The sequence below is a fragment of the Thioclava sp. F34-6 genome (assembly GCF_002213235.1).
In the GTDB taxonomy this organism is placed as follows: Bacteria; Pseudomonadota; Alphaproteobacteria; order Rhodobacterales; family Rhodobacteraceae; genus Thioclava; species Thioclava nitratireducens.
Genome location: NZ_NBOA01000006.1, coordinates 224132 through 278442, shown reverse-complemented (window position 1 = coordinate 278442; position 54311 = coordinate 224132). Strand labels below are relative to the sequence as shown.

General features: G+C 65.3%; 58 protein-coding genes, 1 tRNA gene, 1 other RNA gene and 1 riboswitch (2 of these 61 running past the window's edge). Of the genes, 31 read left to right on the top strand and 29 right to left on the bottom strand.

Annotated features, from left to right (window positions below):
• The 3 genes from rbsK to B6V72_RS14540 all read left to right on the top strand — a co-directional run.
• On the top strand, positions 1-336 hold the 3' end of the coding sequence (rbsK, locus tag B6V72_RS14550) for a ribokinase (protein WP_088735871.1). The gene continues 597 nt to the left of window position 1, outside the view; the window shows 336 of its 933 coding nt (coding positions 598-933); the start codon falls outside the window, past its left edge; its stop codon occupies positions 334-336.
• Positions 337-517: 181 nt separating this feature from the next.
• The gene (deoC, locus tag B6V72_RS14545; protein WP_075776990.1) at positions 518-1447 is read left to right on the top strand and encodes a deoxyribose-phosphate aldolase; all 930 of its coding nucleotides are present in this window, start codon (positions 518-520) and stop codon (positions 1445-1447) included.
• A gap of 12 nt (positions 1448-1459) precedes the next feature.
• Positions 1460-3820, top strand: coding sequence for an aldehyde dehydrogenase family protein (locus B6V72_RS14540; protein WP_206185802.1), 2361 nt, complete (start codon positions 1460-1462; stop codon positions 3818-3820).
• A 158-nt stretch (positions 3821-3978) separates the two neighbouring features.
• Here the strand turns inward: B6V72_RS14540 and B6V72_RS14535 are convergent.
• The 3 genes from B6V72_RS14535 to B6V72_RS14525 all read right to left on the bottom strand — a co-directional run bounded on the left by B6V72_RS14535 (position 3979) and on the right by B6V72_RS14525 (position 6723).
• Positions 3979-4053 (bottom strand) — tRNA-Glu (locus B6V72_RS14535).
• Between the two features lie 171 nt (positions 4054-4224).
• Positions 4225-5967 carry a single-stranded-DNA-specific exonuclease RecJ gene (gene recJ, locus B6V72_RS14530; protein WP_088735870.1) on the bottom strand — a complete coding sequence of 581 codons (1743 nt, stop codon included), beginning with the start codon at positions 5965-5967 and terminating at the stop codon, positions 4225-4227.
• A 54-nt stretch (positions 5968-6021) separates the two neighbouring features.
• Positions 6022-6723, bottom strand: coding sequence for a DUF599 domain-containing protein (locus B6V72_RS14525; RefSeq protein ID WP_088720133.1), 702 nt, complete (start codon positions 6721-6723; stop codon positions 6022-6024).
• A gap of 81 nt (positions 6724-6804) precedes the next feature.
• Between B6V72_RS14525 and B6V72_RS14520 the strand changes: the two genes are divergently transcribed.
• The 6 genes from B6V72_RS14520 (at position 6805) to B6V72_RS14495 (ending at position 13040) form a co-directional block, all read left to right on the top strand.
• Positions 6805-8238 (top strand): FAD-linked oxidase C-terminal domain-containing protein, encoded by a 1434-nt coding sequence (locus tag B6V72_RS14520; RefSeq protein ID WP_075775726.1) that lies wholly within the window; start codon positions 6805-6807, stop codon positions 8236-8238.
• 74 nt (positions 8239-8312) lie between these two features.
• The gene (locus B6V72_RS14515) at positions 8313-9392 is read left to right on the top strand and encodes an FAD-binding protein (protein ID WP_088735869.1); all 1080 of its coding nucleotides are present in this window, start codon (positions 8313-8315) and stop codon (positions 9390-9392) included.
• Positions 9392-10669, top strand: coding sequence for a glycolate oxidase subunit GlcF (glcF, locus tag B6V72_RS14510; protein ID WP_088720135.1), 1278 nt, complete (start codon positions 9392-9394; stop codon positions 10667-10669). The genes B6V72_RS14515 and glcF overlap by 1 nt, the downstream gene beginning before the upstream one ends.
• Positions 10670-10738: 69 nt before the next feature.
• Positions 10739-11536 carry a S1 family peptidase gene (locus tag B6V72_RS14505; protein WP_088720136.1) on the top strand — a complete coding sequence of 266 codons (798 nt, stop codon included), beginning with the start codon at positions 10739-10741 and terminating at the stop codon, positions 11534-11536.
• Between the two features lie 5 nt (positions 11537-11541).
• Positions 11542-12423 (top strand): serine protease, encoded by an 882-nt coding sequence (locus B6V72_RS14500; RefSeq protein WP_075775722.1) that lies wholly within the window; start codon positions 11542-11544, stop codon positions 12421-12423.
• 152 nt (positions 12424-12575) lie between these two features.
• Positions 12576-13040, top strand: a complete 465-nt coding sequence (locus B6V72_RS14495; protein ID WP_075775721.1) for an Hsp20 family protein — start codon at positions 12576-12578, stop codon at positions 13038-13040.
• A gap of 69 nt (positions 13041-13109) precedes the next feature.
• Here the strand turns inward: B6V72_RS14495 and B6V72_RS14490 are convergent, their stop codons facing one another.
• Together B6V72_RS14490 and B6V72_RS14485 are read right to left on the bottom strand one after the other, a co-directional pair.
• Positions 13110-13574 (bottom strand): hypothetical protein, encoded by a 465-nt coding sequence (locus tag B6V72_RS14490; protein ID WP_075775720.1) that lies wholly within the window; start codon positions 13572-13574, stop codon positions 13110-13112.
• A 98-nt stretch (positions 13575-13672) separates the two neighbouring features.
• Positions 13673-14014, bottom strand: coding sequence for a LysR family transcriptional regulator (locus B6V72_RS14485; RefSeq protein ID WP_233243161.1), 342 nt, complete (start codon positions 14012-14014; stop codon positions 13673-13675).
• Positions 14015-14155: 141 nt separating this feature from the next.
• On the opposite strand from B6V72_RS14485, the gene B6V72_RS14480 reads away from it, so the two are divergent.
• From B6V72_RS14480 to B6V72_RS14470, 3 genes are all read left to right on the top strand, one after another.
• Positions 14156-15346, top strand: coding sequence for an MFS transporter (locus tag B6V72_RS14480; RefSeq protein WP_088735868.1), 1191 nt, complete (start codon positions 14156-14158; stop codon positions 15344-15346).
• A 9-nt stretch (positions 15347-15355) separates the two neighbouring features.
• Positions 15356-15970 (top strand): glycosyltransferase family 29 protein, encoded by a 615-nt coding sequence (locus tag B6V72_RS14475; RefSeq protein ID WP_088735867.1) that lies wholly within the window; start codon positions 15356-15358, stop codon positions 15968-15970.
• A gap of 75 nt (positions 15971-16045) precedes the next feature.
• Positions 16046-17068, top strand: a complete 1023-nt coding sequence (locus B6V72_RS14470) for an aspartate-semialdehyde dehydrogenase (RefSeq protein ID WP_075775716.1) — start codon at positions 16046-16048, stop codon at positions 17066-17068.
• A 235-nt stretch (positions 17069-17303) separates the two neighbouring features.
• Here the strand turns inward: B6V72_RS14470 and B6V72_RS14465 are convergent, their stop codons facing one another.
• The 3 genes from B6V72_RS14465 to B6V72_RS14455 all read right to left on the bottom strand — a co-directional run bounded on the left by B6V72_RS14465 (position 17304) and on the right by B6V72_RS14455 (position 19985).
• On the bottom strand, positions 17304-18134 hold the full coding sequence (locus B6V72_RS14465) for an NlpC/P60 family protein (protein ID WP_088735866.1): 831 nt from the start codon (positions 18132-18134) through the stop codon (positions 17304-17306).
• Positions 18131-19555 carry a leucyl aminopeptidase family protein gene (locus B6V72_RS14460; RefSeq protein ID WP_240497734.1) on the bottom strand — a complete coding sequence of 475 codons (1425 nt, stop codon included), beginning with the start codon at positions 19553-19555 and terminating at the stop codon, positions 18131-18133. Before B6V72_RS14460 ends, B6V72_RS14465 begins: the two co-directional genes overlap by 4 nt.
• A gap of 85 nt (positions 19556-19640) precedes the next feature.
• On the bottom strand, positions 19641-19985 hold the full coding sequence (locus B6V72_RS14455; RefSeq protein ID WP_088735865.1) for a hypothetical protein: 345 nt from the start codon (positions 19983-19985) through the stop codon (positions 19641-19643).
• Positions 19986-20188: 203 nt separating this feature from the next.
• Between B6V72_RS14455 and B6V72_RS14450 the strand changes: the two genes are divergently transcribed.
• A complete protein-coding gene (locus B6V72_RS14450) occupies positions 20189-20839 on the top strand; it encodes a carbonic anhydrase (protein WP_075775714.1) in 651 nt (216 codons plus the stop codon).
• Between the two features lie 137 nt (positions 20840-20976).
• Complete coding sequence (locus tag B6V72_RS14445) at positions 20977-21669, top strand: hypothetical protein (RefSeq protein WP_088735864.1); 693 nt, start codon at positions 20977-20979, stop codon at positions 21667-21669.
• A gap of 31 nt (positions 21670-21700) precedes the next feature.
• Here B6V72_RS14445 and B6V72_RS14440 read toward each other — a convergent pair whose 3' ends face one another.
• Positions 21701-23302, bottom strand: a complete 1602-nt coding sequence (locus B6V72_RS14440) for a DUF4139 domain-containing protein (protein WP_088735863.1) — start codon at positions 23300-23302, stop codon at positions 21701-21703.
• 173 nt (positions 23303-23475) lie between these two features.
• Positions 23476-23582: riboswitch (TPP riboswitch) on the top strand.
• Between the two features lie 36 nt (positions 23583-23618).
• Here B6V72_RS14440 and thiB point away from each other — a divergent pair.
• Genes thiB through B6V72_RS14425 form a run of 3 tightly spaced genes read left to right on the top strand, consistent with a single transcriptional unit; the run spans position 23619 to position 26828 of the window.
• The gene (gene thiB, locus B6V72_RS14435) at positions 23619-24611 is read left to right on the top strand and encodes a thiamine ABC transporter substrate binding subunit (RefSeq protein WP_088735862.1); all 993 of its coding nucleotides are present in this window, start codon (positions 23619-23621) and stop codon (positions 24609-24611) included.
• Positions 24587-26149 (top strand): thiamine/thiamine pyrophosphate ABC transporter permease ThiP, encoded by a 1563-nt coding sequence (locus B6V72_RS14430; RefSeq protein WP_088735861.1) that lies wholly within the window; start codon positions 24587-24589, stop codon positions 26147-26149. The genes thiB and B6V72_RS14430 overlap by 25 nt, the downstream gene beginning before the upstream one ends.
• The gene (locus B6V72_RS14425; RefSeq protein ID WP_088720146.1) at positions 26133-26828 is read left to right on the top strand and encodes an ATP-binding cassette domain-containing protein; all 696 of its coding nucleotides are present in this window, start codon (positions 26133-26135) and stop codon (positions 26826-26828) included. Before B6V72_RS14430 ends, B6V72_RS14425 begins: the two co-directional genes overlap by 17 nt.
• A 68-nt stretch (positions 26829-26896) precedes the next feature.
• Here B6V72_RS14425 and B6V72_RS14420 read toward each other — a convergent pair whose 3' ends face one another.
• Positions 26897-28027, bottom strand: a complete 1131-nt coding sequence (locus B6V72_RS14420) for an S-(hydroxymethyl)glutathione dehydrogenase/class III alcohol dehydrogenase (protein WP_088720147.1) — start codon at positions 28025-28027, stop codon at positions 26897-26899.
• Positions 28028-28100: 73 nt separating this feature from the next.
• Between B6V72_RS14420 and B6V72_RS14415 the strand changes: the two genes are divergently transcribed.
• The 5 genes from B6V72_RS14415 (at position 28101) to B6V72_RS14395 (ending at position 31473) form a co-directional block, all read left to right on the top strand.
• Positions 28101-28469, top strand: coding sequence for an I78 family peptidase inhibitor (locus B6V72_RS14415; protein WP_088720148.1), 369 nt, complete (start codon positions 28101-28103; stop codon positions 28467-28469).
• A 5-nt stretch (positions 28470-28474) separates the two neighbouring features.
• The gene (locus tag B6V72_RS14410; RefSeq protein ID WP_088722541.1) at positions 28475-28777 is read left to right on the top strand and encodes an I78 family peptidase inhibitor; all 303 of its coding nucleotides are present in this window, start codon (positions 28475-28477) and stop codon (positions 28775-28777) included.
• Positions 28778-29064: 287 nt separating this feature from the next.
• A complete protein-coding gene (locus tag B6V72_RS14405) occupies positions 29065-29412 on the top strand; it encodes a DUF2794 domain-containing protein (protein ID WP_075775706.1) in 348 nt (115 codons plus the stop codon).
• Positions 29413-29519: 107 nt separating this feature from the next.
• The gene (gene aroC, locus B6V72_RS14400; protein WP_088727723.1) at positions 29520-30620 is read left to right on the top strand and encodes a chorismate synthase; all 1101 of its coding nucleotides are present in this window, start codon (positions 29520-29522) and stop codon (positions 30618-30620) included.
• 232 nt (positions 30621-30852) lie between these two features.
• Complete coding sequence (locus tag B6V72_RS14395; RefSeq protein ID WP_075775704.1) at positions 30853-31473, top strand: TetR/AcrR family transcriptional regulator; 621 nt, start codon at positions 30853-30855, stop codon at positions 31471-31473.
• Positions 31474-31494: 21 nt separating this feature from the next.
• Here B6V72_RS14395 and B6V72_RS14390 read toward each other — a convergent pair whose 3' ends face one another.
• From B6V72_RS14390 to B6V72_RS14360, 7 genes are all read right to left on the bottom strand, one after another.
• The gene (locus tag B6V72_RS14390) at positions 31495-32277 is read right to left on the bottom strand and encodes an NYN domain-containing protein (protein ID WP_075775703.1); all 783 of its coding nucleotides are present in this window, start codon (positions 32275-32277) and stop codon (positions 31495-31497) included.
• 91 nt (positions 32278-32368) lie between these two features.
• Positions 32369-32716: an antibiotic biosynthesis monooxygenase gene (locus B6V72_RS14385; protein ID WP_088735860.1), complete on the bottom strand. Its 348-nt coding sequence runs from the start codon at positions 32714-32716 to the stop codon at positions 32369-32371.
• Positions 32717-32793: 77 nt separating this feature from the next.
• A complete protein-coding gene (locus B6V72_RS14380; RefSeq protein ID WP_075775701.1) occupies positions 32794-33594 on the bottom strand; it encodes a cytochrome c1 in 801 nt (266 codons plus the stop codon).
• A gap of 20 nt (positions 33595-33614) precedes the next feature.
• Positions 33615-34931: a cytochrome b gene (petB, locus tag B6V72_RS14375; protein WP_075775700.1), complete on the bottom strand. Its 1317-nt coding sequence runs from the start codon at positions 34929-34931 to the stop codon at positions 33615-33617.
• 12 nt (positions 34932-34943) lie between these two features.
• Entirely contained in the window at positions 34944-35504 is a 561-nt protein-coding gene (gene petA, locus B6V72_RS14370; protein ID WP_075775699.1) for a ubiquinol-cytochrome c reductase iron-sulfur subunit, read from the bottom strand.
• A 371-nt stretch (positions 35505-35875) separates the two neighbouring features.
• Positions 35876-36589, bottom strand: coding sequence for a response regulator transcription factor (locus tag B6V72_RS14365; protein WP_088735859.1), 714 nt, complete (start codon positions 36587-36589; stop codon positions 35876-35878).
• The gene (locus B6V72_RS14360) at positions 36589-37086 is read right to left on the bottom strand and encodes a MarR family transcriptional regulator (RefSeq protein WP_088735858.1); all 498 of its coding nucleotides are present in this window, start codon (positions 37084-37086) and stop codon (positions 36589-36591) included. The genes B6V72_RS14365 and B6V72_RS14360 overlap by 1 nt, the downstream gene beginning before the upstream one ends.
• 152 nt (positions 37087-37238) lie before the next feature.
• On the opposite strand from B6V72_RS14360, the gene B6V72_RS14355 reads away from it, so the two are divergent.
• Positions 37239-38108, top strand: a complete 870-nt coding sequence (locus B6V72_RS14355) for a branched-chain amino acid aminotransferase (RefSeq protein ID WP_075775696.1) — start codon at positions 37239-37241, stop codon at positions 38106-38108.
• An 87-nt stretch (positions 38109-38195) separates the two neighbouring features.
• On the opposite strand, the gene B6V72_RS14350 is transcribed toward B6V72_RS14355, so the two are convergent.
• From B6V72_RS14350 to B6V72_RS19395, 12 genes are all read right to left on the bottom strand, one after another.
• Entirely contained in the window at positions 38196-38381 is a 186-nt protein-coding gene (locus B6V72_RS14350) for a hypothetical protein (RefSeq protein WP_075775695.1), read from the bottom strand.
• 103 nt (positions 38382-38484) lie between these two features.
• Complete coding sequence (locus tag B6V72_RS14345) at positions 38485-39426, bottom strand: DMT family transporter (RefSeq protein WP_088735902.1); 942 nt, start codon at positions 39424-39426, stop codon at positions 38485-38487.
• A gap of 46 nt (positions 39427-39472) precedes the next feature.
• On the bottom strand, positions 39473-40513 hold the full coding sequence (queG, locus tag B6V72_RS14340; protein ID WP_088720152.1) for a tRNA epoxyqueuosine(34) reductase QueG: 1041 nt from the start codon (positions 40511-40513) through the stop codon (positions 39473-39475).
• A gap of 81 nt (positions 40514-40594) precedes the next feature.
• Positions 40595-41260 carry a glutathione S-transferase family protein gene (locus tag B6V72_RS14335; protein ID WP_075775693.1) on the bottom strand — a complete coding sequence of 222 codons (666 nt, stop codon included), beginning with the start codon at positions 41258-41260 and terminating at the stop codon, positions 40595-40597.
• Positions 41261-41487: 227 nt separating this feature from the next.
• Complete coding sequence (recR, locus tag B6V72_RS14330; protein ID WP_088735857.1) at positions 41488-42087, bottom strand: recombination mediator RecR; 600 nt, start codon at positions 42085-42087, stop codon at positions 41488-41490.
• A gap of 4 nt (positions 42088-42091) precedes the next feature.
• Complete coding sequence (locus B6V72_RS14325) at positions 42092-42436, bottom strand: YbaB/EbfC family nucleoid-associated protein (RefSeq protein WP_075775691.1); 345 nt, start codon at positions 42434-42436, stop codon at positions 42092-42094.
• A gap of 128 nt (positions 42437-42564) precedes the next feature.
• Positions 42565-44295, bottom strand: coding sequence for a DNA polymerase III subunit gamma/tau (locus B6V72_RS14320; protein ID WP_075775690.1), 1731 nt, complete (start codon positions 44293-44295; stop codon positions 42565-42567).
• Positions 44296-44358: 63 nt separating this feature from the next.
• Positions 44359-45270, bottom strand: a complete 912-nt coding sequence (locus B6V72_RS14315; protein WP_088735856.1) for an MBL fold metallo-hydrolase — start codon at positions 45268-45270, stop codon at positions 44359-44361.
• Between the two features lie 104 nt (positions 45271-45374).
• Positions 45375-45471, bottom strand: an RNA gene (gene ffs, locus B6V72_RS14310) — signal recognition particle sRNA small type.
• Positions 45472-45624: 153 nt separating this feature from the next.
• Positions 45625-46671 (bottom strand): YeeE/YedE family protein, encoded by a 1047-nt coding sequence (locus tag B6V72_RS14305; RefSeq protein WP_088735855.1) that lies wholly within the window; start codon positions 46669-46671, stop codon positions 45625-45627.
• Between the two features lie 43 nt (positions 46672-46714).
• On the bottom strand, positions 46715-47023 hold the full coding sequence (locus tag B6V72_RS14300) for a metalloregulator ArsR/SmtB family transcription factor (protein WP_075775687.1): 309 nt from the start codon (positions 47021-47023) through the stop codon (positions 46715-46717).
• Between the two features lie 212 nt (positions 47024-47235).
• Positions 47236-47721: a hypothetical protein gene (locus tag B6V72_RS19395; protein WP_233243116.1), complete on the bottom strand. Its 486-nt coding sequence runs from the start codon at positions 47719-47721 to the stop codon at positions 47236-47238.
• Between the two features lie 111 nt (positions 47722-47832).
• Here B6V72_RS19395 and B6V72_RS14290 point away from each other — a divergent pair, with 111 nt between their 5' ends.
• The 8 genes from B6V72_RS14290 to soxC form a co-directional block, all read left to right on the top strand.
• Complete coding sequence (locus tag B6V72_RS14290) at positions 47833-48570, top strand: cytochrome c biogenesis protein CcdA (protein WP_233243118.1); 738 nt, start codon at positions 47833-47835, stop codon at positions 48568-48570.
• Positions 48571-48595: 25 nt separating this feature from the next.
• Entirely contained in the window at positions 48596-49150 is a 555-nt protein-coding gene (locus tag B6V72_RS14285; RefSeq protein ID WP_075775686.1) for a thioredoxin family protein, read from the top strand.
• Positions 49151-49384: 234 nt separating this feature from the next.
• A complete protein-coding gene (soxX, locus tag B6V72_RS14280; protein WP_075775685.1) occupies positions 49385-49861 on the top strand; it encodes a sulfur oxidation c-type cytochrome SoxX in 477 nt (158 codons plus the stop codon).
• 37 nt (positions 49862-49898) lie between these two features.
• Positions 49899-50321, top strand: a complete 423-nt coding sequence (soxY, locus tag B6V72_RS14275; protein ID WP_075775684.1) for a thiosulfate oxidation carrier protein SoxY — start codon at positions 49899-49901, stop codon at positions 50319-50321.
• A gap of 28 nt (positions 50322-50349) precedes the next feature.
• Complete coding sequence (gene soxZ, locus B6V72_RS14270) at positions 50350-50676, top strand: thiosulfate oxidation carrier complex protein SoxZ (protein ID WP_088735854.1); 327 nt, start codon at positions 50350-50352, stop codon at positions 50674-50676.
• Positions 50677-50790: 114 nt separating this feature from the next.
• A complete protein-coding gene (gene soxA, locus B6V72_RS14265) occupies positions 50791-51651 on the top strand; it encodes a sulfur oxidation c-type cytochrome SoxA (protein WP_088720164.1) in 861 nt (286 codons plus the stop codon).
• Positions 51652-51806: 155 nt separating this feature from the next.
• Entirely contained in the window at positions 51807-53498 is a 1692-nt protein-coding gene (gene soxB, locus B6V72_RS14260; protein ID WP_088720165.1) for a thiosulfohydrolase SoxB, read from the top strand.
• Positions 53499-53557: 59 nt separating this feature from the next.
• Positions 53558-54311, top strand: the 5' portion of a protein-coding gene (gene soxC / locus B6V72_RS14255) for a sulfite dehydrogenase (protein WP_075775680.1). The gene runs 557 nt beyond the window's last position; the window shows 754 of its 1311 coding nt (coding positions 1-754); its start codon is at positions 53558-53560; its stop codon lies beyond the right edge, outside the window.

Sequence of the window (54311 nt, the reverse complement as noted above, 5' to 3'; positions counted from 1 at the left end):
ACCGAGGATGAAGTGATCGCCGCCGCGCGCAGCCTGATCGAGCGCGGCATCCACAACGTCGTCGTGACGCTCGGCGGTCGCGGTGCGCGTCGGATCACGGCGGACACCGTCGAAGAGATCGCGCCCGTCTCCGTGACCCCCGTGGACACGACCGGCGCGGGCGACGCCTTCATCGGCAGTTTCGCGCATTTCCTCGGACAAGGGACGGAGCCCACCGCGGCGCTGACCCGGGCCGCGCGTTATGCAGCCCTCTCGATCACCCGTCGCGGTACGCAAACCAGCTACGCGACGCCCGCCGAATTCGACGACTTTCTTTCCGAGCATGGGCTCGGCTGAAGTATGCTGATCTTGTCCCGATCGCGCGCCCCGGAGATGTCCCCGGACGTGATGGCGAGGCTGTGACGAGTCCCGATTTAGGAGACACGCAATGAAGACCGAAATGAAAACCGAGACGCAGGCGGAAGGCGCTTTGGTGCCCACCGCCAACGCGGCGGGGGAGCATGTGCGCAACCCCGGCATGGCGCTCGATGTGGGGATGTTCGAGGGGCACCGGGTGAACCGCGCCGCCGCCGAACGCCGCTGTGCGACGCTCACTGCCCGGCGCAGCGTGAAGAAGGCGCATCAGGCGGCATGGCTGGTCAACGCGGTGCGTTGCATCGACCTGACGACGCTTGCGGGCGACGATACCGAAGGCCGGGTGAAGCGGCTCTGTGCGAAGGCGCGCAAGCCCTTGGCCTCGCATATCGAAGCGGGCCTCGGACTCAGCCCGGGCGAGCTGACTGTGGGCGCGGTCTGCGTCTACCCGACGATGGTGCCGCATGCGGTCAAGGCACTGGAGGGCACGGGGATTCCCGTGGCCTCGGTCGCGACGGGCTTCCCGACGGGTCTGATGCCGCTGCATCTGCGGCTCGAGGAAATCCGCTGGGCGGTGGCGCAGGGCGCGGCCGAGATCGACATCGTGATCAACCGCGAACTGGCGCTGACCCGGAACTGGCAGGGCCTGCATGACGAGATTGCGGCGATGCGCGAGGCCTGCGGTGACGCCCATATGAAGGCGATCCTGGCCACCGGCGAGCTGGAGACGCTGAACAACGTCTATTCCGCCTCGATGGTGGCGATGCAGGCAGGCGCCGATTTCATCAAGACCTCCACCGGCAAGGAAAGCGTCAACGCGACGCTGCCTGTCAGCCTGACCATGCTGCGTGCGCTACGCGATTACGGGATGGCGACCGGCCACCGCATCGGCTTCAAACCCGCAGGCGGGATGAAGCAGGCGAAAGAGGCGCTGGCCTGGCAGATCCTGATGAAAGAAGAGCTGGGCCGCGACTGGCTCAACCCCGACCTGTTCCGCTTCGGCGCAAGCTCGATGCTGGGTGATATCGAGCGCCAGCTGGAGCACTACGTCACTGGCCGTTACGCCGATAGCAGCCGTCACGCGCTGGCCTGAGGAGAGACAGAAATGAGCATTCAGAGCATCCTCGAAACCATGGAGTACGGCGTGGCCCCCGAAGACGACAGCCAGGCGCGCAAGTGGCTCGCCAAGCATGAGGGCGGCTTCGGCCATTTCATCGACGGCGCGATGACCAAGCCGGGCGATCTGTTCGAAGTCCGCGATCCGGCAAGCGACACGGTGCTGGCGCGCGTCACGCAGGGTTCGGCGTCGGATGTGGATGCCGCCGTCTCGGCCGCGCGCAGGGCGCAAAGCGGTTGGGCGAAGCTGTCGGGCCATCAACGCGCGAAGCACCTCTACGCGCTCGCCCGTCACATCCAGCAGCATTCGCGCCTGCTCGCGGTGCTCGAGACACTCGACAGCGGCAAGCCGATCCGCGAGAGCCGCGACATCGACATCCCGCTGGTCGCGCGCCATTTCTATCACCATGCGGGCTGGGCGGAGATCCTCGAGGACGAGCTGCCGGGCCACACGGCGCAGGGCGTCTGCGGCCAGATCATCCCGTGGAACTTCCCGCTTCTGATGCTGGCGTGGAAGGTCGCACCGGCACTGGCGGCTGGCAATACGGTCGTGCTGAAGCCCGCCGAATACACGCCGCTCACCGCGCTGGCCTTCGCCGAGATCGCGCAGGAATGCGGCATCCCGAAGGGGGTGATCAACATCGTCACCGGCGACGGCGAAACTGGGGCTGCGATCGTCGGCCATGAGGGCATCGACAAGCTGGCCTTCACCGGTTCGACCGATGTGGGCCGCATCCTGCGCGAGCGCACGGCTGGTTCGGGCAAGGCGCTGACGCTGGAGCTGGGCGGCAAATCCCCTTTCATCGTCTTCGAAGATGCCGATCTGGACGCCGCCGTCGAGGGCGTGGTGGACGCAATCTGGTTCAACCAGGGTCAGGTCTGCTGCGCTGGCTCGCGCATCCTCGTGGCCGAGGCGGTGGCCGAACGGTTCGAGACGCTGCTGCGCGCCCGGATGAAGACGCTGCGCACCGGCGATCCGATGGACAAGAGCACCGATATCGGCGCGATCGTGCATCCCTCGCAGCTCGCGCGTATCCGCGATCTGGTAGAGAAGGGCGCAAGCGAGGGGGCGACGCTGACCCAAGGCTCCGCGCCGCAGGGCTGCTTCTTCCCGCCGACGCTGGTGACGGATGTGGAGCCTGCGAGCGTTCTCGCGACCGAGGAAATCTTCGGCCCCGTGGTCACGCTCACCACCTTCCGCACGCCGTCTGACGCCGTGGCGCTCGCCAACAATACGCGCTATGGGCTCGCGGCCAGCATCTGGTCGGAGAACGTGAACCTGTGCCTCGACATCGCGGGGCAGGTGAAGGCCGGGATCGTCTGGATCAACTCGACCAACATTTTCGACGCAGGCGCGGGCTTCGGCGGCTATCGCGAGAGCGGCTTCGGTCGCGAGGGCGGTCGCGAGGGCATGCGTGCCTATCTGCGCAACCCGGCGGCGGCCACCGGCAAGGGCAAGGGCACGACGCCCTCCGAGCTGGAGACCGGTCCTGCCGACACGATCAAGGGTGGCGAGATCGACCGCACCGCGAAGCTCTATGTCGGCGGCAAGCAGGCGCGGCCCGATAGCGGCTACAGCTATCAGGTGAAGGGCGGCAAGGCGGTCGTGGGGCTCGCAGGGCTCGGCAACCGCAAGGACATCCGCAACGCGGTCGAGGCGGCGCATAAGGCGAAGGGCTGGGGCAAGGCCACGGGCCATAACCGGGCGCAGGTGCTCTATTACATCGGCGAGAACCTCTCGGCGCGCGGCGCGGAATTCGCCGCCCGTCTGGAAAGCTTCGGCGCCTCGCGCAAAGCCGCCGAGGCCGAAGTCGAGACGGCGGTGGAGCGTTGCTTCTGGTATGCCGCCCAAGCCGACAAGTTCGACGGCGCGGTGCACGCGACGAAGTCCGAATTCGTGACCCTCGCGATGAATGAGCCGATCGGGGTGATGGGACTTGTGGCTCCGACCGCGCAGCCGCTTCTGGGGGCGATTTCGCTGGTGCTGCCTGCGATTGCGATGGGCAACTGCGTGGTGCTGGTCCCGAGCCAGACACATCCGCTGGCCGCGACCGACCTCTATCAGGTGCTCGATACCTCCGACGTGCCGGGGGGCGTGGTCAATATCGTCACCGGCCCGCGCGACGAGCTGGCGAAGACGCTGGCGGCGCATGATGGCGTCGATGCGATGTGGTATTTCGGCAATGCCGAGGGCTGCCGGATGGTCGAGGCGCAAAGCGCCGGGAACCTCAAACAGACCTGGGTCGAAGCCGACGACGCACGCGACTGGGGAGCCCGTGCGGGGCAGGGGCGTCTGTTCCTCGACCGCGCGACGCAGGTGAAGAACATCTGGGTGCCCTACGGCGCGTGAGGCTTCAGGCCCCTGACAGGGAAACGAGAAAGCGGCCCCGGAAGGGCCGCTTTTTTTGATGAGGGATCGGCGCGCGCAGAGCCGCGCTGTACCACGAATGAAAACACACGCGACCAAGCGGCGCGCGTGGTGAAATCGCTTTGAAATGGGGGGAGTAGTGGCAGTCCGTAGGGGAATCGAACCCCTCTTTCCAGGTTGAAAACCTGGCGTCCTAACCGATAGACGAACGGACCACTCTGAACCTTCCGGGCATACCTGCCTCGGGTGGAGCGGTGTTTAGGCCAGAGAACCGTGACTCGCAAGAGGGTATTTGCGGATTTTTGGAAAGTTTTTGTCCCTCCGTTACGGCAGTCTCGAAGCCTTGGAATTACAGCCCTTTTCTGTGTGCAATCGTGGGGTGTCGCTTACGCTTCGGACGCGTCCTCGAGCCGCAGCTGCACCTTGTTGCGCCCGCCCCATGTGTTGATCTCCAACCGTCCGGCGAGGTGGAAACGCTTCGCGCCCGGCTGGCTCAGCGCGGGGCCGAGCGGGCAGTCGAACGCGCCGAAGCAGACCGTCTCGATCCGCGCGCCCATACCGTCGCCGAACATGAAGCGCAGATGGCTCTCGCCGATCCGGCGCGCGCCCACGACTTCCATATCCGCAAAGGCGAAACGCGGGGCAGGAGCGCCTTGGCCGAAGGGGCCGGCGCGGTCGAGGTCTTCAATCAGTTGCGCGGTCGCCGCGCCCGGCATCAGCATCCCGTCGAGACGCAGGTCGCGCGGGCCGATCTCTCCCGCACCCTGTTTGGCCAGAAGCTCCGACAGGCGCGCCATCGCAGGCTCCAGCTTGTTTTCCTCCACCGTGAGGCCCGCCGCCATCTTGTGCCCGCCGCCTTTCAGCAGCAGCCCCTCGGCGGCGACGCGCTGGATCGCGGCCCCGATATCGACGCCGGCGACCGAGCGGGCCGAGCCCTTGCCGATCCCGTTCTCCACCCCGATCACGACCGAGGGGCGGTTCGTCGCCTCTTTCAGCCGCGCGGCCACGATGCCGACGACGCCCGGGTGCCAGCCAGCGCCCGCCGCCCAGACCAGCGGTGCGTTGAGCCCGCGTTCCTCGGCCTGCGTCAGCGCCGCCTCCCGCACGGCGTTCTCGACCTCTCGGCGCTCGGTGTTGAGCTGATCGAGCCGTTCCGCGATGGATTGCGCCTCGTGCGGGTCGGTTGTCGACAGCAGACGCGCGCCCAGATCGGCCGCGCCGATCCGCCCGCCTGCATTGATCCTCGGTCCCAGCACGAAGCCCAAGTGATAGGCGGCGGGCGCACGGTCGAGCCGCGCCACGTCCGACAGCGCCACGAGGCCGGGCCGCTCGCGCCGCGCCATGATCTTGAGCCCCTGCCGCACCAGCGCCCGGTTGCAGCCCGTGAGTGGCGCGACATCGGCCACCGTCGCAAGTGCCACCAGATCGAGAAGCGTCATCAAGGGCGGGCCCTGCACACCTTCGTCGCGCAGCTGCCGGTTCGCCTCCACCAACATCAGGAAGACGACTGAAGCCGCGCAGAGATGACCCAGCTCGCCGGTCTCGTCCTGCCGGTTCGGGTTCACCACGGCCAGCGCGGGGGGCAGGGTCTCGCCGCCAAGGTGGTGATCGAGGATGACGACATCGGCGGGCTTCGCGGCGGCTACGGGCTCGTGGCTCAGCGTGCCGCAATCGACGCAAACGATCAGCGGATGCTCGGCCCCGAGGCTTTCCATCGCGGGCACGTTCGGCCCGTAGCCCTCGTCGATCCGGTCGGGAATATAGAGCGTCGCCTCGCGCCCCATCGCGCGCAGCCAGTTGATCAGCAGCGCCGCCGAGGCGCCGCCATCGACGTCATAATCCGCGAAAACGGCGATCTTCTCACCCGACTTCACCGCTTTCAGGAACCGCTCCGCCGCCTGCTCCATGTCGCGCAAGGATCGGGGGTCGGGGAGAAGTTCGCGGATCGTGGGTTCGAGGAAGCCCTCGCTCTCCTCCGGCGTCACACCGCGCGCGACGAGGATGCGGGCGAGGGGCAGGGGCAAGCGCGTCTGCTGCGCCATCGCCTCGGCCAGCCGGTCGGCCTCGGGTGTGGGGCCGATCCAGCGGCGGCCTGTCAGGGATTGCTCGACGGAAAGGAAACTGCTCATGGCGTCGGGTTTAGCCAAATCATGCGGAGGCTGCCAGAGGCGAGCGCGCCGCGCCTAGTCGGGGATGTTCTCCAGCAGCGCCTGGCGCGAGTCCGAGGCGAATTCACGCCGCCAGAGCATCGCCGTGGTGAACAGCGTCGCCGCAATGAGCGCATAGGGCCCGAGCAGCCATGCCAGCGTCGCCAGCGCGAAATAGACGGAACGCAGCCCGCGATTGAAGCTCTTCGCCGCGTTGATGTTCACCTGCGCCGCCTGTTCGGCGCGCGGATAGGCCAGCGGGTCCTCGGGCTCGTTGGGCACCGCCGCCATTGCGATCGCGGCATAGGAGAACAGCCGGTGCGACCAGACGAATTTCAGAAACGCATTCGCACCGAAGAGCACGGCCGTCAGGATGCGCGCCTCCCACAGCAGGTCCGGGCCGCGCGCGATGTCGAAATCATCAGCGAGATTCGTCAGCGGCTGCGGATTCGCGATCAGCGCCAGCCCGGCACCGATAGCGATCAGCGAAGAAGAGGCGAAGAAGGTCGTCGATTGCCGCAGCCCGTCCACCATGGCCGAATCGAAGATCCGCGGCTGGCGCGTCACCAGCTGGCGCATCCATTCGCGACGGTAATTTTCCATCAGCTTGCCCATCGAAGGGCGGGCGGTGCTCGGATGTTCGGTCGTCCAGCCGATCACGAGCCAGCAGGTGACGAGAAGCGCAAGCGCCGCGAGATCGAGAGGCCCGAGCGGGCCGATATGAAACATCGTCGTCATATCGACAGTTAGCGCGATGCGGCTTCCCTTGTCACCGGGGCTTATTGGTTATATTTTCTGACCAACCGGGAGGAGTTTGCCATGGAAATGCCCAAGCCGAAGGAGGATCTGCTGGCGCGCAAGCCGCAGATCATCGCCCGCCTGCGCGAGGTTCTGCCCGCGGATGCGGTGATCGACGATCCGAGCGAGACGCGCGCCTATGAATGCGATGCGCTTTCGGCCTATCGCTGCCAGCCGCTGGGCGTGGTGCTGCCGCGCTCGACGGCGGAGGTCGCGGCGGCGCTGAAGGCCTGTCACGAACTGGGCGTGCCGGTGGTGCCGCGCGGCGCGGGCACCTCGCTTGCGGGCGGGTCGATGCCGCAGGCGGATTCGGTGGTGCTGGGCCTCGCGCGGATGAATGCCGTGCTGGAGACCGATTACACCAACCGCTTCATCCGGGTCGAGGCGGGACGGACGAACCTCTCGGTGACCGGGGCGGTGGAAAGCGATGGCTGGTTCTACGCGCCCGATCCGTCCTCGCAGCTCGCCTGCGCGATCTCGGGCAATATCGCGATGAATTCCGGCGGCGCGCATTGCCTGAAATACGGGGTGACGACGAATAACCTCCTCGGTGTGACGCTGGTCACGATGGAAGGCGAGGTGGTCGAGATCGGCGGACCGTATCTGGATGCGGGCGGGCTCGATCTGCTGGGGCTGATCTGCGGCTCGGAGGGGCAATTGGGCGTCGTGACCGAAGCCACGCTTAAGATCCTGCCGAAACCTGAAGGCGCACGCCCCGTGCTGATCGGATTTAACTCGAACGAGGTCGCGGGCGCCTGCGTCGCCGATATCATCAAGGCGGGCATCCTGCCCGTCGCGATCGAGTTCATGGACCGCCCCTGCATCCGCGCGACCGAGGCCTTCTGCCATGCGGGCTATCCCGATTGCGAGGCGCTGCTGATCGTCGAATGCGAGGGCTCGGAAGCCGAGATCGACGAGCAGATCGGCATGATCCGCCAGATCGCGACCCGTCACGAGCCGGTCGAGTTCCGCGAGGCGCAATCGGCCGACGAGGCCGCGCGGATCTGGCTGGGCCGGAAGTCGGCCTTCGGCGCGATGGGGCAGATTAACGATTACATGTGCCTCGACGGGACGATCCCGGTCTCGGAACTGCCCTTCGTGCTGCGCCGGATCGGCGAGTTGTCGAAGGATTTCGGGCTCGACGTCGCAAACGTCTTCCACGCGGGCGACGGCAATATGCACCCGCTGATCCTGTATAACGCCAACGAGCCGGGCCAGCAGGAGCAATGCGAAAAGCTGGGCGCGGAGATCCTGAAGCTCTGCGTCGAGGCGGGCGGCTGCCTGACCGGCGAGCATGGCGTGGGCATCGAGAAGCGTGACCTGATGGATGTGCAGTTCGAACCCGCCGACCTGGAAGCGCAGATGCGGGTGAAGGACGTGTTCGATCCGAAATGGCTTTTGAACCCGGCGAAGGTGTTCCCGCTCGGTGCGAGCGCGAGCCGCCGTGCGAGCTGAAAAAGGAGAGGGGCGCTGCCCCGCTCGCTGACGCGAGCCCCCGGGATATTTTTGCCAAGAGGAAGGCAGATTTCATGAGAGTTGAAAGCGAGGCGCAGCTGGCCGAGGCCGTCCGGGATGCGGGTGGCGCGCTGGCGGTGCGTGGAGGCGGCACGCGGCCGGTTGGACGTTGTCTGGGCGAGCCGCTGGAAGTCGGGATTTCGGGCATCACGCTCTATGAGCCGGGCGCGCTGACGCTGGTCGTCGGCGCCGGAACGCCCCTCGCCGAGGTGGAGGCCGCGATTGCCGCCGAGGGTCAACGTCTGCCCTTCGAACCAGCGAATTGGGGCCCGGTCCTGGGCGTGCGCGGTCAGAGCACCGTAGGCGGTGTCGTGGCGGCGAACGTCTCGGGGCCGCGCCGGGTGCAGGCCGGGGCCTGTCGCGACAGTCTGATCGGCACGCGTTTCGTCGACGGGCGCGGGCAGATCGTGAAAAATGGTGGCCGGGTGATGAAGAACGTCACCGGCTACGATCTGGTGAAGCTGATGGCGGGAAGCTGGGGCACGCTCGGCGTGATGAGCGAGGTGGCTTTCAAGCTGCTGCCCGCCGCGCCGTCTCAGGCGACGGTGGTGATCGACCTTCCGGCAGGGGCCGCGCAAGTTGCGCTGGCGGCGGCGCTTGGTTCGCCCTTCGACGTGTCCGGTGCGGGCTGGTTGCCCGGCACCGGCGCGGTGGTCCGGGTCGAAGGTCTCGCCGAATCCGTCGCCTACCGGGCGGAACAGTTGCGCAGACTGATGGAGCCGTTCGGCCCGGTTCGGGTCGAGGAAGAGGGCTCGGCCGCGATCTGGCAAAGCCTGCGCGATCTGGAGCCGTTTATCGGCAAGGACGGCGATCTGTGGCGGCTCTCGGTGAAGCCTTCGGAGGCGTCTGACATCGTGGCAAGGCTCGGCGGCGAGGTGCTGCTCGACTGGGGCGGCGGGCTGATCTGGGCGCTTCTGCCGGAAGGCAGCGATGTCCGCGCCTTGGCCTCGCCCTATACCGGCCATGCGACCTGCATGCGCGGCGTGGCGGGCGTGACCTTCGAGCCCGAACCCGCGCCGATCGCAACGCTCACCACCGCGCTGCGGGCGCAATTCGACCCCAAAGGTATTCTGAACCCCGGAAGGATGGGCTGATGCAGACGAATTTTTCGCCCGAACAGCTGAAAGATCCCGGCGTCGCGCGCTCCAACGAGATCCTGCGCGCCTGCGTCCATTGCGGGTTCTGCACTGCGACCTGCCCCTCCTATCAGGTGTTGGGCGACGAGTTGGACAGTCCGCGCGGGCGCATCTACCTGATCAAGGACATGCTGGAGAATGACCGGCCCGCGGATGAGAAGACGGTCAAGCATCTCGATCGTTGCCTGAGCTGCCTGGCCTGCATGACGACTTGCCCCTCGGGCGTGCATTACATGCATCTGATCGACCATGCGCGTGCCCATGTGGAGAAGACCTACAAGCGCCCGATGATGGACCGGCTGCTGCGCTGGACGCTGGCGAAGATCGTGCCCTATCCGGGCCGCTTCCGTCTTGCGATGGGCGGCGCGAAGTTGGCGAAGCCCTTCGCGGGGCTGCTGCCCGACAAGCGCCTGCGCGCGATGGTGGGCATGGCGCCGAAAACCATCCCGCCGGTCAGCCGCAACGATGACGCTCAGGTTTTCGCGCCTATGGGCGAGAAGAAATACCGCGTGGCGCTGCAGATCGGCTGCGCGCAGCGGGCGCTCAACACCGATATCAACGACGCGACGATCCGGCTGCTGCGGCGGTTGGGCTGCGAGGTGGTGATACCGAAGAACCTTGGCTGCTGTGGGGCGCTGTCGCATCACATGGGCCGCGAGAAAGAGAGCCATGCGCAGGCCGCGCACAATATCCGTGCCTATCTGAGCGAGGGCGATCTGGATGCGGTGATCATCAATACGTCGGGCTGCGGCACGACCGTGAAGGATTACGGGCATATCTTCCGCAACGATCCGATCGCCGAGGATGCGGCGAAGGTGGCTGGGCTCGCCTGCGACATCTCGGAATTCCTCGTGAAGATCGGTCTGCCCGAGGGCAAGGGCGGGATGCGAGTCGCCTATCACGCGGCCTGTTCGCTCCAGCACGGTCAGCAGATCAAATCCGCGCCGAAGGATCTTCTGAAACGCGCCGGCTTCGAGGTGGTCGAGCCTGCCGATAGCCATCTGTGCTGCGGCTCGGCGGGCACCTACAACCTGCTGCAGCCGGAGATTTCCGACGAGCTTAAGAAGCGCAAGGTGGCGACGCTCGAGGCGAAGCAGCCGGAGGTGATCGCGGCGGGCAATATCGGTTGCATGGTGCAGATCGGCGGCGGCACGGAGGTGCCCGTTGTCCACACTGTCGAACTTTTGGATTGGGCCACGGGCGGGCCGAAGCCACCCGCGCTTGCGCAAGCGTGATCCACGCCACAATCTGGCCGCATCGGGGCGCTAAGCAGGACGAAACGCCCCGCAATCTTCGGAGCCCCGATGCGCCTTCTTGCTCTCGCTCTTGCCTGTCTGACGGCCGTTCCTGTGCTTGCGCGGGCCGAGACGATCACCCATGCGACGCCCTTGCGCGCGCTGGAAACCGGCGACGATACGCGCGGCTGGCAGGCGGTCGGGCGGCTCGATCTGGGTCATGGCAGCTTTTGCACCGGCACGCTGATCGCGCCTGATCTGGTGCTGACGGCGGGGCATTGCCTCTATGACAAGCGCAGCGGTGCGCTGATAGACGCGCGGGAGATCGAGTTCCTCGCGGGTTGGCGCAACGGCCGCGCCGAAGCCTATCGCAAGGTGTCGCGCGCGGTGCTGCATCCCTCCTATCACTATGGCGGGCCGGTCGGCGTGAAGCGTTCGGAATTCGATCTGGCGCTGATCAAGCTCGCCCAGCCGATCCGCCTGCCACAGCTTCAGCCCTTCGAAGTGTCGCGCAGCGCGCCTTATCGTGGCGAGGAAGTCGGCGTGCTCTCCTATGCGCAGGGCCGCTCGGAGGCACCGTCGCTGCAACGAAACTGCTCGGTGCTGGAGCGCGCAGGCGCGACGGTCGTGATGAGTTGCTCGGCCGATTTCGGGGCCTCGGGCTCGCCGGTCTTCAGCTTCGCCAACGGCCGCCCCGAGATCGTCTCGGTGGTCTCAGCCAAGGCCGAGATGGGCACGCGCCCGGTCTCGATCGGGGCGCTGGCCAATGGGGTCGCCGATCTGCGGCAGGCCATCGAGAGCCGCGACAACGTCGCCACTACCCGCGAAATTCGCGCGGGCGGGGCCAAGTTCATCAAGGCGAACTGAGCGCGATGGGCGTGAAGCGGGTCATCTTCGGCGTGATCGCTCTGGCACTTCTTGGTGGCATGGGCGAGGCGCAGGAGGCGCGCAACTCCGCGCTCGATCGCCTGTCGCAACGCGCGGATCTCTTCGGCTGGGAGGCGGTGGGCAAGGTCACCATCGGGGCCGAGGGCTATTGCACCGGCGTGCTGATCGCACCCGATCTGGTGCTGACCGCTGGCCATTGCATCTTCGACCGACGCGCGCAGGGGCCGCGCGATCCCGCGACGCTGGGTTTTGCAGCCGCGCAAACCGACGGGGCGGAGGTGGCCGCGCGCCCGGTCGTCGCGATGGTCGCCGATCCGGACTATAACCCGTTCGTGCCGCTCTCGATCGACACCGTGCGCCACGACGTCGCGCTTTTACAGCTCTCCGCGCCGATCCCGACGTCGATCGCCGCGCCTTTTCGTGTCGGCGACGTGCCCGCCGCAGGGGCGGAAGTATCGGTGGTGTCTTATGCGCAGGGCCGGGCCGATGCGCTGTCGTGGCAAAAGGCCTGCCGCGTGTTCGGGCGGGCCAAGGGGCTGATCGGCTTCGATTGCGATGTCGATCACGGCTCCTCGGGTGCGCCGGTTTTCGACCGCTCGGGGCTTGCTGCTGGCGGGCGGGCGCAGATCGTGTCGCTGGTTTCCTCGGGCTCGCGCAGGAATGGCGTCTCGCGCGCCTATGGGATGGAATTGCCCGCGATCGTCGCGCAGTTGAAATCCGCGCTGCGCAGCGGGCGCGGCGTGATCCGCGCCGCATCCCCCAGCGTCTCCGCCGCGCCGCAGATCCGTCGCACGGAGCCCGGGCAGGGCCAGCCGCGTATACTGTCTGGCGGGCGCACAACCGGCGCGAAATTCCTGCGTCCCTAAGGGCTTGGCGCGAAGCGGCGCCCCTCTTGAAACGTCGCGAGAGATTTCCCAAATTTATGAGTGCCGGAATGCCTGATGAGGGTTCTGGCGCCTAACTGCCCGGCCCCGCAAGGGGCGGGTTTCATAACCATCGCTCAAGAGAGGATGATGATATGCGAAGCTTTGATCTTTCGCCCCTTTACCGCGCCACGGTGGGCTTCGACCGCGTGGCTGATCTGATGGACCGTGCGCTGACCAGCGATCTCGCGCAGCCGACCTATCCGCCCTACAATATCGAGAAGACCGACGAGAATGCCTATCGCATCTCGATCGCCGTCGCGGGCTTCGGTTCGGATGAGCTGAGTGTCGAACTCAGAGAGGGCGCGCTGATCGTGACCGGTCGCAAGGCCGAGGACGATTCCGGTCGCACCTATCTGCATCGTGGCATCGCGACCCGTGCCTTCGAGCGCCGCTTCGCGCTGGCCGATCATGTCAAGGTCACCGGAGCCACCCATGAGGATGGGATGCTCCACCTCGATCTCGTCCGTGAAGTGCCCGAGGCGCTGAAACCGCGCCGGATCGAGATTGCGGGCCCGACCAAGTCCGAGGCCAAGCAGGTCGAGACGGTCGACGCCTGAGGCATCTGCCATCGTTGAAAAATGACGGGCGCGGGGGGAAACTCCCGCGCTTTTTGCTGTCCGGGATCGTCAGGGTGGAGTGAGGTCCTCGCCACCGCGCCTGAACACCATCACATGGTCGCCGCTGCCGGTGAAAGTAACGGCCGAACCATCAACCTGCGCCTGCTTCATGTCGAAGAACAGCTGCGCGAGGCCCGCATCGGCCTTGAACTCCGGCGTCTCCTGCTCGCAGGCGAACGTGGGCGAGGCCGAGGTCGGTCGGATGCCCAATGCGGGGTAGGGGGCGAACATCACCCCGGTCACGCAAAGGCAATGCCCGCAGACGGCGAAGCGCGAATTCTCCCCGATATAGAAGCGGATCGCGCGGGTGGGTGCCTTGCCGTCCACCGTCGCGAGGTCATAGGCGCGCCGGGTCTCCACCTTGGCGGCAAGCGTCTGGGCGTCCGAGACACCGCCCGGCATACAGGCCGCGAGCGCGGCTGCGAGACCAAGGGCGGTAACGCGCGCGGCGGTCTTCGTCGAAAAATCGCTCATGGTTCTGGTCCGTGACTGGGCCGTTTCCGGCAGCTCTCAGCAGGATGCGCGGACTGAGGACCCATCCGCATTGATCCGGCGCAAGGCCCGCCGCGGCCTCAATCAGCGACCATTGCGCCGATCAGCGCGATCTCCTCGGCGCCAGCGTCGCGGGCTTTCTGTTCCAACCGGCGGTAGGCTGCGAGGACCGCTTCGCCCTCGGGGGTGAGCGAGGCGCCACCGCCCTTCGCGCCGCCGCGCGAGCGATCCACCAGCGGTTCCTTGAATCCGGCGTTCATCTCTTCGACGAGCGACCAAGCGCGTTTGTAGCTCATCTTCATCGCGCGGCCCGCCGCCGAGATCGAGCCGTGTTCGGCGATCTCTTCGAGCAGCCGGACCTTGCCGGGGCCCAGCATCGCCTTGTCGAAATAGAGGCGCATCATCAGGCGGGTCAGTTCCATTCTGGCATCTCTCGGGCTCGTCACGTCGTGCGGCGTTTATCCTGAGCCTGTGCCCGGGCCAAGACAAGAGGACGAATGGGCCGGGTGCGCTCTTGCCATTGCCCGCGCCTTGGGCGAGCGTGCGCGCGAAGGAGCCCCCGCATGTATATTTCGATCGCCTCGCTTGTGGGCGCCTATCTTCTGAGCCAGTTCTACCGCACCTGCTTGGCCGTTCTTACGCCCGTTCTGGGCAAGGAGATCGGCGTGACGCCGGGCGATCTCGCCGTGTCTCTGGGGCTTTGGTACGGGGCCTTCGCGCTGATCCAGATTCCGATCGGCGAGGCGCTGGACCGGATCGGGCCGCGCCGCACCGTCGGCGTGCTGATGGCGCTTGGCGGGGGCGGGGGCGCCGCCGTCTTCGCGATGGCGCAGGGGCCGATGGGCATCCACCTCGCGATGATCCTGATCGGGGCGGGCTGCGCGCCTGTGCTCGTGGGCAGCTATTTCATCTTCGCGCGCAGCTTCAAGCCGGCGCTGTTCGGCACGCTCGCGGCCTCGATGATCGGGGCGGGGAGCCTTGGCAATCTCGCGGGCGCGGCCCCGCTGGCGGCCTCCATCGAGGCCTTCGGCTGGCGTCCGACGCTTTGGGCGCTCTCGGCGCTGACGCTGCTGGTGGCGGCGCTGATCCTGTGGCTCGCGCGCGATCCCGAGCGGGTGGAGCAGCCTGCAGGCCGCCGGGGTACCGCGCTCGATGTGCTGCGTCTGCCGGGCTTCTGGGTGCTGCTTCCGCTGACGGTCGCGAATTACACCGCCGCTGCCGGGATTCGTGGCGTCTGGGCGGGCTCCTATCTGGCTGATGTCTTCGGAGCGGATGCGAATCTGATCGGCCGGGTGACGCTGGTGATGGGCCTCGCGATGATCGCGGGCAATTTCGCCTACGGGCCGGCGGACAAGATTTTCGGCAGCCACAAGCGCGTCGCGCTTTACGGTAATGCGGTGCTGGCCGTGGCCTTGGCGATGCTCTTCGTGTTGCCGGGACAGTCGCTGTGGCTGGCGACGGTTCTGCTGGCCGCGATCGGCTTCTTCGGCGCGTCCTTCCCGGTGATCATGGCGCATGGCCGCACCTTCTATCCGCCGCATCTGACCGGCCGCGGCGTGACGCTGCACAACATGTTCTCGATCATGGGCGTGGCTGGGATGCAATTCGCCTCGCGGCCCGTTTTCGATGCGGTATCGGTGGGGCACACTCCTGCCGTGGCCTATGGGCTGCTGTTCGCGTTCTTCCTTGCACCGCTGGTGATCGGGCTGGTGTTCTACGTTTTCGCCCGCGACAGCGGCGACGGCTTGAGCTAAACCCATCGCATGACCCGGCTCGGATTTCTGATTAGTCGAACGTTGCGGCGCGAGGCCCCGCTTGCCGTGCTCTCCGTCTCGCAAAAGGCGTTGCTGGACGACCTTGCCGGCAAAACCGTCGCGCTTGTCGGCAATGCCCGCGCGCTGGCCGAGGGACAGGCGGGGGCGGAGATCGACGCGCATGACGTGGTGATCCGGATCAACCGCGCCCCGATGCCGTCGGCGCAGAGCCACGGCAAGCGCACCGACTGGCTGGCGCTCGCGACCTCGCTGCCCGAAGCCGAGCGCGCCCGCATCGCGCCGTCACGCATCCTTTGGATGAGCCACAAGCGCAAGCGGCTGGACTGGAAAACGGCGACCGGCCCCGGTTTCTACCTGCATCCGCTCAACGATTACGAGGGGCTGAAAGCCAAGCTTGGCGCGCAGCCCACGACCGGAGCGATGCTGATCGACATGCTCGCGCGCTCTGATCTGGCGCGGCTCGATCTATACGGGTTCGATTTCTTCGCCTCGCTATCTCTGTCGGGGCGGCGCTCGGCCGACAAGGTGCCCCATGATTTCGTCGCGGAAGCGGAGATGGTCGGCGGGCTTCTTGCCTCCGATCCGCGCATCATTCGGAACTGACTGCGCGTCGAGCCCCTTTCATTTCCTGACGTAAAGCGGTAGTAAGCCGCGTTCTATTGGAGCAAGGAGGTCCTCATGGGCTATAAAGTCGTCGTTGCGGGCGCCACGGGGAACGTGGGCCGCGAAATGCTGAACATCCTGGCCGAGCGTCAGTTCCCGGTCGATGAACTGGTGCCGCTCGCGTCGCGCCGGAGCCTCGGCACAGAGGTCAGCTTTGGCGATCAGACCCTGAAGACCAAAGACATCGAAGGGTTCGACTTCACCGGCTATGACATCGCGCTCTTCGCGATCGGCTCGGACGCCACGAAGAAATACGCGCCGATCGCCGCCAAGCAGGGCTGTATCGTGATCGATAACTCGTCGCTCTACCGCTACGACCCGGACGTGCCGCTGGTCGTGCCGGAGGTGAACCCGGAAGCCGTGGACGGTTACGCGAAGAAGAACATCATCGCGAACCCGAACTGTTCGACCGCGCAGATGGTCGTGGCGCTCAAGCCGCTGCATGACCGCGCCAAGATCAAGCGCGTCGTGGTCTCGACCTACCAGTCGGTGTCGGGCTCGGGCAAAGAGGCGATCGACGAGCTTTGGGACCAGACCAAAGGCATGTATGTGCCGGGTCAGGAAGTGGAGCCGAAGGTCTACCCCAAGCAGATCGCGTTCAACGTGATCCCGCATATCGACGTGTTCCTCGATGACGGGTCCACCAAGGAAGAGTGGAAGATGGTCGCCGAGACGAAGAAGATCGTCGATCCTGCGATCAAGCTGACCGCGACCTGCGTGCGCGTGCCGGTCTTCGTAGGCCACTCGGAGGCGATCAACATCGAGTTCGAGGAGTTCCTCGACGAGGACGAAGCACGTGACATCCTGCGTGAGGCGCCCGGCATCATGGTCGTCGACAAGCGCGAAGATGGCGGCTACATCACCCCCGTCGAATGCGTCGGCGATTTCGCCACCTTCATCTCGCGCATCCGTCAGGACTCGACCATCGAGAACGGCCTGAACATCTGGTGCGTGTCGGACAACCTGCGCAAGGGCGCGGCGCTTAACGCGGTGCAGATCGCCGAGACGCTGGGCAAGCGCGTGCTCAAGAAGGGCTGAGCGTTCGGCCTTATTTGAATTGGGAAACGCCCGGTCGGAAGATCGGGCGTTTTTCTTTTCGGGCAAAGCGATGAGGGACGCGCCCGAGCCTCGGGCGCGCGCTTTGCTCCGTCTGTGGCTGGGCGCTTTATCTCGCAAGCCCGAATGTCGCTTGTGCCCGCGAGGCCATCGCCAATGCGCCCTCCCGGGGGGAGGGGCGGCGCGGCCCGGGCTGGTCGCCCCGCGCTACAAAGCCTTACCGCGCGACCCGCTTAACCCCAAGATACGGCCCTTCGCCCGCTGCCGCGATACGTGCCTTAGCGGCCTCGATGCTCTCATAGGCTACGCTCATCGTTTTGCCGTTGGCATGGATCATCGTCTCGCCATCGCAGGCGAGCGCGACATGGCCTTTCCAGAACAGCAGGTCACCACGTCGCAGAGGCACACCTTCGGGCACGGTCTCGCCCATCTCCGCCCATTGAAGATCGCTGTCGCCCGGCACGGATTGCCCGCACAGCGCGAAACCGATCTGCACCAGCCCCGAACAGTCGATCCCCGCACGGCTGTTGCCGCCCCAGAGATAGGGCGTGCCCAGCAGTCGCTTGGCCACTGCGACGGGATCGTCCCCGGGCCGATCGAGCGCGCGCAGATGCTGCAGCGGAACGAAGCCCTCGGCGGTCACCGCGAACATGCCGGTTTCCCCCGTCACGGACAGCCGCGCGCCCATCGAGAGCTGCATCACTTCGCCGCGCTTGATCGCCGCCTCGCGATAGACATGCGTGGCGGGCGCGGTGACGACATGCGTGGCGGGCTCGGGCGTGGCGAAGGCGTCAGAGGCAATCCAACCACAATAGCCGTCCCACGCCGCCTGCACGAAGGCGAAGCCGTCGCGCTGATCGATCACCGTCACCTCGGCTCCGAAAAGAAGCTGTCGGTCGCGCAGGCTGCCGGGCTCGGGGCAGAGATCGGTCACGGGTACGATGATCCGCGCGGGCATCCCGTGGGTGAAACCCTCGGCCTCGACCTGTCCTCGCAGCGCCTCCAGCGCGAAAGCACCTGAAAAGGGCAGGCGGCGACGGTCGGTCATTTCAGCACCTCGGGCAGAGCCGCGAAGATCGCCCGCGCGCCCTGACCGACGCCGCCTTTCGGCCGGGCGGGGGCGGCCGCGGGCTGCCAGCCGTAGATGTCGAAATGGGCGAAGCGCTTGGTCTCGGTCACGAAGCGGCGCAGGAAGAGTGCCGCGGTGATCGAGCCCGCCATGCCGCCCGAGGGCGCGTTATCCAGATCGGCGATGCCGGGTTCGATCTTCGCCTCGTAGGGCGCCCAGAACGGCATCCGCCAGAGCGGATCGGCCACCGCCCCCGAAGCCTTCGCCAAAGCCTGCGCGACGCCCTCGTCATCGGTGTAGAACGGGTGAATGTCCGGCCCAAGTGCGACCCGCGCAGCCCCCGTCAACGTTGCCATGCAGACCATCAGGTCGGGTGGGGTTTCATCGGCATAGGCCAGCGCATCGGCCAGCACCAGCCGTCCCTCGGCATCGGTATTGTTGATCTCGACGGTCAGCCCCTTGCGGCTGGTCAGGATGTCGCCGGGGCGGAAACTGTCGCCGCCGACCGAGTTCTCGACCGCCGGGACCAGCACCCGCAGGCGCATCTTCGCGCCGGTCGCCATGATCATATGCGCGAGCCCCAGTACGGTGGCCGAGCCGCCCATATCCTTCTTCATCAGCCCCATCGAGGCGCCGGGCTTCAGGTTCAGCCCCCCGGTGTCGAAACAGACGCCTTTGCCGACCAGCGTCAACGCCGGCCCTTCGCTGCCCCAACTCAACTCGATCAGCCGCGGCGTGCGCGGCGAGGCGCGACCGACGGCGTGGATCATAGGGAAGTTCTGCGTCAGAAGGTCGTCGCCCTTCACGACCTTGACCTCAGCGCCGTGGCGGTCGGCCAGCAGGCGCGCCGCGCCCTCCAGTTCCTCCGGTCCCATGTCGGAGGCGGGGGTGTTGATCAGGTCACGCGTAAAAGCCTCGCCCTCGGCGACGGCCTCGATCTGCGCAGCATCCATCCCGTCCGGGCAAACCAGCCGCGCTTTCGGCGCTGCGGCTTCGGCGTAGCGGTCGAACCGATAACCTGCGAGCAGCCAGCCGAGCGCCGTCTCTGCCTTCAAAGATTCCGGCAAATCGCCCTCGATCCGCCACGCGCCTTCGGGAAGGGTCGACGCCGCGCGCGCCAGCGAGAACCGCTCTCTTGCCCGTGCCGCCGCGGTCCCGAGGCCCAGCAGCGCCGCCTCCGCGCCGTCCGCCCCCGGCAGAAGTGCGACCTGGCCCGCCTTCGCCTTGAACCCCGTTGCCTCGACGAAGGCGCGCTGCGCGGGCGGCAGATCGGCCAGAGCCTGCTCCATATCCTCGGGCGCGACGGCGATCAGGGCGCGGGCAGGCGCGTCGGCTTCGGCGAAGCGCATTGCCGGGCGCGGGGCGAGAAAGGAAAAATCTGCGGGTGCGTCTGCGCTCATGGGGGCGGCTCCTTGGCTCTGGTGGTTTCTTCGCCCCAGAGCCTAGCGCCGCGGCGCCTGCCCGCAAGGCCCGATTGCGCGCACTTCAGGAGGACAGGTCGCCGATGTCCCAGACCTCGGTAAGAGATCGTTCCGCGATCCGGCCCAGCCGCGCCATTACCGCCGCCTGCGCCACCGCATCGCCGGTCGCGATACACTCGGACAGGTCGCGCGCGGTGCGCACCATCGACACCAGACCCACATGTTCCGAGAGGTCGATCACCTTGACGATTGCGCACCGCATCTTGGCGCGTTGGCGCCATTTCGCGGCTTCTTCCAAGGCGGCGAGTTGCACGGCGAGATCCTCGACCGTGGCGCAGATGACCCGCTCCGCATCGACCTGTCCCAGCTCCACGTAGAGCACCGATAGCCGCGTCGTATCCAGCGACATCCGTTCCTTGCAACGCAAACGAGACACCTGTGTCACCACGACACCCCCCTTTGATTTCGCCATCACCCGGGCGGCAATATGGCCGACAGGTCTCAAGATTTCATTGAGCGACGCGGAGAAACCTCTCGTAACCCGGCCTGCATCGCGGTATTTGACGCTGCGATAAGACGCGAGACACCAGACCCAAAAACACCGGGGGACCGATGAGAGAGCATGTGAAGCCGCTGCCGAGCTACCTTGTGAACCGTTACCAGGGATGGCACGCGACTGCGTATGACGAGAACCGCGCCTGGTATCGCCGTCTCGCCTCCGAAGGGCAGCGTCCGCGCTCGATGATCATCGCCTGCTGCGACAGTCGCGTGCACGTCACCTCGATGTTCGGTGCCGATCAGGGTGAGTTCTTCATCCACCGCAATATCGCGAACCTCGTGCCGGAATTCACGCCCGATGGCGATCACCATGGCACGTCGGCGGCGGTCGAATATGCCGTGACCAGCCTGAAGGTCGCGCATCTGATCGTGTTGGGCCACAGCAATTGCGGCGGCATCGCGGGCTGCCACGCGATGTGTTCGGGTCATGCGCCGGAACTGGAGGAGAAAAGCTCTTTCGTCGGCACCTGGCTGAACCTTCTGCGTCCGGGCTACGAGCGCGTCACCGACCTCCCCGAGGATCAGCAGGTGCTGGCGCTCGAACGTGAGGCCGTGAAAGTCAGCCTCGAGAACCTGATGACTTTCCCCTTCGTGCGCGAGGCGCTCGACGCCGATCGGATGACGCTGCACGGGCTGCGCCACGACATCGGCGAGGGTACGCTCGAGCAATACGTCTCCGGCTCGGATCGGTTCGAGAAGCTCTGAGGCTTTGCAAATTCGTTGACCCCCTTCGCGAGGCCGATTGCTCCGCCTTGGGGAAAACCAATTGGCATTCACGGGCTGTTAAGCTTGATGCGCGAGGCTGCGGGTACCCCGCCCACGCCAACGAGCTTTGACCCGACATGTCACCTGCATCCCGACCGCATTCCCAGCATCGTCTCGTCTCCCTGCGGCTGCCGCTCGATATGATCGATCGCATTGCGGCGGAGGCGCGCGCGTTCGGCCTGCCTCCGGCAGAGCTGATCCGACGCGTCCTGCAGGAGGGGCTGGCGGAGGAGCCAGCCTCCGCCCTCCCCACCACGAAAGAGCCGCTGCCGGAAATGGCGGCGGTGCAAGCGGCGCTGGATCAGGCGCGCGATTGGTTCGATCTGCAACATCGGCTGCGGGATGCGGGCTTCGTGCTGCGGCTTGCGGGCGGGGGCGCGCTGGGTCTGCATGCCTGGCCGACGAACCGCTTCCTGTTGCTGCTCGACGAGATCGGGCCGAGCCTGACGGAGTTGGTGCTGCGCTTCGCCGCGCCGTTTCCGGGGGACGATGGCGGGCGCACCAAGATCGTCGGCGCGAGGTCTGGGCAGGGCGCGGCGGAAACGGTGACGGCACAGGCTGCCGCCGCCGAGTATGCCGCGGCGCAGGCGGCGGGGGCGCAAGCCGTGCCGGAGGAGAAGGCGTCCAAGGCGACCGAAAAGACCGGCGGTGCAGAGACACATCCCCCCGAGGCGGCGAAGGCCGAACCGCCCGCGCGCGGGTTCCTGCGCCTGTCGCCAGCGTTGCTCGCGAAACTGCGGGCTGCGGCGAACCCGCGAAACGCAGCCTGATCGCGCGCGGAGGCCTTTGCGTTACGCTGACCTAGCGCAGCACCTTGTCGGTGGGCCAACTCAGCGTGGTCTCGGTGCGGATCGTCTTGGTCTCGTCCGCGCCCAGATCGAAGCGCCATGCGAGCACGCCGCGGCGATGGTCGTAATCGGTCTCGCTCGCGGGCGGGGTCGCCTTGGTGGTGATTTTCAGGTCTTCCTGTTCGGAATAGGGTACCCGGTCGATCACCCGCATCGGCCAGCCTTTGTCCGTCAGGTTCTTCACCTCGATCTCGACGACTTCGCGGCGCTCATTGGATTTCGAGATGAAGCCGCTGTCGCCCTCCATCGTGTCGGGCATGCGGCGGTCCACGCGAATGCCCTCGATCGGCCCGAAGCCAAGCGTCAGATCGTCACCCGCCGCGACCATCGGGAGATGCGACTGGCCGACCAGCGCGCCATCGGCATAGAGGTTCGCGGGGCCGGGCAACAGGATCTCGCCGGTCCCGTTCTTGCCCTCGGCCACGCGATAGGCCTGCGGATCGGTCAGCGGGGCGGCTTCGGCGAAGACCTCCATCGGGAGGGTCTTGGAATCGAGGCTCAGGCGGAGATCGTCGACCCCGTCGCGCAGATCGACCGCGCTCGGGTAATGGTAGGTCACCGTTTCGCCCTGCATCTGAAGATCGGCGCGGTCGCTGATCGCTGCCTCCGCCATCGGCGCGGCGGCGCCATCCGATGCCGCGAGGGAGCGCTTCATCGGCACCGGTGCGGGCGGCGCATCCGGGTCGCCGATGTGCGCGAGGCGCGGATAGACTTCGCCCGGCTCTGCGCGCCCGCCGGGGCGAGCGGTCGAGAGCGTCAGGTCGACGTTACGCCAGTCCTCGCCGGTGGCCTGATGGACCGAGACGAAGCGCTCCATATCCACCGCGCCCTTGTCGCGGTCCAGCCGCAGATCATAGGAGGGCTGCCACCCGGCATTGTTAACGTAAGAGGTGATCGTCAGCGTGCCCGAGCCCTGCACCTTCGCGCTGAGCATCTCTCGATCTTTCGCCGGGTTCAGCAGCGCATCGAGCGCCGCTCGCGCCTGCTTCACCGCCTCTTTCGCGGGGTCGAGCGCGGCTTCCGCGCGGCGCGCTTCCGCTTCGGCGGCGATTGCGCGTTCGGTGGCCGAGAGAATCTGATCCTCCACCATCTGCGCCAGCGCGCGCAGCTGTTCGGGCGCGGTGACCTGCGAGTCGGTGTTCTTGAGATATGTGATCTGGTCGCGTGCGGCCTGCGCCTTGGCGCGGATCACGGCCACCGCGTCTTCCTTTTCCGCAAGGGCTTCCTTTGCAGAGGCCAGCCGGTCACGCGCAGCCTTCACCGCTGCGCTTTCGGTTCCGCTGGTCGCCGGCGCGCGCCCTGAGATCAGGCTCATCGCGCCGATCTGCACACCGTCACCCGACACCCGCAGCGTCGAGATGTCGGTGCCTTCGGGAAACCCCGGAACCAGCAGGTCATGGCTGCCCTCGGGCGCCTTCACCTCCACCTGCCGCACCACCTGCGCGCCCTGCGGAAAGAGCGTCACGGCCGTGATCTTGCCCGGCACCTCGATCGTGTCGGCCAAGGCGGGCAGGGCGGTCGCGGCCATAAGGGCCGCCGTCAGGGTGATGCGCATCGGTTCCTCCCAAATCCGTTCCGGATCGAGCCTGCGTCGCCCCGCGCGCAGTTGCAAGCCATTGAAATCCGGCGCCGGTCGTCACTGGCGGGAACTCGCCAGAGCATCCGGGCGCGGATCAGGGGCGCGGTGCCTACTTACCCTTGCGCCCGCGGCCGCGCGCGCTTAGGTTGCGCCCTACCTCGGGGTGCCAGCGCAAAGCTGGCTGAGATGCGATCCGCGCGAACCCGTTGAACCTGAACCGGTTAAGACCGGCGGAGGGAAGGTAGCCGGATAGTCCGGCCCCACTCCGCCCGGCAAGCCCAAGGAGTGAGGCATGAAAACCCACCTGATGCTTGCGGGAGCCCTGAGCCTGATCGCCACGATGGCGGCGGCCGAGGACAAGCCCGTGCTCACCGTCTATGCGCCTGATTATTTCACGAGCGAATGGGGCCCCGGTCCCGCGATCGAGAAGGGGTTCGAGGCGACCTGCGATTGCGATCTGAAATTCGTGGCGGGCGATGTGCTGCCGCGCATCCTGCTCGAAGGAGACAAGACCTCCGCCGATGTCGCGATCGGTCTGAACACCGACGTGACCGCGAAGGCGCGCGCCATCGGCCTGTTCGCCCCGCATAACGAAGACACCTCCGACCTGACCATGCCGGTCAAGTGGGACGATCCGATCTTTCTGCCCTTCGACTGGTCTGAACTGGCCTTCGTCTATGACAAGACCAAGCTGAAGAACCCGCCCACGAGCTTCCAGGACCTGCTGGATGCGCCCGACGACGCCTACAAGATCGTCATCGAGGATCCGCGCAGTTCGGTCGCGGGTCTGTCGTTGCTGCTCTGGGTGAAGGACATCTACGGCGACAAGGCCGAAGAGGCGTGGACGAAGATCGCGCCCAAGGTACTGACCGTGACGCCGGGCTGGTCGGAGGCCTACGGCATGTTCACCGACGGCGAGGCGGATATGGTACTGAGCTATGTCACCTCGCCCGCCTATCACATCATGGCCGAGGACGACGACTCCAAGGCCGCCGCGATCTTCCCCGAGGGGCATTACTTCACCCCCGAACTGGTCGCGCAGCTCAAGACTTCGAAACATCCCGAGCTGGCGCAGAAATTCATGGATTACGTGCTGAGCCCCGATTTCCAAGGCATGATCGCGACGGCGAACTGGTCCTTCCCGGCGAAACTGCCCCACGATCAGCTGCCTGAGGTGTTCCAGAAACTCCCGATGCCCGACAAGACGCTCTACCTGGGTGAGGCCGAGGCCGAGAAACTGCGCGGTCCGGCGCTGGAAGAATGGCAACGCGCCTTCTCCAGATAAGAGGCACGCCCATCTGGGCGGTGCTGGCGGGTGCGGCTTTGGCCGCGCTTGTCCTTGGCACTTTGGCGGCAGTGGCGCTCCGGGCAGGCGGGCTGACCGGCTTGCGCGAAACCGATCTCGCCGCAATCCGCTTCACGCTCTGGCAGGCGGCGGCCTCGGCGCTGATCTCCTGCGCGCTGGCGGTGCCTGTCGCCCGTGCGCTGCATCGCCGCCGCTTCGCCGGGCGCGGACTGCTGATTTCGCTCCTGGGGGCTCCCTTCATCCTGCCGGTGATCGTCGCGGTCTTCGGGCTGATCGCGGTCTTCGGGCGGCGCGGGCTGGTCAATGCGGCCCTCGCCCCGCTCGGCATGGATCCGATTTCGATCTACGGCGCGCAGGGCGTCATCGTGGCCCATGTTTTCTTCAACCTGCCGCTTGCGACCCGGATGATCCTGCACGGCTGGGAGGCGATCCCGGCCGAGCGGTTTCGCCTTGCCGCGACCCTCGGCTTCGGCCCTGCGGAGGTCACGCGTCACCTCGAACGTCCGATGCTGCGCAGCGTGCTGCCCGGGGCGTTCCTTGCGATCTTCCTCGTCTGCCTGACGTCCTTCGCGGTGGCCCTGACCCTTGGCGGCGGGCCGCGCGCGACCACGGTGGAGCTGGCGATCTATCAGGCCTTCCGCTTCGATTTCGACATGGGCCGCGCGGCGAGCCTTGCGCTGGTGCAGGTCGCGATCTCGGTCGTGGCGCTGCTGATCGCGGCGCGCGCCACCCTGCCGTCGAGTTTCGGCGCGGGGCATGATCGCCGCGCCGCGCCGATCCCGCAGCTGTCCGGCGGGATGGGGCGTGCGCTCTTCGACGCGCTCGCGATCGGGCTCGCAAGCGCCTTCCTTCTGCTTCCCATCGGCACCGTTTTCGCCCGGGGCATTCCGGCGGTGGCCAACCTGCCCGAGATGGTCTGGCCCGCGACGCTGACCTCTTTGGTGATCGCGCTGCTCTCCACGGTTGTGACGCTCGCCATCGCCCTGCCGCTCGCACTGGTGGCGACCCGGCAGCGCTGGGCGGAGATCGCGGCGATGCTGCCGATGACAGCGTCGAGCCTCGTGATGGGCACCGGCGCCTTCCTGATCGCGCGGCCCTTCGTGAACCCGACGAGCCTCGCGCTGCCAATGGTGCTGCTCACCAACGCCGCGCTTTCGGTGCCTTTCGCGACCCGCATCCTGATGCCCGAGATCCGCACGCTGCAGGCCGATTACGACCGGCTCGCCGCCTCGCTCGGGCTGCGCGGCATTGCCCGGCTTCGTCTGCTGACGGTTCCGCGCCTTGCCCGGCCGCTGGGGTTCTCGGCGGGGCTGGCCGCGGCCTTCTCGATGGGCGATCTGGGCGTCATCACGCTGTTCTCGGATGGCCAGACCCGCACCCTTCCGCTGGCGCTTTTCCAGCTCATGGGCTCTTATCGCATGGATCAGGCGGCGGGCGCTGCGAGCCTGCTGCTGATCCTCACTTTCGCGCTCTTCTGGGCGCTCGACCGCGCGGGGCATTATGCTGACCCTCGATAAGCTTCTGATCGAACAGGGCGATTTCCGCCTCGAAGCCGATTTCACGATCCCGGCCGGCGCGCGGGTCGCGCTGATTGGCCCCTCGGGGGCGGGCAAGTCGACGCTGCTCTCGGTACTTGCGGGGTTTCTTGGGCCGACCCGGGGGCGGGTGCTCTGGTGCGGCGAGGACATCACCGAGGCGCCGCCCGGCGAGCGTCCGCTCTCGATCCTGTTTCAGGATCAGAACCTCTTCCCGCATCTGCGGCTGGAGACCAACCTCGCGCTTGGCCTGAACCCGAAAGGCAAGATCGACGCAACCGACCGCGCCCGGATCGAGACCGCGCTGGCGCGTGTGGGCCTTGAGGGGATGGAGAGGCGCAAACCCGGCGCACTGTCGGGCGGGCAGCAAAGCCGCGCGGGCCTGGCACGGACGTTGCTCCGCGGTCGCCCGATCCTGCTGCTGGATGAGCCCTTCGCAGCCCTTGGTCCGGCGCTGAAATCCGAGATGCTGGCTCTGGTGGCCGAGATCGCCCGCGAACAGGGCACGACGGTCCTGATGGTCAGCCACGATCCCGAGGATGCGCGTGCGCTCTGCCCGCAGACGGTTCTGGTGGCCGAGGGCCGCGCCCATGCGCCGCAAGCGACCGGGCCGCTTCTCGACGATCCGCCGCCCGCGCTACGGGACTATCTAGGAGAGTAGGGGCTCTGCCCCTCTTCGCTGGCGCGAATTCACCCGGGGAGCCGGGGGCAGCGCCCCCGGCCTTTGGGTCAGTAGATCACGACCGAGCGGATCGACTCGCCGGCATGCATCAGATCGAAGGCCTTGTTGATGTCTTCGAGCGGCATCGTATGGGTGATCATCGAGTCGATCTCGATCTTGTCGTTCATGTACCATTCGACGAATTTCGGCACATCGGTGCGGCCCTTGGCGCCGCCGAAAGCGGTGCCTTTCCATGTCCGGCCCGTGACGAGCTGGAACGGGCGGGTGGAGATTTCCGCGCCCGCGGGTGCGACGCCGATGATGACCGAAACGCCCCAGCCGCGATGCGAGCACTCGAGCGCGTCGCGCATCACGTTCACGTTGCCGGTTGCGTCGAAGGAGTAATCCACGCCGCCGATCTGGTCGCGCTCGGTCTTGGTCAGGTTGATGATTTCCTGCGTGACCGAGTGGTCGAGTTTCGAGGGATTCACGAAATGGGTCATGCCGAACTTGCGCGCCATGTCCTCTTTCGCGTCGTTCAGATCGACGCCGATGATCATATCGGCACCCGCCATGCGCAGGCCCTGGATCACGTTCAGACCGATCCCGCCGAGGCCGAAGACGGCGGCGGTCGAGCCGATCTCGACGCCTGCAGTGTTGATCACCGCGCCGATGCCGGTGGTGACGCCGCAGCCGATATAGCAAATCTTGTCGAACGGCGCATCGTCGCGGACCTTGGCGAGCGCGATCTCGGGCATCACGGTGTGGTTCGCGAAGGTCGAGCAGCCCATGTAGTGATAGATCGGCGTGCCATCGAGCATCTTGAAGCGCGTCGTGCCGTCCGGCATCAGGCCCTGACCTTGCGTGTTGCGGATCGCGGTGCAGAGGTTCGTCTTGCCCGACAGGCAGGACGGACACTCGCGACATTCCGGCGTGTAGAGCGGGATCACGTGGTCGCCCGGCTTCAGCGTGGTGACACCTTCGCCGACTTCGAGCACGACGCCCGCGCCCTCATGGCCGAGGATGGTCGGGAAGATGCCTTCGGGATCGGCGCCAGAGCGGGTGAATTCGTCCGTGTGGCAGATACCGGTTGCCTTGATTTCGACGAGCACTTCGCCCGCTTTCGGGCCGTCCAGTTCCACTTCCATGATTTCGAGCGGTTTTCCCGCTTCGAGCGCGACTGCGGCACGGGTTCTCATAAGCGCATACTCCTTGTATAAATTCGGAGAGAGCCTGCGTTATCGGCGCGGCCAATGCAATGAAGGGTGCGACATGTTGAAACGATTTTTCGTCATGGGGTCGATGCTGGCGCTTGCGGCCTGCGACCCCGCCGGTCCGATGAGCGAGACACCCACCGATGGGGCATACCCCGCGCCCCAGCCCTATGCGCCCGCGCCCTATGTCACCCCCCCGGTGAGCGTCACGAAGGGCGGTTTGCAGGAGCGTGAGCCCGACACTTGCGGGGCGGTGAAATATACCTCGGTTCTAGGTCAGCCGGCGGCGCAGATCCGGACGCTCGGGATTACCAAACCCTATCGCATCGTCGAATGGCGCGGCGTCGAGGATCAGGTCTACAACCCGCAGCGCGTCGTGTTTCGTCTCGACTCGCGCGGGAACGTCTACAACATCGATTGCGGGTGAGCCTGATGGAGCGCGGCAGGGCGCGGATCGGGCTCATTGTCACGTTAGGGGTCGCAGCGTTCGGGTTGGCGGCCTGCCAACCCCGCGTTTCGCCGCCTCGGTCGGGCCCGCCCGGCGCGGGAACCTGTCCGCCGCCCGGGCTCGCGGCGCTCCAAGGGCGGCCTGAAACCGTGCTGGCGGCGCTCGATCTCGCGCGGCCGCATCGCATCATTCATCCGGGCGACGCGGTGACGATGGATTACGCCCCCGGCCGGGTGAATTTCGAGATCGACGAGAACGGCACGATCGACGCGGTGCGCTGCTACTAGGCAGGGGGGGCGCTGATGCTCTGCACATGAAAGAGCCCCGTGTCTGACCAGGACGCGGGGCTTCTTCTGCAGGAGGGAAAAGCGCCCGACGATACGTACTGGGTGGGGGCTGTTAACCGCACCGTCGGGCTTTAGCGTTTTCCGCTGACTACAGGATGTCGATGAAACCCGGCAGGAAGGCGCAGGAAATCAGGCTTTTTCTAGGTCATAATCCGGCGCGGCGAAGGCGCGTTCAACCTTAGCGCGGGTGGGCTTGATTTGCGCCGCGCGCGATGTACCCTTTGTAAATGACGGTTCAAACGCCTTCCCCCTATCCGAACCCTTCCGGCGCACCGGAGCAGATCGCTTTCGACCGCTCCGAGCTTGGCGTGATCCTGTCACTTTACGGGCGCGCCGTCGCGGCCGGGGAGTGGCGCGATTACGGGATGAGCTTCTTGCGCGATGTCGCGGTGTTTTCGATCTTTCGCCGCGCCGCCGAAGTGCCGATCTACCGGATCGAGAAGCGGCCCGCGCTGCGTGCGAAACAGGGGCAATATGCGGTGATCGGTCAGCAGGGGCAGGTGCTGCGGCGCGGCCATGATCTGCGCCAGGTGCTGCGCGTGCTCGAGCGCAAGCTGATCCGCGCGGTGGAGTAGGGGCGCTACGCGCTTTGAGAGAGTGTCGCCCCGCTGCCATGCACGTTGCCTCGCAGCCCCCGACTTGCTAAGCCAGCGCCGAAGGAAACCTGCGAGGCGCGCGTCCCATGTCGTTCAACACTTTCGGTCATCAGTTCCGCGTCACCACCTGGGGCGAAAGCCACGGGCCTGCGCTTGGCGCGACGGTGGATGGCTGCCCGCCCGGCATCGAGATTGACGAGGCGTTCATCCAGCAATTCCTCGACCGTCGCCGTCCGGGCCAGTCGAAGGAGACGACCCAGCGCAAGGAGCCTGACGCGGTGCGTATCCTCTCGGGCGTGTTCGAGGGCAAGACGACCGGCACGACGATCCAGCTGATGATCGAGAATACCGATCAGCGCTCGAAGGATTACGGCGAGATCGCGCGGCAGTTCCGCCCCGGCCATGCCGATATCACCTATCACCAGAAATACGGTATCCGCGACTATCGCGGCGGCGGGCGCTCGAGCGCGCGCGAGACGGCGGCGCGGGTGGCGGCTGGCGGTGTGGCGCAGGCCGCGCTTCGCCAGTTGGTCCCGGATCTGCAGATCTACGGCTACATGGTGCAGATGGGCGCGAAACATCTCGATCGCGCGAAGTTCGACCGCAACGCGATCCTGCAGAACCCGTTCTTCCTGCCCGACGCCGAAGCAGTGGACGAATGGGCCGATTACCTCGCGGCGATCCGCAAGGGCCAGAATTCGGTGGGCGCTGCGATCGAGGTGGTGGCCGAGGGCTGCCCTGCGGGGCTGGGCGCGCCGATCTACGCCAAGATGGATACCGAGCTGGCCGCCGCGATGATGTCGATCAACGCGGTCAAGGGCGTCGAGATCGGCGAGGGCATGGCCGCGGCGGCGCTGACCGGCGTGGAGAATGCCGACGAGATGGTGATGGGCCCCGAGGGCGTCGAATATCTGTCGAACCGCGCGGGCGGTATCTTGGGCGGGATCACCACCGGCCAGCCGATCACGGTGCGCTTCGCGGTCAAGCCGACCTCGTCGATCCTGACGCCGCGTCGCTCGGTCAATGTCGCGGGCGAAGAGGTGGAGGTGATCACCAAGGGCCGCCACGATCCCTGCGTCGGCATCCGCGCGGTACCGGTGGCCGAGGCGATGATGGCTTGCGTGATCCTTGACCAGTTCCTGATGGACCGGGCGCAGACCGGCGGTATTCGCGGCACGATCGGCTGAAGGGCGCCGCCCCCGTCGATGGAAGGCGAGATGACCGAGGAAAGAGGGGGCTCTGCCCCCGCTCCTGCGGAGCCCCCCGGGATATTTGGTGCCAAGCCGAAACAGGGCGGGAGCTTTAGCGGATTGCCGCGCGCGTGCCGCCATGACGTGACGTTGTGCGACCTTGCGGGATATAAACCGCGCGGTTTATTCTGCGGACCCCGGGGGGTCGTTTCCCGGAACCGGAGGACAGATGTCGCAGGCAGATCAGATCAATCGCGGACGCAAATTCGACCAGGTGCTCGAAGGCGCGCGCACGATCTTTCTGCGCGACGGGTTCGACGGGGCCTCGGTCGACGATATCGCCAAGGAAGCGGGCGTGTCGAAAGCCACGCTCTACAGCTATTTCCCGGACAAACGGCTGATGTTCGTCGAAGTCGTGCGCTCGCAACTGAAAGAGCAGACGGACAGCGCCGTCGCCACGATCGATTTCGGCGCAGCCCCCGAAGTGGTGCTTTCGCTTGCCGCGTCGCAGATCGTCGAGTCGATGAGCTGCAAGATGAACGAAGGGCTCTATCGGCTCTGCGTTTCCGAATCCGAGCGGTTCCCCGAGCTTGGCCGCGCCTTTTACGCGGCGGGGCCGGCGCTGGTGCACGAATTGCTGATGGATTACCTGCGCTGCGCGGTGGAGCGGGGCGAGCTGGTGATCGACGATATCGACCTCGCCGCTTATCTGTTCATCGAGCTGTGCAAGTCGGAACTGCATCCGAAGCTGCTGTTCGGGATTTGCGACAGCTTCAGCCGTGAAGAGAAAGAGCGCGTGATCCGCGGCGCGGTCGCGATGTTCCTTGCGCGCTACGGCGTCCCCACCTGAGCGCGGACCGATCTGGCCCGATCAGGCCAGATCGCGCACCATCCACTGATTGCCTTCGCCGCGCTGCAGCTGGAAACGGCCCGTCTTGATCAGCAGGTCGGAAAGTTTCGCGCTGCCATAGGTGCGGGTGTCGAAATCCGGGTTTGCCTGCGTGATGAACTGACCGAGCTGGCCCAGCGAATACCATTCCTCTTCCAGACCGATCGCCTTCATCGCGTTGACGATGATCGGGATCGCGGCCTTCGGCTCCTGCTTGCCACTCGAGGATTTCGGGGCGGCGGCACTGGTCTTGTCCGAGGCGGGCTTGGTCGCGGTCTCCGCGGTGCTCTCGCCATTGCCGAGGTTCTCGACATAGATGAAGCGTTTACAGGCCTTGCGGAAGGCTTCGGGGGTCTTCTGCTCGCCGATGCCGTAGACATCGAGCCCCTGTTCGCGGATGCGAGCGGCGAGGCGGGTGAAGTCGCTGTCCGAGGAGACCAGCACGAAACCATCGAACAGGTCGGAATGCAGGAAATCCATCGCCGCGATGACGAGGCCGATATCGGAGGCGTTCTTCCCCTTGGTATTGGCAAATTGCTGATCCGCGACGAGGCCGAGTTCGGCGACGCGCTTGGCCCAGCCCGCGAGGCGCTGCGCCGACCAGTCGCCGTAGATCCGGCGCACCGAGGCTTCGCCGAGCGAGGCGATCTCTTCGAAGATCGCTTCGGCATATCCGGCGGGCACGTTATCGGCGTCGATCAGCACGCACAGACGCGGGGCGCGGGAGGCGGGGCTGATATGCGGCAGGTCGGAAATGTCGGGCATTGTTACTCCTCGTGTCCCCTTCCAGATAGCCCGCTTGCCCCCGACATCCAAGAGCGCAACCGCATTGCGCGGCGTCAGCGGCAGGCGCGGTTCAGCGCCCCTCCGGACCGTCATACTGGCGTTCGACCTTGGCGACGCGCAGCGCGTAGTGGAGATACCAGCGATCCTTGCCGAGGCGTTGGGCGAGCTGGTGCTTCGCCACCGCCTTCCACGCAATCAGAGCGGTCTCGTCGGCCCAGTAGCTGACGGTGAGGCCGAAGCCTGTCCCGTCGCGTGCGCTTTCCACCCCGAGATAGCCGGGCTGCTGGGCGGCAAGCGCGGCCATCTCCGCGGCCATCGCGCCATATGCGTCGTCGGGTGCACCGCGGAGAGAGGCGAAGATCACCGCGTAATAGGGCGGGTCGGGCAGCGGCGCAAAGCCTGGCGGCGGGATAGACATCGGGCGGCTCCGGGAAATGGAAAACGCCCCCTCGCGGGCGAGGGGGCGTTCATCAGTCTAGCAGGTCGGACCCAGGCTTACAGATCGAACTGCTTACCCTTGTGGGGCGCCCAGAGCTTCTTGTTGGTCAGGTAAAGCAGCGTGCTCAGCACGATCAGCATCATCACCGCCACGAAGCCCCAGCGCTTGCGCGATTCCAGCTTCGGTTCGGCCGTCCACATCAGGAATGCGGAGACGTCCCGGGCCATCTGGTCGACGGTTGCGGGCGTGCCGTCCTCATACTCGATGAGGTCTTCCGAGAGCGGAGGGGGCATCGCGATCCAGCCACCCGGGAAGGCGTGGTTCTCGTAGAAGATCGAGCCCGCTTCTTCCTTTTCCTCGCCGGTGAAGCCGGTGAGCACCGCGTGGATGTATTCGGGGCCACCGATGCCGCGGAAGAACTGGTTGATGCCGAGGCCGTAGGGGCCGTGGAAGCCCGCGCGCGCTTTCGCCATCAGCGACAGGTCCGGACCCATGCCCATGCCGGAGATGAACGGGAAGTGGTCCGTCTCCTTGCCGGGGCGCTCTTCGCCGGTTTCCTTGTCCATCACGGTGAACTCGGCCGCGTAGGCACGCACCCAAGCCGGGTCCATCATCGGGCCGCCCTGATCCGCCAGCGTGCGGAACGCGACGTAGCGCAGCCCGTGGCAGGCCGAGCAGACCTCCCGGTAGACCTGGAAGCCGCGACGCAGCTGCTGCTGGTCGAAGGTCCCGAAGGGGCCCTCGAAGGAGAAGCTGATATCCTCGATATGGCCGCCTTCGGCCGCCACCGCCGGGTTCACCAGGGTGCTCGCCCCGATCACCAGCGCCGAGAGGGCAGAGATCAGAAGATGTTTCATTTTGTGTCCCTCTTCCTTACTCATTCAGCCGGTTTGATATTGTAGTGGTGGTTGAAGTCTTCCTCGATCGTCGCCGGCATCGCTTGCGGCTTCTCGATCAGGCCCAAGAGCGGCAGGATCACGAGGAAATAGACGAACCAGTAGGTCGCGCCGATCAGCGAGATGTAGGGATAAATCCCGTCGGTCGGCATCGCGCCCACCCACATCAGCACCATGAAGTCGATCGCCAGCAGCCAGAACCACCATTTGAACATCGGGCGGTACGAGCCCGAACGCACCTTCGAGGTGTCGAGCCACGGGGCCAGCGCCATCACGAGGATCGCGCCGAACATCGCGAGCACGCCGAAGAACTTGGCGTCGACGATACCGAAGGTGATCCAGTTGACGAACATCACGGCCCAGACGTCCGAGGTGAAGGCGCGCAGGATCGCGTAAAACGGCAGGAAGTACCATTCGGGCACGATGTGTGCGGGCGTCGCCAGCGGGTTCGCCTCGATGTAGTTGTCGGGGTGGCCGAGGTAGTTCGGCATGAAGCCCACGACAGCCGAGAAGACCAGCAGGATCACGGCGAGCGCGAACAGGTCCTTGATCACGAAATAGGGCCAGAAGGGCAGGGTGTCCTTCTCCGCTTCCGCTTTCGAGCCGGTGCGGACCGGAACGCCCGTCGGGTTGTTGTTGCCCGTGGTGTGGAAGGCCCAGATATGCACGATCACCAGGGCTGCGATCACGAAGGGCAGCAGGTAGTGCAGCGAGAAGAAGCGGTTCAGCGTCGCGTTGTCCACCGCCGGGCCGCCGAGCAGCCAGGCCTGGATCGACTCGCCGATGCCCGGGATCGCGCCGAACAGGCCGGTGATCACGGTCGCGCCCCAGAAGGACATCTGGCCCCAGGGCAGAACGTAACCCATGAACGCCGTGCCCATCATGCACAGATAGATGATCATGCCGATGATCCAGGTGATCTCGCGGGGCGCCTTGTAGGAGCCGTAATAAAGGCCGCGGAAAATGTGGATATAGACGGCGAGGAAGAACAGCGAGGCGCCGTTCGCGTGGATGTAGCGCAGCATGTAGCCGCCATTCACGTCGCGCATGATGTGCTCGACCGAGGCGAAGGCCAGGTCGACATGCGGGGTGTAATGCATCACCAGAACGATGCCGGTGACGATCTGCAGCACGAGGCAGAACGCCAGCACGATGCCCCAGATCCACCACCAGTTCAGGTTCTTGGGGGTGGGGATCATGATCGTGTCGTAGATCAGCCCGATGATGGGAAGACGCTTGTGCGTCCACTTTTCGAAGCCCGTCTTGGGCTCGTAATGGTCGTGGGGAATGCCCGACATCTAACTGCCTCCTCAGCCCAGTTTGATCGTGGTGTCATCGGTGAACTGGGCCACCGGGATGTTCAGGTTGCGCGGGGCAGGACCTTTGCGGATCCGGCCGGCGGAGTCGTAATGCGACCCGTGGCAGGGGCAGAACCAGCCGTGGTAATCGCCCGACTCGTTGCCGATCGGCACGCAGCCCAGGTGGGTGCACACGCCGATCATCACCAGCCATTCGCCTGCCTCGTCGAGGGTGCGGTTCTGGTCGGTCGCCTCGGCGCCCGGTTTGTTCGCGTTCTCGGCCGAGGTGTCGACCAGCTCGGACAGCGGAACCTCGCGGGCGTATTGAATTTCCTCTTCGGTGCGGCGGCGGATGAAGACCGGCTTGCCGCGCCATTTCACCGTGAGCTGCGTGCCGAGCTCGACGCCGGAAACGTCGACGAAGATCGACGAGAGCGCCTTGACGTCGGCCGATGCATTCATCTGGTTCACCAGCGGCCAGACGGCCGCGCCGGTCACCACCGCGCCGGTGCCGGCGGTGGCGTAGTAGAGGAAATCCCTCCGGGTGCCTGCGTTATTATCTGCGTGGGACACGTTGTCTCTCCTTCCCGGGCCCGCGAGGGGGCCGATAGTGACGTGCCGGGGCACGTCGCGCGGTGCCGCCAAACATGGCCGCTCTCATACCAATCACGAATTTGTCAGTCCAGAACACAATCAACTGAATTTGTGCTGAGGGGCAGTTAAATGTCGCTCTTGCAACAGATCACCCCGGGTCAATGGCCGTGCGTGCCGGGGAAGGGGGCCGCCCGGCAAGTTCAATGCACAAATGCCGCTCCCGATTGAGGAAAAGCGATTCGTGGCGTTTTGAACATGGAAAAGTTTCACATGCTTTAGCGTGAACTGACCAGAACCGCCGCCTGCCATGCCACTGCGAGGCGCAATCAAGATGTAGTGTCCGCCTCCGCTCAGTCGGGCGCGAGCATGTAGCCCAGACCGCGCACCGTCTGCAGGTAGCGGGGTTCGCGCGGGTCGCGCTCTATCTTGCGGCGCAGGCGTGTGATCTGCACATCGACCGCCCGGTCGCCTCCGCCTTCTTCGCCATTGCCCCGCTCGCGGCCCAGTTCCTCGATCAATTCCGTGCGGCTGACCACGTCGCCCGCATGAGTCGCGAAGATGCGCATCAACTGCACCTCTGTCGCGGTCAGCTTCACCGGCCTGTCGCCATCCCACAGCTCGCCCCGGTCCTGATCGTATTTCAGCGGCCCCAGCGAGAGGTATTTCGGGCCGCTCTCGGTTTCCTGCGGAACCCGGCGCAGGATCGCGTTGATCCGCAGCAGCAGTTCCTTCGGCTCGAACGGCTTTGCGAGATAGTCGTCGGCGCCGGCTTCGAGCCCCTCGATCCGCTCGCGCGTCTCGCCCCGTGCGGTCAGCAGCAGGATCGGCGTGCTTACCGATCTGCCGCGCAGGTCACGGGTCAGGCTGAGCCCGTCTTCGCCCGGCATCATCACATCCATCACGATCAGATTGAACTCCAGCCCCGCCAGCAACGAGCGCGCATGGCCCGCGTCGCGCGCCGCGGTGACGAGAAAGCCGTGTCGCTGCAAAAAGCTTTTCAGCAGCGTCCGGATGCGTTCGTCATCGTCGACGATAAGCAGATGAGGTTCGGCCGAGTAGGGCATCAGTCGTCTTTCATCATTTGATAGAGCTTGTGCAGATCGGGGCCCATCATCGCCTCGAGCACCTGCCGGAAACCCGCCACCGCCTGCGGCCCCGCCGCGCGATAGGCAGAGCGCATTCGCCCCCGCTGCGCCTCGGACAGTGCACGTTCCAGCGTCTCGCCCTCGGCCGTCAGATGCAATCGCCGCTCGCGCTTGTCGCGGACACCGACGCGGCTTTCCACCAGCCCGTCCTCGATCAGCGTGCGCAGCACCCGGTTCAGTGATTGCTTGGTTACGCCCAGAACTGCGAGCAGCGTCGTCACCGTCAGCCCCGGCTGGCGGTTGATGAAATGCAGCGCACGGTGATGCGCGCGTCCGTAGCCGTATTCTTCGAGCAGTCGGTCAGGGTCGGCGGTAAAGGCGCGATAGGCGAAGAACATCGCTTCGATGCCCTTGCGCAATTGCTCGTCCGTCAGGAAAAGAAGTGTCTCGCCCCCGGGGCTGCCGCTATCTGCCATATCGTCCCTCTCTTTTGCGTGACTTTATGTCAGCCTTGTTGACTTTCCAAGACTCAACTGTTACCGCAAAGCAGTTTTCGCGCAAGAAAATGTCCACTTCGGACGTAGATTGCGCAATAATCGTAAATTGGCGTGGCTGCAAGGAGAGTAAGATGTCGGGCTCGTATGAGGATCGTGACGGCAAGATCTGGATGGATGGACAGCTTGTGGATTGGCGCGACGCCAATGTCCACATCCTGACCCACGCGCTGCATTACGCGTCCTCCGTCTTTGAAGGCGAACGTTGCTACAACGGCAAGATTTTCAAAGGCGAAGAGCATTCCGCCCGCCTGCGGAAGTCGGCGCAGCTGCTCGATATGGAAATCCCCTATTCGGTCGAAGAGATCGAGAAGGCGAAATACGACATGCTGAAGGCCAATGGCTGGACCGACGCCTATGTGCGCGCGGTCGCATGGCGTGGCGCGGGCGAGGATATGGGCGTCTCGGCGCGCAAGAACCCCGTGCGTCTGGCGATCGCCGGCTGGGAATGGGGCAACTATTACGGGGACGCGAAGATGAAGGGCGCCAAGCTCGACATCGCGAAATGGCGTCGCCCCGACCCGCGCACGATCCCGGCCGAGGCCAAGGCCGCCGGTCTCTACATGATCTGCACCATGTCGAAGCACGCCGCCGAAGATCGCGGCTTCTCGGATGCGCTGTTCATGGATTGGCGTGGCTACGTCGCCGAGGCGACCGGCGCGAACATCTTCTTCGTGAAGGACGGCGAGGTGCACACGCCCAAGGCTGACGTCTTCCTCAACGGGATCACGCGGCGTACGGTGATCGGGCTGCTGGAAGAGAAGGGTATCAAGGTGCACGAGCGCCTGATCGAGCCGACTGAACTGGCCGAGTTCGAGCAGTGCTGGCTCACCGGAACCGCCGCCGAGGTGACCCCGGTCAGCCAGATCCGCGAGTTCAACTTCGAGGTCGGCGCGCTGACCCGCGACATCGCAGAAACCTACGAAAAGCTCGTGCGCACCTGATCCACGTAACGCTTTGAGAAAACAGAAGGGCGTGCTTGACGGCACGCCCTTTGGCGTTTTCGATGCTCTCGAGCGCTGACAGGACGGTCAGGTGACTTCGTTCCGTTCGATGCGCAGGAACTGTTTCATGCGCGCGCCGTTATCCGGCCGCCCACGCTTGCTGAGCTCCTTGATTGCCGGGTGGATACCTTCGCGCCGCTGCAGTTCGAGAAACCGCTTCACGCGCGGCCCTTCGGCCTTGAGTTCGGCGCGGTCGATGATGTGACGGGACATGTCTTCCTCCTCTCGTCATCGCCTCTGATCCTTTAAGTATAACACGGTTCGACCGAGTCGTGTTTCAATGACAGGAGATTTTTTGTCGCGGGCGGATCGGCGCTCAGCCCTGCGGCGTCGCGGCCTTGCGGGCGCGCTTGCGCTCCAGCCCAAGCCAGTGCTCGCGCAGAATGATCGCGATGCCAGCGACGATGATCAGCGCAGCCCCCGCCAAGGTGGCATGGCTCGGCACTTCCGAGAAGACCGTATAGCCGATCACCAGCGCCAGCAACATCGAGGCGTAATCGAAGGGGGCCACCAGCGAGGCATCGGCGAAGCGATAGGCCGAGGTCAGCATGATCTGCCCGGTGCCGCCGATCAGCCCCGCGAGGATCAGGAGTGTCGCTTCCCACGCTGTCGGCATCACCCAGCCGAAGGGCAGCGAGGCCAGTGAGAGCACCGAGGCGGTGCAGGAGAACCAGAACACGATCGCCGAGGTGCGCTCGGAGCCGACCATGCGGCGGATCTGGATCTGCGCCAGCGCCGCGCAGGTGGCCCCCGCAAGCGCCAGCCCCGCGCCAAGCGCCTCCGCCCCGCCTTCGGGTCCGCTGCCGCCCAGCCGGGGCCACAGCACGATCAGAACACCGACCATCCCCAGCCCGACCGCCGAGAAGCGGAAGATCCGCACCGTCTCGCCCAGCAAGAGCGCCGCGAAGACGACCGTCAGCAGCGGCGCTGCATAGCCCAGAGCGGTCGCCTCGGGCAACGGCAGGAAGGCCAGCGCGGCGAAGCTCAGCGCCATCGCGGTGGTTCCCACCACCCCGCGCAGGACATGGTTTACCGGCCTCTCGACCCGCAGCCCGCCCTGCAATTCCTTGCGCCACAGAAGCCACAACATTATCGGCACAATGCCGAAGAAAGAGCGGAAGAACACTGCCTCGCCCGGTGGCACTCGGTCGGAGACCGATTTGATCAGTGCCTGCATGATGACGAAACCCGTAACCGTGCCGAGCTTCAGCGCGATTCCAAGGAGCGGGCGAGGGGTCTGGGTGGTGACGGGCATCATGACCGCGATGAGATAGGCCGCGACGGGACCGGGGCAATCGGTTTCGTCATGCGACGCGCTCGAGCCGATCAAGAGCCCATCGCGCGGCCTCGGCCACCACCGGATCGGGATCGCTCAGGTGCGGGCGCGCGGCCTCGGCCAGCGCCGGATCGCCGGAATTTCCGATCGCGTAAAGAACGTTGCGCAAGAAACGGTCGCGCCCGATCCGCTTGATCGGCGAGCCCGAGAACCGCGCCCGGAACCCGGCATCGTCGAGTGCGGCCAGTTCTGCCAGGGGCGGCGCGCCGACGCCGCCGTGATAGCGCGCCTCCCGCGCCTCTGCGGCGAACTTGTTCCATGGGCAGACGGCCAGACAATCGTCGCAGCCATAGATGCGATTGCCCATCTTGGCGCGCAGCTCTTCGTCGATCGGGCCCTTATGCTCGATCGTCAGATAGGAGATGCAGCGCCGTGCGTCGAGCTGGTAGGGCGCAGGAAAAGCCTCGGTCGGGCAGATGTCGAGACAGGCCGTGCAGGACCCGCAATGGCTGATCTCCGGCGCGTCGGGCGGCAGCTCCACCGTGGTGAAGATCGCGCCGAGGAAGAACCAGCTGCCCAGATCGCGCGCGAGAAGATTGGTGTGCTTGCCCTGCCAGCCGAGACCCGACGCCTCGCCCAAGGGCTTTTCCATCACCGGGGCGGTGTCGACGAAGACCTTGATCTCCGCGCCCTCTGGTGCCTGATCGAGCAACCAGCGCCCGACGCGCTTGAGCCGCTTCTTCACCAGATCATGGTAATCCTTGCCTTGCGCATAGGCAGAGATCACCCCGCGATCGCGCGCCTCCAGCAGGTCCAGCGGGTCGTAATCGGGCGTGTAGGTCTCGGCCAGCATCACGACCGAGCGCGCCTCGGACCACAGCGCCGCCGGATCGCCGCGCCAGCCCATCCGCTCTTCCATCCAGCCCATCTGGCCATGCATGCCCGCACCCACAAAGGCGGCGAGCCGCTCGGCCGCCTGCGGGATCGCGTCCGGCGTGGTGATGCGCGCCTTCGAGAAACCCTCGGCAAGGGCCGTCTCGATCAACCGCGCTTTCAACTCCGCATTCATGGCTTCGCCTTGGTGCAAATATCCCGGGGGGCCGCGCCGCAGGCCGGCGGGGGCAGAGCCCCCTCGGCGCGCGCGAAGCCCTCAGAAATCCAACTCCGCATATTGCGGTGCGGGCGGCATGCCGGGCAGCTGATCGGCGAGAAGCGAGCGGAAGGCCGGGCGCGACTTGATCTTCGCATACCAGTCCTTCACGGCCTCTTGTCGGTTCCAGTCCACGTCGGAGATATAATCGAGGCAGCTCAGATGCGCGGCCGCAGAGAAATCCGCAAGCGTCATCACGTCGCCAGCAAGCCAGCGCCGCTGCTCCAGCAGCCAGCCCATGTAATCGAGGTGATACTTGATCGCGGACAGGCCCGCCTTGACCGTCTTGCTATCCGGATATCCTTCCTTGCGGACCTTCTTCCAGACCCGCTCGCCCATGATCCGCTGCGTGACTTCGGTGTTGAACTTGTCGTCGAACCACGAGCACAGGCGGCGCACCTCGTAGCGTGCGGCGGGATCGCGCGGCATCAGCGGCGCGTCAGCATGCGTCTCGTCGATATATTCGCAGATCGCCTGACTCTCGGCCATCATCATGCCGTCCATCTTCAGCACCGGCACCTTGCCCGCCGGGTTGCGACGGAGGAAATCGGCCTGCTGCTCCCAGTATCGTTCCTCGACCAGTTCCACCTCCAGCTTCTTCTCGGCGAGCGTGAGGCGGACCTTGCGGCAGAACGGGGAGAGGGCGACATGGTAGAGGCGGATCATCGGGGCGACGCTCGCAATTCTCGTTGGGGATTTGGGGGAAGTGATAACGGCGGGCGCGGGCGGGTTCAATGGCGACGAGCCCGCCGATGGGCGCTCCCTTGCCGGGAGGGCGCGCGGGCCGCATGGGGCGGATGCCTCCGGCGGGGATATTTTTCCCAAGCCGAAAGGAGCGCTCAGCGCTGGGATATCGGTTTGGACTTCGGTTTCGGGGCGGGTAGGGGGGGGCGTCAGAAACTTTTACGCGCGCGCAGCGCCGCTTGGATCGTGCCGTCGTCGAGATAGTCCAGCTCGCCCCCGATCGGCACGCCCTGGGCGAGGCTGGTGACCGCGATGCCGCGCCCTTCGAGCGCCTCGGCGATGTAATGGGCGGTCGTCTGACCCTCGACGGTGGCGTTGAGGGCGAGGATCACCTCGGTGATGCCTTCCTCCGTGGCGCGTTCGAGCAGGTCGGGGATGCGAAGGTCTTCCGGGCCGATCGCATCGAGCGCGGAGAGCGTGCCGCCAAGGACGTGATAGCGGCCCTTGAAGGCGTGGCCGCGCTCCATCGCCCAGAGATCGGCCACATCCTCGATCACGCAGATCTCGCCGGTGGCGCGTTTCGGGTCTTCGCAGATGCCGCAGATCGGCGCGGTGGAGATATTGCCGCAGCGTTGGCACTCGCGCGCGGTGCGGGCCACCTGCGCCATCGCCTCGGCCAAGGGGCCCATCAGCTGCGCGCGTTTCGAGATCAGATGCAGCACCGCGCGCCGGGCGGAGCGGGGGCCGAGCCCCGGCAGCCGCGCCATCAGGGCGATCAGCGCCTCTATCTCGTCGCGCGCGCCGCTCATCGGATCAGACCGGCAGGTCCATGTTCTCGGGCAGGCCCAATTCGCGCAGAAGGCGTTTCTGCTCTTCCTGCTCGCGGAACTTTGCCTTTTCCTGCGTGTCCTTGATCGCAGCGAGGATCAGGTCTTCGACGACTTCCTTCTCGGAGGCCTGCAGGATCGAGGGATCGATGGAGAGCCCGGTCAATTCGCCCTTCGCGGTGGCGCGGGCCTGTACGAGACCGGCCCCGGCCTCGCCGGTGACGACGATGGATTTGAGCTCTTCCTGGAGCTGACCCATCTTCTCCTGCATTTCCTTGGCGGCCTTCATCATCTTGGCCATGTCGCCCATGGCGCCCAATCCCTTGAACATCGCTTTCTCCGTCACGTTTGGCTTGAGTGAGAGATACGCATCGCTGCGCGGAGGAACAAGGGACAAGCTGGGAAAACGGCGCGGCAGGGACGGCGCGTGCGATCGCGCGGGACCGCCCCCGGCGCGGCTCAGCCTTCCTCGAAGGGATCCCATTCGTCTTCGACCTCGGCCAGGGCCTCGGCCTCGATCGCGGTGGTGTCTTCCTCGGGCAGGATTTCGATCTTCGCGCCGGGGAAGCGGGCGAAAATCTCTGCGACCAGCGGGTTCTTCATCGCCTCGGCCTCGGCCTTCGCGAGCTCTTCCGCCTTCACCTCGGCTATGGTCGGCGCGCCGCCTTCGGAGACGACCGAGACGCCCCAGCGCGCGCCGGTCCAGCCCTGCAGCCTTGCCGAAAGCGTCGCGGCGAGGTCGCGCGAGGCCTGTGGGGTCGGTTCGAACTCGATCCGGCCGGGGCGGTAATTCACGAGGCGCAGGTTGCTCTCGACCTCCAGCAGCAGGGTCATGTCGCGCATCCGGGCGATCAGGTCGACCACGTCGTCGAAACTGGCGAAACGGGCAAGCGCGTCGGCCATCGGATCGTGCTGTTGGGCAGGGGCGGCGGCGGCAACAGCGCCGCCACCGGCACGCCGGGCGCGCAGCGTCGCGCCATGCACCGGCCCGGTCGAAGGCGCGGGGCCCCGGCCTGCCGCTTGGGTCTGGGTGTTGCCCTGCTGGATCTTCTTGATCAGCGTTTCCGGGTCGGGCAGGTCAGCCACATGGGTCATGCGGATCACGGCCATTTCGGTCGCCATCATCGCATTGGGCGCGCCTGCGACTTCTTCGAGCGCCTTGAGCAGCATTTGCCAGAGCCGCGACAGCACACGCATCGGAAGCGCGGCCGCCATCTCCTGACCGCGATTGCGTTCCTCGGGCGGAACGGTCGGGTCTTCGGCGGCTTCGGGCGTGACCTTGATGACGGAGACCCAATGGGTGATCTCGGCCAGATCGCGCATGATCGCCATCGGATCGGCGCCGTCGGCATATTGCGCGGCAAGCTCGGTCAGCGCCTCGGCGGCCTGACCGTGCAGGATCATGTCGAAGAGATCGAGGACGCGGGCACGGTCGGCCAGACCCAGCATCGCGCGGACCTGTTCCGCCGTAGTCTCGCCTGCGCCATGCGCGATCGCCTGATCGAGCAGCGAGGTCGCATCCCGCGCGGAGCCTTCGGCGGCGCGGGTGATCAGCGCGAGCGCGTCATCGGCGATCTCGGCACCTTCCGCATCGGCGATCCGGCGCAGCAGCGCGATCATCTCCTCGGGCTCGATCCGGCGCAGGTCGAAGCGCTGGCAGCGCGAGAGCACGGTGACGGGCACCTTGCGGATCTCGGTGGTGGCAAAGATGAACTTCACATGGGCGGGCGGTTCCTCGAGCGTCTTCAGGAGCGCGTTGAACGCGCTCGTCGACAGCATGTGAACCTCATCGATGATATAGACTTTGTAGCGCGCCGAGGCCGCCCGGTAATGCACGCTCTCGATGATCTCGCGGATGTCGCCCACACCGGTGCGCGAGGCGGCGTCCATCTCCATCACGTCGACATGGCGGCCCTCCATGATCGCGCGGCAATGTTCGCACACGCCGCAGGGATCGGTCGTGGGGGTGCCGTTGCCGTCGGGGCCGATGCAGTTCAGCCCTTTGGCGATGATCCGCGCCGTGGTGGTTTTCCCGGTGCCGCGAATCCCGGTCATGATGAAGGCCTGCGCGATCCGGTCGGCCGCGAAGGCGTTCTTGAGCGTGCGCACCATCGGTGCCTGTCCGATCAGATCGGCAAAGGTCTCGGGGCGGTACTTGCGGGCGAGAACCTGATATTGGGTGTCGGTCATCGAAGCTCCGGTATCATAAGCAGCCGCCAGACTAGGCCCCCCGGGCGTCGACGTCCACCCGGCTCATTCCCACTCCATCTGGCTGAATACCGCCTGCGCGTTGCGTTTGGCGAGCGTGTCGAAGTCCGCGAGATATTCGAATTGCGACTGGTCCACGTCGACCGAGCCGATGATGTCGCCGCTGTCATCGATATAATCGGCCATCCGGCTGCGCAGATTGGTCAGGTAATCATAGGTGTCGCGAGTCGCCGTCGCGAGATCGGTGGCGGGGCCGTGGCCGGGAACGACATGGGTGGGCTCATAGGCGGCCATCGCCTCGAAGGCTTCGACCCAGCCTTTCGAGGACGACATGTCGAGCACGCCGAGGATGCGGCCCACGAAGACGATATCGCCGGTGAACATCACTTTTTCCGCAGGCAGCCAGACGAAGCTGTCGCCAGGAGTGTGGGCCGGGCCGGGATGGGTGATCTCGATCTCGCGCCCGCCGAGGGTGAGCGTGTAGCGTTCGTCGAAGGTGGTGTCCGCGTAGACCGGCTCCGTGCCGGCGAGCGCGTCCTTGCCGACCAGCGCGTCGAGCATCGTCAGTTCCAGCGAGGCGCGGGCCTTCTGGTCGGCGAGCGCATCCGTCGAGGTGATGATCTCGGCGCCATGCTCTTTCCAGTAGCCATTGCCGAGCCAGCGGTGATCCTGCCCACCGGTGTCGATCACGAATTTCACCGGCTGATCGGTCAGCGTGCCGATCACCTCGTCGAGCGCCGCCGCCCCCTTGTAGGTGCCGCCCGCATCCACCAGCACCGCGCCCTCATCCGTGACGATCAGCCCGAAGGTCGCGTTATTGCCGAGGTTCTCGGCATCGCGCTGCCCGAAGGGACCCTCGATCGCATAGGTGTCCGGTGCGACTTCGACGGCGGTAAGCGTCCCGGCCAAGAGCGGCACAGGCAGAACGGCCAGAGCGGCCAGAGCAAAACGAAACATGGTGAAACCTCCCCTTTGACGGGAAGCTTAACGCGGCGACATCAGCCCACAATCGGGCATGGTGACGCGCCGACAAGTTTGGTGCGTTTCGTGGAGAAGGAGGGGGTGAGAGGCTGGACAGCGACCCAAGCGGGGCTCGTTGCGGCTGCTTCCTTCCGGACCTGACCGGGTTGGCGAGGCGCTCGCCCGCGCCAACCTCTCGAGGGGCGATATAGGAAACCCGGATCAGATTCGCAAGCGTTGTGCGGCAAGACTTCGCGGGGAGAGGGGGCGCTGCCCCCTCGACGCGTCCGCGCCTCACCCCCGGGATATTTCGGCCAAGCCAAAAACGGGAGGGGGACGTGCGGCTCCGGCCTATTCGGGCTGGAAGCCGTGGATCAACTGGCGCAGGCCGATCAACCCGCCGATCACGATGGAGGCCAGCGTGACGGGCGCGGAGAAGGCGAGCACGGCCATCGCGCTTACCCCCTGGCCGATGGAGCATCCGACGGCGATCGTGCCGCCGATGCCCATCAGGGCGGCGCCGCTGACCTGACGGCCCAGTTCGCGCGGATCTTCGCAGGCTTCCCATTTGAAGAGGCCGCGAATGGCCGAGCCGAGGAAGGCCCCGCCGAGAACGCCCGCGACGAGCCCGACGGAGAAGGTGAGCCCTCCCGCGGTGGAGGTCATGAAATACAGGATCGTGCGCCCAAGCGGGGCGGTGAAGGAGGGGGCCTCGACGCCGGTCGCGCCCATGCTCTCTCTGAAGAGGTAGGAGGTGCCGACGAAGCACCAGACCACGGCAAGGCCCGCAGCCACGCCCCAGGCGAGCCTGCGTTTGTCTGCGCGCAGCGGCTGATAGTTCAGCGCCCATGCGAGGAAGCCTGCGGCGACGGGCAGGGCGAAGGTCAGCGGCGGCAGCCCGGTCCGCGCCGAGAGCCAATGCGCGATGCCTTGAGGGGAGGTGGCGGCCTGCTGGTCGAAGATCAGCAGGCGCAGATGCGCGAGGGGGCCGGACAGCGTCACGAAGGCGAAAATCCCCATCACGACGACGATCACCATCGCGCGCAGGTCGCCGCCGCCGAAACGCACCAGCGCCCCGAAACCGCAATTTCCGGCGAGCGCCATGCCGTAGCCGAAGACCAGCCCGCCCACGATCGAGGCCAAGGGCGACCACTTGATCGTTTGATAGAAGCTGTGGGTGATGTCGGCATAACCCAGAGCCTCGGCTAGGAAGGCGCCGGAGATCGCGACACCCAGCACCACGCCCCAAAGGCGCAGGCGCCTCTGGTCATCGCCATAGGCGGCGCTTTCCAGTGCGCCGAGGGTGCAGAAATCGCCCAGGCGCGCGGCGAGGCCGAGAATCACACCGCCGAGCGCCCCGACCAAGGCCGCCATGGCGCCCATCGGAATCTGTTCCATTGCCCTTCTCCCCCCCGGATCACTCAGCGTCCGGTCTCATGGCTCACCGCGTTCCGTCGGTGGCGCAGAACATATCGTAAATCGTTTCGACAAGGCGGCGCGCGCGCGGGTCCGAGAGCGTGTAGTAGATCGCCTTGCCTTCGCGGCGCGCGCTGACGAGTCCCTCGAGACGCAGCCGCGCCAATTGCTGGCTGACCGCGGCCTGGCGCGATTCCAGCAGGTTTTCCAGCTCGGTCACCGATTTCTCGCCCGAACTGAGATGGCACAGGATCATCAGCCGTCCCTCATGGGCGAGCGCCTTCATGAGGTTGGAGGCGTCTTGTGCGCGATCGAGTAGCTCTTCTGCATCCATGCGGGCACATCTCGACTCGGCCGTGGCAGAGGCAAGCTTTTCGGCATGACCGTCAGGCACCAGATGCCGCACCGCATCGTCCTTCCTTGGAGCCGCGCGCAGCGCGACCGTATTAATCGAATGTTTCAGGCTTTAGCATGACGATTCGCCGGAACAAAGCCCGAGAGAACAAAAACCCGCACGGGGCGGGCCAAAAGCACGCACATCAAACCTCAGTTTGAGGGGGGCTGATAGTCCGCGCCATTCTTTTTCAGGGCCTGATCCAGCAGCCCCCAGAAGAAGTCCTCGCTCGCATAGCCTTCGATGCGGGCGACTTCGACCCCGTCCTGCAGCAGGATGAAGGTCGGTGTGAAGAGCGGTTTGCCCCCGGTGATCGTGATGTCGTCAGGGAAGGGCTTGTGCAGATCGACCCGCTGCAGGGGCGCGGTCTTGCCCTCGGGGGTCTTGGGGTAGATCGGCGCGAGGTCGTTGTTCCACATGCGGCAATAGACGCAGCCGACCTGCTCGACCATCAGGAGGCGAAACTCGCTCTCGGCCTTGGCTTCTTCGGTCGCGGAGCCGACATCGGTCGTCGTCTCGGCGGATTGCGACGTGGCGTCGGCCCCCGCGGCGTCGGCCCATGAGGCGTGGCCCGTCGCGCTCAGCGAAATCGCCAGCGCCGCAGCCATGGAAATCGTATGCCAAACAATGCGGAACATTGACGGACCCCTTTTTACATATAAAGATCGTAATGTGTTTGACGGGCCCCTTCAAGGACGGTTGGGAGACCGAGGCCATATAGGCTAGGGCGCGTCACGAGGGAGGAAACAGTGCCGATCGATATTACCTATGGCGGGGCGTTTTTTGCCGGCCTGCTGTCTTTTCTGACGCCGTGCATCTTGCCGATGGTGCCGTTCTACCTGTCCTACATGGCCGGGCTGTCGATGTCGGAGCTGCGCGGTGACGGCAAGATCGCCCCCGGTGCGCAGGCGCGGATGGTCGCCTCTTCGGTCGCTTTCGCGTTGGGCGTGACCACGATCTTCGTGCTGATGGGGATGGGAGCCACTGCGCTCGGGGCCGCGTTCCGCGAATGGATGGGACCGCTGAGCTGGGTGGCAGCCGCGATCCTTCTCGTCTTCGGTCTGCATTTCCTCGGCGTGATCCGGATCCCATTCCTCTATCGCGAGGCGCGAATGGAGGCGAAAACCGATCCCACGACCTTCCTTGGCGCCTATGTGATGGGGCTCGCCTTCGGCTTCGGCTGGACGCCCTGTGTGGGCCCGGCGCTCGCCGCCATCCTTATGGTGGCGTCGGGGATGGGGGATATATCGAAGGGCGGGCTGCTGCTTTTTGCCTACGGGATCGGGATGACCTTGCCCTTCATCATCGCGGCCTTCTTCACGCGGCCCTTCCTCGCGCTCATGGCAAAGCACCGCGCCAAGCTCGGCTATGTCGAGAAGGCGATGGGGGTTATGCTGATCCTGTTCGCGGTTCTCATCGTGACCGGGGGGCTGCGCTACATTGGTGAGTTTCTGATCGACGTCATGCCGAGCGGGAGTCTTGGCTGAGGATCTGTTTCAAGGGAGGACGATCATGCGTCATTTTCTGACTGCCGCTTTCACCGCGGCGATGCTGGCCCTGCCGGGTCACGCCGCCGAGATGGGCGATGACGGGCTGCACAAGGAGCCGTGGTTCCACGACACGTTCAAGGACATGTCGGACGATCTCGCGACGGCCAATGACGAGGGCAAGCGCTTCATGGTCATCTGGGAGCAGCGCGGCTGCCTCTACTGCAAGAAGATGCACGAGGAAGTCTTCTCCGATCCCGAAATCGCGCAATACATCACCGACAACTACTATGTCGTGCAGATGAACCTCTTCGGAGATGTCGAAGTGACCGATTTCGACGGCGAGGCTCTGCCCGAAAAAGAGATGGCGATGAAGTGGGGCGTGATGTTCACGCCGACCATGATGTTCTTCCCCGAAGAGGCCTCCGATCAGCCCGCCAACAAGCAGGCCGTTGCACAGATGCCGGGCGCTTTCGGCAAGGGTACGACGATGGCCTTGCTCGAGTGGGTAAAGACTCACGGCTACGAGAGTGGCGTGAATTTTCAGAAGTACGTTGCCGACAAAGTTATGGCGAAGTGATCGCGAGTTTCGCGAATCTGACAGAGTCGTGATCTCTTGCTCGCGGGCGCAGCATTCGTGCTGCGCCCGCGAATGTTTCTGATTTCGCTTAAGAAATCTTGGGTATGCTGCGGTATGCGCCGATATGTTCCGTAGAACATATTGGAAAATATGCGGATTTTTGAATTTATCCATTGCGCCGCTGTGACGCGCTCGCTTAAAAGTGAGTCAGGGAGAGAATTTGGGAGGACTTCTATGAAACGCCACGTTGCGTGGGCCGCAATGGCCGCCACCTTCGCAGCCAGCGCCGCGATCGCAGAAACCGCGCCGATGGATGTCAAATTCACCGATGTGGGCGCGGTGACCGAGTCGCTGACCGGTCAGCCGGGCGATCCCGCAAAGGGCGCAGAAGTCGCGGCGACCAAGTCGCTGGGCAACTGCGTGGCCTGCCATAAGGTCTCGGCGCTCGACGCGTCGTTCCAAGGTAATGTCGGCCCGGAGCTGAACGGCGCGGGCGACCGTTGGGACGAGTCGCAGCTGCGCGGCATCGTCGTCGACGCCAAGCACACCTTCGAAGGCACGGTAATGCCGGCGATGTACAAAACCGGTCCCTTCATTCGCCCCGGCGACGGGTATACCGGCAAGGCTGCGCCTGCCGATCTGCCGCCGATCTTGAATGCACAACAGGTTGAGGATGTGGTCGCTTTCTTGATGACCCTCAAGGACGAGTGACCCTCTGAACGACAAACCCGAGAGGAGAAGATACAACATGACCATGACCAGACGTGACGCGCTGGCGCTGGCGATGGGCGGCGTTGCCGCTTCCATGCTGCCGCTGCCCGCGCTGGCCGATGCCGGTGCTGACGCCATCGCCAAGTTCACCGGCGGCGCAGATGCCGCAATGGGTGACGGCGTCACCCTGACCGCGCCGGAAATCGCCGAGAACGGGAATACCGTTCCGATCTCCGTCGATGCGCCCGGCGCAACCGAGATCGCGGTCTTTGCGCCCGGCAACCCGACGCCCGACGTCGTGACCTTCAAGTTCGGTCCGCTGGCCGGCTCGCAGATGGCCTCGACCCGGATTCGCCTCTCGAAGACCCAGGACGTCATCGCTGTCGCCAAGATGGCCGACGGCAGCTACGTCCAGGCGAAATCGACCGTGAAGGTCACCATCGGCGGCTGCGGCGGCTAATTTTTTCGGTATCTGAGGAGACAAGACCATGAAAGGCGTGAGACCCCGCGTAAAAGTGCCGAAAAAAGCTTCGGCCGGTGACACGATCACCATCAAGACTCTGATCTCGCACCCGATGGAATCGGGTCAGCGCAAGGACAAGGACGGCAACGTCATCCCGCGCGAGATCATCAATCGCTTCACCTGCGACTTCAACGGCGAGAACGTCATCGACGTCACCCTCGAGCCGGCGATCTCGACGAATCCCTACATCGAATTCGAGGCGAAAGTCCCGGAATCGGGTGAGTTCAAGTTCACCTGGTACGATGATGACGGTTCGACCTACGAAGACAGCCAGAAGATCGACGTGAGCTGATCGGCCGAACGGCCAGCGGCGCGTGAGGGAGCGCGCCGCCTCACCAAGAACAGAGAACCGCGCCTGTTTGGGGAGATCGATGGGCGCGGGGCACACCCAGGGAGGACACAGAATATGACGTTGCGCACCAGCCGCACCATCCTTGCCGCCACTGCAGCCTTCGCGCTCAGCACCGCGGCGCTGCACGCCGAAATGGCGGATGACGAGCTCGTCATCAACGGCGACACCCCGATCACGGTGAAGGCGCCCGCCGCCGATCACCTCAAAGGGCATCTCGACGAGGTCTATTCCGGCTGGCTCTTCCGCACGGACGAGACCCGCGCGATGGAACAGGACGACTTCGACAACCCGATCATGATCTTTGCCGAGCAGGGCCAGGAAACCTGGTCGACCGCCGACGGCTCCGAGGGCAAATCCTGCGCGGATTGCCACGGCGACATCAGCGAAGGCATGAAGGGCGTGCGCGCCTCGATGCCTAAGGTGAACGAAGCCGGCAAGCTGTGGTCGGTCGAGGATTACATCAACGATTGCCGCACCAACCGCATGGGCGCCGAAGCCTGGGGTTGGGACAGCGCTCCGATGCACAACATGACCACCGCGATCGCGGTCGAGTCGCGTGGAATGCCGGTCGCGGTCAAGATCGACGGCGAGGCCAAGCCTTTCTGGGAGAAGGGCAAGGAGATGTACTACACCCGCTATGGCCAGCTCGAGCTTTCCTGCGCGTCGTGCCACGAAGAGAACTACGGCAACTACATCCGCGCTGACCATCTTAGCCAGGGCCAGATCCAGGGCTTCCCGACCTACCGTCTGAAGAACGCGGGCGTCGTGTCGATCCACAACCGCTTCAAGGGCTGCATCCGCGACACGCGCGCGGAAACCTACAGCCCCGGTTCGGACGAGTTCCGTAATCTCGAGCTCTACGTCGCTTCGCGCGGCCTGGGTCTCGACATCGAGGGTGGCGGCGTCCGTCCCTGACCTGTGAATTGATGCGCGGGGCAGGGCCTCCCTGTCCCGCGCGTTTCGTTTCAACATATTCAAAATTTCATATCTGTCTGAATTCGTTTGTCTATTTACCCGAATGAAACGACCGCCGGGCGCACTGGCCCGGTGAGAAGAAGGAGACACATCGCATGATATCCCGGCGGGAATTTCTTCAGGCGAGCTTGGCCGCCTCGACCATCCTCGGTGCTTCGGGCCTGTCGCGCTGGTCGCGCGCCATGGCGCAGCAGTCGATTACCCAAGACCAGCTCCTGCAGTTCGAGCCGCTGGGCAATGTCACGCTGATCCACATCACCGACATCCACGCGCAAGCGATGCCGATCTATTTCCGCGAGCCGGAAATCAACCTCGGCGTGGGTGAGGCGAAGGGACGTCCGCCGCACGTCACCGGCGCGGATTTCCTCAAGATGTTCAACATCGAGCCGAATACCCCCGACGCATATGCGCTGACCTACGAGAACTTCACCGATCTCGCCAAGAGCTACGGCAAGATGGGTGGGATGGACCGTGTGGCGACCGTCGTGAAGGCGATCAAGGCCGAACGCCCCGACGCGCTGATCCTCGATGGCGGCGACACCTGGCACGGTTCGATGGTCGCGCTGAAGACCAAGGGCCAGAACATGGTCGACATCATGAACAAGCTCGGCGTCGAAGCGATGACCTCGCACTGGGAATGGACCTATGGCCAGGACCGGGTGAACGAGATCGTCGACGGCCTTCCCTTCCCCTTCCTCGGTGCGAATATCTTCGACGCCGAATGGGACGAACCCGCTTACGAACCCTACAAGATCTTCGAGCGCAACGGCACGCAGATCGCGGTCATCGGTCAGGCCTTCCCCTACATGCCGATCGCGAACCCCGGCTGGATGTTCCCCGACTACTCCTTCGGCATCCGCGAAGAGCGTATGCAGGCGATGGTCGACGAGGTTCGTGCGAAGGGCGTCGATCTGGTCGTCTGCCTGTCGCATAACGGCTTCGACGTGGACCACAAGATGGCGAGCCGCGTGAAGGGCATCGACGTGATCCTCACCGGTCACACCCATGACGCCGTTCCGGAGCCGATCCTCGTAGGCGAGACGATCCTGATCGCCTCGGGCTCGAACGGCAAATTCGTCTCCCGCGTCGATCTCGACGTGCGCGACGGCAAGATGATGGGCTTCCGCCACAAGCTGATCCCGATCTTCTCCGACGTGATCGAGCCCGACAAGGAGATGACCGACGTCATCATGGGCCATCGCGAGCCCTACAAGGCCGAACTCGAGGAAGTCGTGGGCGAGACCAACTCGCTGCTCTATCGCCGCGGCAACTTCAACGGCACCTGGGACGACCTGATCTGCGAGGCGATGCTCGAAGAGCGTGACGCCGAGATCGCGATGAGCCCGGGCGTGCGCTGGGGACCGTCGCTGATCCCCGGGCAGAAAATCACCATGGAAGACGTGCTCAACGCCACTTCGATGACCTATGGCGAGAACTATCGCTCCGAAATGTCGGGCGAGATGATCAAGACCATCCTCGAGGACGTGGCCGACAACATCTTCAACTCCGACCCCTACTACCAGCAGGGCGGGGACATGGTTCGAGTGGGTGGCATGGGCTACCACATCGACGTTTCGAAGCCGATCGGCGAGCGGATTTCCAATATGACGCTGCTGAAGGACGGCTCCGATATCGACCCGGCACGCAACTATGTCGTGACGGGCTGGGCCTCGGTCAACGAAGGTACCGAAGGGCCGCAGATCTGGGACGTGATCGCCGATCACCTGCGCAAGATCAAAACCGTTGACTTGAAACCGAATGACTCGGTGGTCGTGACCGGCATCTGAGCCGGTCCCGCCCGTCGATGATTACGCCCCGCAGGGGGTTAGAGACTGGAGGAAAACACATGGACGACAAGGAACGCCAGGGCAACCCGGCCACCAATGCCGCCCTCAGCCGCCGCGGATTCCTCCGCGCAGGGGCTGCGGTCGGTGCGATGGCCGCAGGGGCTGGTGCCGCGCGCGCAGAACAGCAACCCGATCCGTTGATCACCGAAGTTCAGCCTTGGGCTTCGGGCTGGGGCGACGGCGTCGATGCCACCCCCTACGGCCTGCCGATCGAATTCGAAGATGACGTCATCCGCCGCAATGTCGGCTGGCTGACCGCGGACGTGATCTCGTCGATCAACTTTACGCCGATCCACGCCCTCGACGGCACGATCACCCCCACCGGCTGCGCCTTCGAGCGTCACCATTCGGGCGCGATCGAACTGAAGAAGGAAGACTACCGCCTGATGATCAACGGCCTCGTCGACAAGCCGCTGGTATTCACCTACGAGGATCTGGAGCGTTTCCCGCGTGTGAACCGCACCTACTTCCTCGAATGCGCCGCGAACTCCGGCATGGAATGGGCCGGTGCCCAGCTCAACGGCGCGCAGTTCACCCAGGGCATGATCCACAACATGCAATATTCGGGCATCCCGCTGCGGACGCTGCTCGAAGAAGCGGGGATCACCAATCTCGGCGACCAGATCAAGGACAAGTGGGTCTATGCCGAAGGCGCCGACGCGTCCTCGAACGGCCGCTCGATCCCGCTGGAGAAAGCGCTCGACGACTGTCTCGTAGCCATCAAGGCGAATGGCGAGGCGCTGCGCAAGGAGC

Excerpts from the sequence above, each read along its gene's own strand:
- deoC (WP_075776990.1), top strand. The coding sequence starts at position 518 with ATGGCGCTCGATGTGGGGATGTTCGAGGGGCACCGGGTGAACCGCGCC.
- B6V72_RS14540 (WP_206185802.1), top strand. The coding sequence starts at position 1,460 with ATGAGCATTCAGAGCATCCTCGAAACCATGGAGTACGGCGTGGCCCCC.
- recJ (WP_088735870.1), bottom strand. The coding sequence starts at position 5,967 with ATGAGCAGTTTCCTTTCCGTCGAGCAATCCCTGACAGGCCGCCGCTGG.
- B6V72_RS14525 (WP_088720133.1), bottom strand. The coding sequence starts at position 6,723 with ATGACGACGATGTTTCATATCGGCCCGCTCGGGCCTCTCGATCTCGCG.
- B6V72_RS14520 (WP_075775726.1), top strand. The coding sequence starts at position 6,805 with ATGGAAATGCCCAAGCCGAAGGAGGATCTGCTGGCGCGCAAGCCGCAG.
- B6V72_RS14515 (WP_088735869.1), top strand. The coding sequence starts at position 8,313 with ATGAGAGTTGAAAGCGAGGCGCAGCTGGCCGAGGCCGTCCGGGATGCG.
- glcF (WP_088720135.1), top strand. The coding sequence starts at position 9,392 with ATGCAGACGAATTTTTCGCCCGAACAGCTGAAAGATCCCGGCGTCGCG.
- B6V72_RS14505 (WP_088720136.1), top strand. The coding sequence starts at position 10,739 with ATGCGCCTTCTTGCTCTCGCTCTTGCCTGTCTGACGGCCGTTCCTGTG.
- B6V72_RS14500 (WP_075775722.1), top strand. The coding sequence starts at position 11,542 with ATGGGCGTGAAGCGGGTCATCTTCGGCGTGATCGCTCTGGCACTTCTT.
- B6V72_RS14495 (WP_075775721.1), top strand. The coding sequence starts at position 12,576 with ATGCGAAGCTTTGATCTTTCGCCCCTTTACCGCGCCACGGTGGGCTTC.
- B6V72_RS14490 (WP_075775720.1), bottom strand. The coding sequence starts at position 13,574 with ATGAGCGATTTTTCGACGAAGACCGCCGCGCGCGTTACCGCCCTTGGT.
- B6V72_RS14485 (WP_233243161.1), bottom strand. The coding sequence starts at position 14,014 with ATGGAACTGACCCGCCTGATGATGCGCCTCTATTTCGACAAGGCGATG.
- B6V72_RS14480 (WP_088735868.1), top strand. The coding sequence starts at position 14,156 with ATGTATATTTCGATCGCCTCGCTTGTGGGCGCCTATCTTCTGAGCCAG.
- B6V72_RS14475 (WP_088735867.1), top strand. The coding sequence starts at position 15,356 with ATGACCCGGCTCGGATTTCTGATTAGTCGAACGTTGCGGCGCGAGGCC.
- B6V72_RS14470 (WP_075775716.1), top strand. The coding sequence starts at position 16,046 with ATGGGCTATAAAGTCGTCGTTGCGGGCGCCACGGGGAACGTGGGCCGC.
- B6V72_RS14465 (WP_088735866.1), bottom strand. The coding sequence starts at position 18,134 with ATGACCGACCGTCGCCGCCTGCCCTTTTCAGGTGCTTTCGCGCTGGAG.
- B6V72_RS14460 (WP_240497734.1), bottom strand. The coding sequence starts at position 19,555 with ATGAGCGCAGACGCACCCGCAGATTTTTCCTTTCTCGCCCCGCGCCCG.
- B6V72_RS14455 (WP_088735865.1), bottom strand. The coding sequence starts at position 19,985 with ATGTCGCTGGATACGACGCGGCTATCGGTGCTCTACGTGGAGCTGGGA.
- B6V72_RS14450 (WP_075775714.1), top strand. The coding sequence starts at position 20,189 with ATGAGAGAGCATGTGAAGCCGCTGCCGAGCTACCTTGTGAACCGTTAC.
- B6V72_RS14445 (WP_088735864.1), top strand. The coding sequence starts at position 20,977 with ATGTCACCTGCATCCCGACCGCATTCCCAGCATCGTCTCGTCTCCCTG.
- B6V72_RS14440 (WP_088735863.1), bottom strand. The coding sequence starts at position 23,302 with ATGCGCATCACCCTGACGGCGGCCCTTATGGCCGCGACCGCCCTGCCC.
- thiB (WP_088735862.1), top strand. The coding sequence starts at position 23,619 with ATGAAAACCCACCTGATGCTTGCGGGAGCCCTGAGCCTGATCGCCACG.
- B6V72_RS14430 (WP_088735861.1), top strand. The coding sequence starts at position 24,587 with ATGGCAACGCGCCTTCTCCAGATAAGAGGCACGCCCATCTGGGCGGTG.
- B6V72_RS14425 (WP_088720146.1), top strand. The coding sequence starts at position 26,133 with ATGCTGACCCTCGATAAGCTTCTGATCGAACAGGGCGATTTCCGCCTC.
- B6V72_RS14420 (WP_088720147.1), bottom strand. The coding sequence starts at position 28,027 with ATGAGAACCCGTGCCGCAGTCGCGCTCGAAGCGGGAAAACCGCTCGAA.
- B6V72_RS14415 (WP_088720148.1), top strand. The coding sequence starts at position 28,101 with ATGTTGAAACGATTTTTCGTCATGGGGTCGATGCTGGCGCTTGCGGCC.
- B6V72_RS14410 (WP_088722541.1), top strand. The coding sequence starts at position 28,475 with ATGGAGCGCGGCAGGGCGCGGATCGGGCTCATTGTCACGTTAGGGGTC.
- B6V72_RS14405 (WP_075775706.1), top strand. The coding sequence starts at position 29,065 with ATGACGGTTCAAACGCCTTCCCCCTATCCGAACCCTTCCGGCGCACCG.
- aroC (WP_088727723.1), top strand. The coding sequence starts at position 29,520 with ATGTCGTTCAACACTTTCGGTCATCAGTTCCGCGTCACCACCTGGGGC.
- B6V72_RS14395 (WP_075775704.1), top strand. The coding sequence starts at position 30,853 with ATGTCGCAGGCAGATCAGATCAATCGCGGACGCAAATTCGACCAGGTG.
- B6V72_RS14390 (WP_075775703.1), bottom strand. The coding sequence starts at position 32,277 with ATGCCCGACATTTCCGACCTGCCGCATATCAGCCCCGCCTCCCGCGCC.
- B6V72_RS14385 (WP_088735860.1), bottom strand. The coding sequence starts at position 32,716 with ATGTCTATCCCGCCGCCAGGCTTTGCGCCGCTGCCCGACCCGCCCTAT.
- B6V72_RS14380 (WP_075775701.1), bottom strand. The coding sequence starts at position 33,594 with ATGAAACATCTTCTGATCTCTGCCCTCTCGGCGCTGGTGATCGGGGCG.
- petB (WP_075775700.1), bottom strand. The coding sequence starts at position 34,931 with ATGTCGGGCATTCCCCACGACCATTACGAGCCCAAGACGGGCTTCGAA.
- B6V72_RS14365 (WP_088735859.1), bottom strand. The coding sequence starts at position 36,589 with ATGCCCTACTCGGCCGAACCTCATCTGCTTATCGTCGACGATGACGAA.
- B6V72_RS14360 (WP_088735858.1), bottom strand. The coding sequence starts at position 37,086 with ATGGCAGATAGCGGCAGCCCCGGGGGCGAGACACTTCTTTTCCTGACG.
- B6V72_RS14355 (WP_075775696.1), top strand. The coding sequence starts at position 37,239 with ATGTCGGGCTCGTATGAGGATCGTGACGGCAAGATCTGGATGGATGGA.
- B6V72_RS14350 (WP_075775695.1), bottom strand. The coding sequence starts at position 38,381 with ATGTCCCGTCACATCATCGACCGCGCCGAACTCAAGGCCGAAGGGCCG.
- B6V72_RS14345 (WP_088735902.1), bottom strand. The coding sequence starts at position 39,426 with ATGATGCCCGTCACCACCCAGACCCCTCGCCCGCTCCTTGGAATCGCG.
- queG (WP_088720152.1), bottom strand. The coding sequence starts at position 40,513 with ATGAATGCGGAGTTGAAAGCGCGGTTGATCGAGACGGCCCTTGCCGAG.
- B6V72_RS14335 (WP_075775693.1), bottom strand. The coding sequence starts at position 41,260 with ATGATCCGCCTCTACCATGTCGCCCTCTCCCCGTTCTGCCGCAAGGTC.
- recR (WP_088735857.1), bottom strand. The coding sequence starts at position 42,087 with ATGAGCGGCGCGCGCGACGAGATAGAGGCGCTGATCGCCCTGATGGCG.
- B6V72_RS14325 (WP_075775691.1), bottom strand. The coding sequence starts at position 42,436 with ATGTTCAAGGGATTGGGCGCCATGGGCGACATGGCCAAGATGATGAAG.
- B6V72_RS14320 (WP_075775690.1), bottom strand. The coding sequence starts at position 44,295 with ATGACCGACACCCAATATCAGGTTCTCGCCCGCAAGTACCGCCCCGAG.
- B6V72_RS14315 (WP_088735856.1), bottom strand. The coding sequence starts at position 45,270 with ATGTTTCGTTTTGCTCTGGCCGCTCTGGCCGTTCTGCCTGTGCCGCTC.
- B6V72_RS14305 (WP_088735855.1), bottom strand. The coding sequence starts at position 46,671 with ATGGAACAGATTCCGATGGGCGCCATGGCGGCCTTGGTCGGGGCGCTC.
- B6V72_RS14300 (WP_075775687.1), bottom strand. The coding sequence starts at position 47,023 with ATGGATGCAGAAGAGCTACTCGATCGCGCACAAGACGCCTCCAACCTC.
- B6V72_RS19395 (WP_233243116.1), bottom strand. The coding sequence starts at position 47,721 with ATGTTCCGCATTGTTTGGCATACGATTTCCATGGCTGCGGCGCTGGCG.
- B6V72_RS14285 (WP_075775686.1), top strand. The coding sequence starts at position 48,596 with ATGCGTCATTTTCTGACTGCCGCTTTCACCGCGGCGATGCTGGCCCTG.
- soxX (WP_075775685.1), top strand. The coding sequence starts at position 49,385 with ATGAAACGCCACGTTGCGTGGGCCGCAATGGCCGCCACCTTCGCAGCC.
- soxY (WP_075775684.1), top strand. The coding sequence starts at position 49,899 with ATGACCATGACCAGACGTGACGCGCTGGCGCTGGCGATGGGCGGCGTT.
- soxZ (WP_088735854.1), top strand. The coding sequence starts at position 50,350 with ATGAAAGGCGTGAGACCCCGCGTAAAAGTGCCGAAAAAAGCTTCGGCC.
- soxA (WP_088720164.1), top strand. The coding sequence starts at position 50,791 with ATGACGTTGCGCACCAGCCGCACCATCCTTGCCGCCACTGCAGCCTTC.
- soxB (WP_088720165.1), top strand. The coding sequence starts at position 51,807 with ATGATATCCCGGCGGGAATTTCTTCAGGCGAGCTTGGCCGCCTCGACC.